The following is a 48,751-nucleotide window of genomic DNA, read 5'->3' as shown; positions in this document are numbered from 1 at the left end:
GAGCCATCCCTCTGGTTTTTTAAAATACCTTGTCTTTAAACTATACCAAAAGTGGGTTGTCGTAAAGTGGGAAACCCACCTTTTTTATTCCCACCTTTGAAAATTAACGGCATACATCCCCACCTTTCACAAAGCACCCACTTTAAATACAGTACTTTTTATATATATATCATATAGTTATTGTTAAATATAAGATACATCCACGGCATAACGGCACACATCCCCACCTTTAGAAAATATTCACCAATTACATGAACTTAGTTGACATCCCATGTCTCCAGAATTTTACGTCAAAGCTCTGGATCTCAATCGTGAACTTAAAAGTAGTTTGCTTTAAGTACATTTCTTATTGCCCGATAACGTGACGTGTATCCCAAACGCGCAAGTTGCTCAATATTTAATCTTCGCGGCATATATCCCCACCAGTGACGGCATATATCCCCACCAGTGACGGCATATATCCCCACCTTCACGGCATACATCCCCACCTTTAACGGCATACGCCCCCACCAGTGACGGCATATATCCCCACCAGTGACGGCATATATCCCCACCAGTGACGGCATACATCCCCACCGATAAACTCGGATCATTTTTTTTTATAGTGCTATATTAGAAAGTTAGGGTGTTAATAAAATGTTACCTAAGTTTATTAAGTTTACTAAGATCTAACTAAGTCACTATTAAGTTATTTAAAAAGATAAATAAGCTTTTGAAGGCAAAAACATGTGGATAACTCACGCTGTCAAATAAAGCACACTTCTTCTTCTGCCGAACCAGAGCGGTAGGAGCTATATGCCGCATCTGGTTAAATTACGCTTCCTCGGCAAGACAGACTCGCAAGCTCGCTAATCTTGCCTTGCGGCGAGCGTTACATACTCACGTTTCCCTTAGCTGAGTCTGTTACCGATCCTTTTCGGATCATCGGATCTATAACGAAACGGCTTCGCCGAACACGCTGTACGCGATTTTTCACCGCATAGACGTACAATTTAATACGTCGAGTGCATGAACGGCTTAGAGAGGCTTACAGAGCGAATCTGATGATGGCCTGATCTGTCAGCCTCAATGTGATGCTAGTTCTTGCGATCAGAAATAGATAAATCCTTTCGCAGCATACACTGTATGTACATAGTAATAGTTAATATGCAAATACATGGTAATGCTATGATTGTAAATACACTGTATACACTGTATACACTGTATACACTGTATACACTGTGTAGTAATCGGCTTGTAAGCTGGCAAAGCCAGCACCCGCAGTACAGCGCCCTCCGGGAGGCTGTGCGGGGTTCTGAGTGTCCTATAGGTTCGTCTGGCAGGACGGGGGGAGGTTTAACGCCGTATGACAGTCAGCGGTTCGCGTTGCTCACGCCTGGTGCCACAGGTATGGGGGAAAATGTGATCCCGGATTAGCATCTTTTATCGGCTGCGCCTCAGAAAAAAAAATTAATAAAAACAGAAAATAAAAGATTGAATGCTCCCTAAATAATGATTTACGATGATTACATCGAAACGGGGAACGGCCTGTTTCATCACCGAACAGCCCTTAAGGGCAGGAGATATAAAGTGAAAACGTCAGCATCTAAAGAAAATATTCAGCAGGAAGCCCTAAATCGCGCCGTATCTAACAACTCAATCGCTAACTATCAGGCGATTATTGAAGGATTCATGGATAAAGGGATCAACGAGATGAAGCCTAGTCCTGATTTGGCAAGGCTGCTTACTTACCGGAAGAAACTCCCATGAAAGAAATTTTTAGCAAAATGATTTCTAAAGGAAATAAACAGTGCAAGTTGACTGTTTATGTTGATGCAGATTCATGCAGTCTCAACTTTACTGCGTTGGGGCGTACGAATCCCCCAGGTGGAGCGAAGCGTGAACGCTTCACTATCTTCGATGAAATCTATGAATTTGATTCTATTAATGATATTGACGATGAAATTCTGCAGATGCTCCCTAAAAACGACAAATTTAAACCATTAGCCGAGTGTTTTACTGCCCTACACCATGAATTTATTGAGCTTCAAAAAAATGCTTAAAGAGCAATCACCTGAATATCTTGCAGAATTGCAGGCTAAAACCGGACTCACCAAACCTGAGTTAGCAGAACGGCTGATGATGTCCCTCAAATCATGGGATAACCTTATATCGAAGAATTGCAGTCAAAAACTACCCGGTGTGAAGTTTGAGCTTTTACTCTTGCTGGCTGGCAAGCACCCAGAATACATTTTAACTAAACGTTGATTACGCTGTGCGCATGATGTATTTACACTGTTTTTGCGGCATCCCGCCTTGTAAGCTGGCAAAACCAGCACCCGCAGTACAGCGCCCCACGGCGCCTGTGGCGCGATGGTGTACCTTTCGCAGGCTCACGCGCTAACTGCGCCCTTCGGGAGGCTATGTCGGGTTATGAGTGGCTTCCGGTTCGTAATGGCCTGGCAGCGCGGGGGAGGTTTAACGGCGTATGACAGTCAGCGGTTCGCGTTGCTCACGCCCGGTGCGGCAGGTATCGGGGAAAATGTGATCCCAGAGTAGCACCTTTTATCGGTTGCGCCTCAAAAAAACAAGCAAAAACAGAAAGAAAAGCTGTTGAACTCCCTAGATAATGAGTTATAATGATTGCATCGAAACGGGGAACGGCCTGTTTCACCACCCAACAGCCCTTAAGGGCAGGAGATTTAAGATGAACACTCAAAAAAATGAAACTGAGATCACCCCTGTAGATGTTCTGGTTCACTGGTCAGAATCCGGTGATTTTCCTTTCGAGAATAAAACCTACTCTTTCGAAGAGTTTGAACGTGCAGCGGCGCTGGCGGCTTCAAAAACAACAGAGTTCTACGATAAAACAAAAATTACTGTAATTTTCTCGAACGGTATTGAATACGGCTGTGGCCTTGATCTTGCTGCACACGATAAAAAGGGTTTCCGTGATCACTGTAACAAGATGATTAGATACTCTGATACTCCTGAAGGGCTGGACTATTATACAAGAATGGGATTAATTGACTGTGTTAATTTCTTAAAATCAATCACTTGGCCTACTGCTTAAATAAATAACAATGTAGGGCTTTATTGAGAAGCCCTAAAATAGGTGTAGCGGCTTACCAACATAATGGCCTCTGCTCGCAAACATCGGGAATTTCTGCTCGAATTATCTGACAATGGAGCGGCGTTTGTGCTCACGATCTTTACCAATGTGCTTGCAAACATCCGTCGTCTGCTCACTTTAATTGCCAATGGGGAGAGTGACCCGGATGGCGTCGATAACTGCCAACTTTTCCTCTCCCCTCGGTGACGCATAAACCTTCGTTTTTGAGTCATTCACAGCAAGGGCGTACTTACTCGCAAATTGCGCTCTAAAACCTTCTCAAAACTGTTATTGATACCACTGTCGCGAAATGCTACGCCTCCCACGACTTTTGAGAATGTTTAAGAGGTGACTAAGCGGATCGGATACGCCAGGGTCAGCACGGTAGACCAGAATCCAGAACTTCAACTGGAGGCTCTGAGACGCGCCGGTTGCGAGAAGGTATTTACCGAGCGCGGATCCGGTGCCCGGGACGAACGACCGGAGCTGAACCACATCCTTTCCGATGTATTACGGGCAGGCGATATATTGGTTGTCTGGAAACTCGATCGTCTGGCGCGCTCATTGAAGAAACTCATCGCGACGGCGGAAGAGCTGGAGCATAAGCTTAAAGGGCAAAAACATCAGGTTGATGGCTACAGAGCAAGCTATTGATACGACTTCCGCTTCCGACAAAGCCTTTTTGGATATACTGGGTTTTCGCCGAATTAGTGGCACTCATGCCCCATTAATTTGGTATCCCCGCCATTGGCAATTAATGTGAGCAGACGACGGATGTTTGCGAGCACATTGGCAAAGAGCGTGAGCACAAACGTCGCTCCATTGTCAGATAATTCGAGCAGAAATTCCCGATGTTTGCGAGCAGAGGCCATTATGTTGGCAAGCCGCTACAAATAGGTCATTAATCCGAAATGTTTTATGTATAAGAAAACAGAAATCACAATTGAATTGCACCGCATAAAACATTGCTTGAAAGCTGGTGCGGTTGTTCTTGATAAATTCTCAACCAGAGAAGAAGCCGAAAACGCGTTAGAGAAAAAGAGGTCTTTCTATCAGTTTTGGGCAGACTCGGCAACGGTATCTGTTTTGAATACAAAACCTAAAATCAAAAAAATTTAACCCGGACGGATTGAAAGGTTTCGAAAAGAGGAAAAAAACCACCGTAAGGTGGTTTTTTTATCGGTCAGTTGACATGATTTTTTTGTATCTGGATTCGGCTTCCAGTTTCTTTTCTTTTGGAAGTTGTTGAATTATATTCTCTGTCAGTTCAGATAGCTCAACAATACCTGATCCGAATTTTTCCAATTCTGATTTATTCTTCACTGACAAGGCATAGTAAACGGCCCCAGAAAAAACGGAGGTGAGCAACAGAACAGAAGCAAGGCAAAGACCAACAATTTTTGTTGTTGATAATGGTTTTGTTTTTTTCGCTTCGCTCTTATAAGTATCTGTAACCGATTTGAGTTCACTCTTCAGGTCAGCAAGAATGAGCGAAAAATGTTTTGTGATCTCATGTTTGGCTGTTTCTTTTAAATCGAAAATCTCTTTGTTTGCTTCAGTGATGTTTTTTTCTAATTCTTCACCAACCTGAAGCAGTTCTATCAATTTATCGCTAACTGCGTTCTCCAGCGCTTCAGGGACTTCGGAAATTGCCCCAAGAAGTGCCTCTTTAAAATTCTCAGTCTCTTTCTCAAGAGTCAAAAGATCTTCAATCATCATGTTGATTTTTGCGTCTTTGAAATCTTCAGAGATACTCTTGCTCATACTTTTTCCTTAATAAAATAGCGGGATGTTATCCCGCTATATCAATCAAAATTCTAAATTACCGAAAGCTACATCCAGATCTGAATTAAAGCCATTCATCAGCATTTTTGCAGCACGAAGATTCGACAGTTCTTCTCGTTCTTCTTTCGTGCCTGCGGCACGAATAAGAGCACGGTAGTCACGATCATCGTTATACACATCTTCGTATTTCATTCCCATTGTGGTGAGAATGTTAAAGATGTTGTTGTGATAAACGGTAGGTATGATTTTACCAGCAATCTTTTTGCATTGCTTATCAGCGAGGAAGATTGAGAACTGTTTTTCAATAGCAGTGTCTTTTTCGGCCAAGTTAAAAATCACTTTAATACGACTATCTTCAATGCCCATATCTAAAAGGCTATTGATGGTTGCAATAGAATCTCGCTGTTGTTTTTCTTGAGGGGTGACAGGGACAATGAAGTGATCAATCAGATCATGACTGCCCTGATATTCAGTCATTTGAACCATAAACTGCTCGATGTTAGAAGCGCCAACGTCGATGATTGTGCAATCAACATCGTCAATACGCTTAATGATCTCATGGAACTCTTTTGCTGAAATTTTTTCATCAGTAGTACCATCGGTATTGATGGTCTCAACTTTGATAATCGCAGAATATTCAAAACGTGGTTTAAGCAGAGCCTGACAAATAGTAGATTTACCGACATTACCGCTGTTATTTAAAACTGCCATTTTCAGATACATTGTTAATCCTTATTTTTTTGAAATGTAATTTGTTAAGGTGTTACCTAATCTTACTGGGTTAGGTGATTTCCATGTTCCGATAGTATCAATACTTACACCACCTTCGATGGCTCTTAAAGCAATTCTTTCGTTATTGAAACAAACTTTTAGGTACTGGTTAAGCAACTCATTTGACGCTTTTGGCTCCTCTACCTCTGTACCTAAGTGAGACTCTACGTTGCTGCCTGATCTCGATAATGCTATAGGTTCTGTCACAACCGTTCTAGATTGGCCTAGCTGTTTTTTAACTTTTGCTTTTGCCCGATGAAAAAGGGTATTAATACTCTTTGCTGTTAAGTGATCGCCAGTCAGTTCATTTAAGTAATTCGAAATTGATTCCCAAGAAGCAATTTCCTTAGCCTTAACTAAATCATTGTAGTGGCGGTTAAAAGCTGCTTGTTTGCTTTTCAAACCACTCTGATTCAGTAAATCAGCTAAGGGTTCCAGTAAATCTTGCAACTCTTTCACTTTATCGCCCTCAACAAATACATGCGGGTATTGTGTAGGCAATTAGTAGGTGAGTCAACCTTTCTATAGCTATTCTGTATGTATTGCGTAGGTTGGTCAAGCATTTATGTAGGTATAGTGTATGTATTTTGTGGGCACTCCTTCATGCTAAAGATATCAGATGCAACCTACAGGCACGACGGCGATGTATACACAGACATTTCATGTCCGGTATAATCGCTGTGCCAAAGGGGATACCCCTTTGAAACCCCGAACTACGTTCTGGTGCGGTTCTACGAACCTTGAAGGATAAGAAAATGGCAGTAGATCGAAAACACGTAATCTCAGTGCGCATGACAGAGGAAGAGTATGAACCATTCAAAAAAATCCTCGAATCAACGGAAATCTCTAAGTCAGAGTTCTTTCGATTGGTTATGCTTAATCGTCTTGCCGATTTGCCATCAAAACCTAAAGTTACTTCTGACTACAAAAAGTGTCTTTTCTACTTCAACAAGACGAGTAATAACATCAATCAACTTGCGAAACGTATCAACATCGACGCAAAAAATGGTGGTATGACCGATGCAACCTATCGTCGTTTTATGAATACGCTGATCTCTATCAGTAACTTACTCTCTGGATCACTGAAATGATTATTCGTATCAGTGGTGGTAATGATGGTGTTGCTGAGTATCTTGAAAATGGACGAAAGGCCGAGCGTGATTTTACTCGTGATGAACTCGATTATCGTTTGATACTCGATGGCAATCTTGACACTACCGAAAAAATCATTCAGTCAATAGATAACTCTGGTCAAGAACGCTATCTCCACATTACCCTTTCATTTCAGGAAAGTGATGTTTCCCATGAAACTCTAAAAGCCGTAACTGAAGAATACAAAAATCTGCTCATGAATGCCTATGACGAAGATGAGTATAGTTTCTATGCTGAAGCCCATTTACCAAAAATAAAAAACATTACAAATAATGCTACTGGTGTACTTGTGGAAAGAAAGCCTCATATTCACATTGTCATACCTGAAACGAATCTTGTTACAGGAAAAAAGCTTCTTCCGACAGGAAAAGTTACTATTACTGAGCGTTATCTAGATGCAATCCAAGAACATGTTAATTATAAGTTCGGTTTAATCAGTCCGAAAGATGTAACCCGAGTAAGTGATAATAACTACGCAAACGTTTTATCTCGCACTAAAGGCGATTTGTATCGAGAACGTAATTCTGATTTCAAAAAACAAATTCTGGAAAGTATCACGAAGAATAATATTACCAGCTTTTCTCAGTTTGGTCATTATCTTAAAGATTATGGCGAAGTTAAACTAAGAAATGCGGGTAAGAGCACGCAATACTATGCAGTTAAACTTGAAGGTGACTCGAAGTACACAAACCTTAAAAGTCCTCTTTTTTCTCAACAGTATGTTGAGAAACGTGAGCTTCAGATAGTTAAACCTACTGAAAAGCAGGTTTTCCAGTTAATTAATGACTGGCAACAGCGTGTATCCCATGAAGTAAAGTATATTTACCCTAAGTCCGAAATTGTACGCACAGCATATAAATCGCTTAGTGATGAAGACAAAAATACATTCCTAAAAGAGAGGATTAACAGCTATGAAAAAGAAAGAAGATTTCCTTCAGAGAAAGGACGGAAAGAGCATCAGCAGCGAAGTTTTAAACAATCTGCCAAGCCATCTTTATCCAGAAGAGCAAACCGCTTGTCATATATGCCCCAACGCGCTTTGGTTTACGGAATTAGGGGTAGTTCAAGACAGCCAGGTAGGGAGCGGGAGGGAGCCGGGAGAGAAGCATCTGAGCGTCTTTTGTCGGCTTATGAACACAGTTATTTGGGAGAGTCAGGGGCAGAAAGCGTTCATGCTGATCAAACAATGCGACGGTACGATGCCGGAGAACGATCCGCACAATCAAGAGGGATAAAGTCAATTCAGGAATCTTCAGTTCTGCATGAAGAGTTTTTCCAGCACCTTAACGAAAAAGCGCAGGACAACGAGATAGAGACTATGCGCGAGGTCAGGGATAATATAGACCCTGAACGGTTCCTGTCTACATTATCCCGAGAGTATCAGTTAATAGCCGCTAATTACAAAATTACGAAAGCTAAGGATGGATCACCGCGCTTCCAAGTTGGTAAGCGTAATATGAATGCTTCTGATTTTTTGACAAAACATATGAATCTTTCCTGGAATGATTCAAAAGCTATGCTGTTAAAAACGTATGCTGAACAGCAAGCAAAATTGCCGTTTGAAAAAGCGTTAATCCGAGTGTCTTTAACTAAAGAACAAGCAAGATATAGATTTGATTCTCTAAAGGAAGCACAAAAAGAACTAAAAAATATCCTTACACTTAACCGTAGTTATTTGTATAATGAAATTAGAGTTTTGCGTAACCAAATTTATCAGGTTCGCGGTCATGAAAGAGAAGTGACCCGTGGTTTGATTGTTTATCACAAACTTACTGGTCTGGAAACTATTTCTGAAATGGATAAAAAAGGACGTGATTTTATCACGGATTATCATGCTATCTGGAATGAGGATAAAGACCCTATGAAAGCGCTTCAAAAACTTAAAGAAATAATTAACTTTACTGATGAAGAAAACGGAGTAGAGGCCGCTGAAACCACTCTATCAATCAAATCGCGTGTTGAGGCACAAAAACGTGTACAGGAATTGCAACGTACCCGTCTCAAAGATTTGGTTCTTCAAAAATCACAGGATAAACTTGTTTTCCTTAATCCTGAAAGCGAAAAACCTGTTTTCACTGATAAAGGTGTGCGTCTTATTGCCAACAAAGATGCCAGTAACGAAGAGATCGCTCTTATGCTGGAGTACGCCAAAGAGAAATTCGGCGGTGTCCTTAAACTTAATGGTGATGATGAGTTTAAGACAACATGCGCACTTATTGCTGCCGAGAAAGACATGAACATCATTATCAAGCCTGATGAGTTCAATAATTTAATGAAACAGCATAAAGCCGATCTCGTTGCTAACCACATCCAGCAGGCAGAGCAAGAACATAATAAGCCAATGCCTGATCAAACCGTTGAGGCTGGAGCTGAAGATCTGGCAGAAAATTTACACAATACTCAGCAGGTTGTGCCTGCGCCTGTGGATGAAGTAAAGGCCATTCAGGTTGAACTAGATTATAGTGTGCTCGACAGATTAGACGGCTTTGTTAAATCGCTGCTGCTCGATGCTCAGGATGCACACTATGGCTACCTAGATAACGTGACGGAAGAAGGTACAACCTACGAAGTCTTAGGTCACACTGAAGGTGACACTGAAGACATCTTCAGGCTTGCTACTTTTGACAATGAACGGGATGCACAAGCGTTTTCAGACATCGCAAATACATTGGGTAAAACCAAGCTTGCGGCTCTTATCGATGAGCACCAGGCCATCCCTTCTCTTATTGCTGAATACGCAAAAAAAGCGGAATCTGAAGAGCTGGAGTTCTTCGTTCGTGATGTAGAACTGGAGATAACCAGTAAAGATATGACGCTGGATGAAGCTAAAGAGTATCTCGAGAAAGAGATCGTTCTAATGAGAACGGTTAAAGAAGACATGCACCAGGATAATGAGAACGAAAACGTTCAAGACTGAAGTCATAACAAAGAAAAAGCCGGGAAATCCCGGCTTTTTCTTTTCAAGTTACTCACAGTTTTTTAGATTCGAGAATCCAGTAGTTTTTCTGGTTTTCATCCATCTGCTGAAATGCAGCAAGTGAGGCTTTCACAATGTCAGTATGCCCCAGTCCGGTACTGGTTGCTCCCTCATCCATGATGTCAATAAACACCTGCTGTAACCTGAAGTTCTTAGGTAAAGCTTTACCAGAAGCAGGGCGGCGATCTCCGTCCGAAATGAATCGGGCCACGTTAGTGTTATTGTTTTTTTCGCTTTCATTTTTGTTAGTTGCGGCTGCAATCAATACGGGAATAGTTGGTACTTTCAGTTTTAAGCCAGCCATGATCTCATTCCGTAATGTGTATGTATGCTGTATGTACATTATAGCCGTTATTTTTATTATTACAATGTACGTACAGTGTGTTTAGTTAAACTAAATCAATCTCTTTTACCATTAATTCTAGAAGAGCCTTAGCCTTGTTCAGGCTGGCGGCGCGAGAAATCTCATGAACACCCGCGCCCAAGTTGCACGCACCTTCATACACATCGAGATCGGATAATCTGGTTTTAAGTGGTTGTATCCAGATTTCATTACTCTTCAGTTCTTTCTCAAGTTCGATTGCGTCCGTCACTTTGTTTGGCTTCACGCGCGTCATAAGCACCCAGGGCTTAAGCGAAGGATTGCCATTAGCCTGCAACTGTGCAGTACGTACCGCTTCAGTTACTTCGCTTAAAGTCCCTGTTTCGAATCTTGAAGATGGCTTAACCAGAGTGACCAGAATGTCTGCAACTGTAAGCGCACTTCGGAACTCGGCACTGTCATGACCAGGACAGTCTGCTATCACCACGTCTGCCATTTTTTGCAGGCGTTTGATCTCTTTGTTCACATCCCTACCATATGCTTCATGGATAGGAATTGGTGTCAGACCTGCCGCAATTCTCTTTTCTTTCCAGTCCATAAGCTCCGGGTTTTTGTCTGTTTTTAGAATTATAACCCTAATTTTGTAGAGAACTGACAGCATCACCGCCAGATTTACAACGGTCGTTGTTTTACCTACGCCCCCCTTGTTTGAACCGACAACTAAAGATTTGCCCATCTCACCCTCCAGTGTATGTACATCGTACGCAGCCCTTAATCATAGTGGTGTCATTATGATGTGTATACAGTGTAATATAATCCAGTATGTACACAGTATTTATAGCACCGCTTATATACGATGTAAATACACTATATACACATATATGTAATTTCATTGTGTTTACGGTTGTGTGTGTACGGAGTATTTACGGAGGGGCGCGTTAAAGGCCGGGGAGTGGTCGCCCCCCGGCCTTAGTTACGTTTCCGTCACGCTCAGAAGAACATGCGGATCAGTTCAAGAAAGACGATTACCGCTTTCAGAACCATGATGATTTTATCAATCATGCGTTTCTCCAGATCACCGGAGTGAGAACACCACGGCTTACTCTTACACTGCCTGTCACCGTGGCTCTCTTCATTGTTAGATGCAGAGCGATCGCTGTTAATACTGATTGAATTGTGACCTACCCTGCCAGAGCACCAACTCCGCGCCGGAACGGTAAAAAAGCCGACCTCACCAGTCGGTTTTTTTACGTCTGCTTTATCCCGCTTCGTTAAAATCCACGCTATATGAAGATCCGTTTCTGCGGTAAACCCCGGCGTCACCCTTTCAGCATTTGCCGCGCCGTCTGCGCGTCACAGCTGAATGACAGCCCGTTCCCGGTTAGCACATCGAGCGAGAACACCCGCGTATAGACTTCTGTACTCCGGGCATAGCGATGCCCCAGCAGCCCCTGGATGGTTTTTTCCGGTACGCCACTCATGAGCAGGTGCATGGCGAACGAGTGCCGGAACGTGTGCGGCGTGACCGTAATCGTAAACGTTACCCCGTCACTTTTTGCGCGGCTCACCGCGCCGTTCAGCCAGTTCAGCGGCGTTTGCCGTGACCGTACTTCCCACACCGGAACATGCTTAACCCGCTTTCGCCAGGTGGCGAGGTATTCCCTCATCCTTTGTACGTAAGCGGCATCGAGCAGCGGCACGATTCTTATGCCGGGTTCCGGCGGTTTGCGGTAGCGCGGATCGGGGTGCAGGGTGTCGGCGTCAGCCGCCGGACGACCACGGCCCCGGACGGCTTCGCGGTTGCGCTGTTTCAGGGTTTTCAGCATCACTACCGCCTGCGGGTGGCGGCGTGACGGCTCCAGCGTAAAACAGGCGGGTGTCAGCGCCAGCGCTTCGTTGAGTCGCGCCCCGGTATTCCACAGCGTTTCAAAATACATCCGGGCGGTGAGATCGTCGATATACGACAGCAGTAACCCGACTTCCGGCGCAAGCAGGTATTTCGGCAGACCCGCGCCGAGGTGCGCGGCGTAATCGCGCATCGTCCGGGCGGCATCGAGCGACCACGATCCGGCAACACGGCCCGGAACGGTGACGCTACGTGAAATCTGAACATTTCCGGCAGGTAAGTGACTCAACAATTCAATCTCCGCATCCTGATAAAAACCGCTGCCGCCTCCGGGCTGAAGCCCTCCGTTGTCCGGGCGTTCAGCCATGCACAAACAAGTTGCGCCCGGCTTCGCTTCCCCTGGTAAGAGCCGGAACTCAGTAGCAGGGCAGGGCGTTAATCAGCCAGGCGGGGCGGCTTCATTATTATCGCGTACCGGGCGGCGCAGTCCGAGGACAATAAATCCGATCACTAAAATAAATATTGGACATTTCTTCCGATAGTGCCGTTTTGCCTGGGCGGTGTGTGCCGGGAACCCGGCGGTAACGGGCGGCAGCTGCGCCCCGTTGTACTGATTAGCCTAGGATAGGGGCGCGGAGGCTGGAGGTCAGCACCAGATATGGCGATGAGTATAATGAATGTTGTAACTATTAAATGGCGGGAAGGGGGCTGGACAGAATGACCTGAATGTCTAATTGCCTGGGGAATGAATGACGGGAGTCCTGGGCCTGGAACAAGCCGGAGCGTCAGCGAACTGGCGCAGGGGGATCGTACCGCAGCCCGTGCCGGAATCTTGTTCAGAATATCTGGAGCAGTCGCAACTGTTCGAGAAGCCGGCCATCGACGTTGAGGCGCAGCCGGAGCCGGAGCCAATTCGTTTTGTTGTTTTACAATAAGTTAGTTAGTTTACGGTGCGAAAAATATCGGTGAATATTTTTGATGCATTCAGTCACGGCGGTGCGCTACGTGAAATTTGCGAGTGTTACCATGATTGCCGCCTTTATTATATCGGTAAGATCCAATACGCCCTGTTGTACGGGGCTATTTAATGTTTAAATACCAAGTTGCTTCTTTGTATATTCAATATCTACAAAAGGCGTCCAGTTACTTTTAAAAAATTCAGTAGCGGCTTGTTTCAGAGTAATCAAGCCAGATTCAAAGTCTCTTTTTACTGACTCATGAAAACAAGGAATATCATATGCTTTATTCTTGACGATCATGTCATTATCCCGCTGTATGTTCAACTTGAGATAATTATAACATTTCAGTTATATAACACAGGTGTTATCTATGATCGCTTGAATATTTTTGTTTTGCTTGTGAGCATAATCCAATCTCCATTATCCAATCTCGCCACCTCATAACCTTTTGAAACCAGATTATTAAGCTGTTGAACTGAATTAATCCCGGCTGCTTTAGCTGCCTTTTCCCGATTACCCTCATAGTAATCATTAATCATCTGGACAATAGAAATACGCATAATAACCTCATTGTAAGAACAATCATATTATATAACGATTGAGTTATATAGCAAGCGTATACAGGAGTGTAAAAAAGGCCGCTGTCATGATATGTGAGTATACGCGGCGTCCCTATATCATTCTGTATCTTTTTTTTATCTAAACAAAACCCGGCTTTGCAGGGTGGGGAATTTTACGGCTGAAGCCGTAATACTTTATGAGTCCTCGCTGGCGCTGCGGGGCTTCCGGCGTAAAACGCCTCCTATGCGCTTTGCGCATCAGCGGAACTGAACGGCATAGAACGTTGAGATGGACGCAAATTAATTTTGCATTTTGCATTATGTAAGACGTTGATCAACGAGCAGTATAATAATAACCAATTGAATTTAATTGATAAAGGTATAAAAAATGCTTGCCATTACCGCACTGGTGCGGTAATATTATCACATCGAAAGGGGATTGCCCCAATCACCATAGCCCGACACGGGCAGGAGCTAAAAATGAACATCCAGCAAGCACTTAATATCTTCGGGCTTTCCGGTGAACTGACCGAACAGGACGTTAAAAAAGCCTACAAACAGGCCGCTTTTAAATTTCACCCTGATAAAAACCGCGAAAACCCCGCCGCTGGGGAAATGATGAAAGCCATCAACGCCGCAAATGATTTTTTGATGCAAAACATCGACCGCATCAATGAAGCTCAGAGCAGCGACGATAACGCCCGATACAACTTTGGGGACGAACTGGAAAACGTGCTCAATGCTTTACAGGGTATGTCTGGCGTGATTTTCGAGGTTGCAGGTAACTGGATTTGGATCAGCGGCGACACGAAAGCGCACAAAGATGCTATCAAGGCGCTGGGCTGCAATTGGGCGAGCAAAAAGCAAATGTGGTTTTACCGCCCTGAAGAATACAAGGCGAGCCGGAACCGTAAGGAACACAGCATCGACGAAATCCGCGAAATATACGGCACCACAGGCCAGCGGAGCGCAACCGGATTTAAACGGGTAGGAACCAGAGCATAACGGGAGCGGGGGCGAAAGCCCCCATTGAAATTGCCAGGCCTGCTTTTCGGGTATAGAACCCGAAAACAGGGTAATAACCGCCACGCTGCATTGGCTGGCTTCGCCAGCGCAGCAAAGGAAGTGAAACAAAATGCAAAATTTTTTTGACAAATGGCAGCCTGTTTTTGAAATCGTCGCCCGTCTGCTGGGGAAAGGCTGGCGCGTGAATCTGCTGGATGCTTGCCCGTACAGGATTAAACTGACCACGCCGGAACTGAAACGCTATTCATTGATGGTGCGGGAAGAAAAATGCCGCCTGGTTATTAATGGCTTTGTTGAATCCCGGCACGGGCACGGCGCACGGTGTACCGTGTCGCAATCACGGGGTGTAACGGGCATTGCCGACGATATACGCCGTAAGATCCTCACCACGGCGCAGGAGGACGTTAAAAAGGCACAGGATGCGGAACAGGCGCAACGGGACGCGCAGGAGCAGGAAAAAATCATCAAAGGGATGTTATCTCAGCTTGTGACGCTGGATAACTGGCATGACGCGCTGACCGGATTTAAAGCAGAAAACGGCCTCAGCGGGAAAATAACTAACCATTTCAACGGCTACGGACTGTTTGTGCAGGGTTTAAGTGTGGAACAATTGATAAAATTAACGGGGGCGATAAAACAGTTATGAAAACAAATTCTTTTAGAAAAGGAAATTTCACGTATTATTTGAATTATGATGAAAACAAAAAACGTTACTCTTATGTTGTATATGTTAAAATTCGATCCAATAAACGTAAAACAGAATTAAAATCAAGCCGTGTAAAGGATATTGATATTTCTTTTCATAATTTAGATGATCCTGCTTTAAAAGGTTTATCGGATGAAAATATTAAAATGATTCAAACTCTAATAATGGAGATTGAAAAATGAATAATGAACCATCGGAAGTGAAACGATTAAGAGTAAAGACGGGTTTAACGCAAAGCAAAGCGGCTGAATTATTTGGTATGTCATTAAGTAATTGGCAGCGTAAAGAATCAATTTCTGGAAGGGTTGTACCAATTACTGCAAGTGAATTTATTCTTTTACAGTTAATGGCAGGTGAGCATCCCGATTATATGTTGTGCAAGCGCGACACGTTGCGCCCGTAACTCGCGTTGCTCGCACGCGCAGTACAGCAGTATCACTGTCTGACAGCCCTTTCAGGCTTTGCAGGGGCAGGGAATTGTCACGGCTAAAGCCGTAACGCGTTTTGAGTCCTCGCTGCCCTGAGGGGCATCAAAAAGCGTGAAAATCATCACGTATTTTGCTGTTTTTCATGAAAAATGCTTGATATTACCGCATGAGTGCGGTAATATTATCACATCGAAAGGGGATTGTCCCCAATCGCCATAGCCCGACACGGGCAGGAGCTAAAAAATGAAATCCATCTTAAACCTGACTTATCCAGCCACCTTTAAATTCTCTTTCACAAAAGCGGAAATAAAAGACGGTAAAGCATTTATGAATGCCTACGGTATCAAACAAACGTTTGAAGTGAAAAACCACGCTGAACTTGAACGCTTTATTCAGACTATCGCAGAAAAATGCGTTGTTAATCCCTCAAATGTTGATTATGAAATTATAGACTAACCACAACGGCGGGGAAAACCCGCCTTTTAGGAGCATGGGATGAAGAGTGAAACTCAATTGTTACTGGAAATAGCACGAGAAGTTGATAAAACAATCAGCAAGTTAAAAGAAGATTCTTATGATGATGTCATTATCTCGCTTCTTAAGTGTGCCGATACCGAACTAAAGAGATCTATAATTGCTGGCCTCATAGCTGGGGTGAAAATCAAACAGGATGTATATAAATGATTACGGAGATAAAGAAAATTGCAGTAGAAATGCTGTTTTGGCCTGCTTGTCCGGTCGATGATGATTATTGCTTTGATGCGATAAAATCTGAAAGAGGTGATCAGGTTGTTCGAGCAACCTGATCACCTATCAACAAAAAAAACAGAATGAGGTTTTAAAATGTCAACGTATCAGATCCTACAGCTTGCTGATTCCCTTGTCAAAGGCTGGGAAACTCGCATACCAGCCATGCAAGGCGAGGAATGGAACCAGTTCCGTTGGTGGTTAAATTATCTGCAAGGTTACGCAATGTTTTAATTAAAAAAAGGGGCTAAAAAGCCCCTTTAATGTGTCAGATATATTTGACAATTAAGGGGCGCGGTTATATAATAAAATTATCGAAAAGTTAGGGGCAAGGGAATGATAACAGTATTAAGTACAGAAATATTTGATAACTGGATTGATGTCCTGAAAGATGTCAGGGCAAAAACAAAGATTCAGGCACGAATCCGCAGGCTAAAAAATGGAAATTCCGGCGATATTGAACCTGTGGGCGAAGGGTTTTCAGAAATGCGGATTCATGAAGGTAAAGGCTACAGGGTTTATCTGAAGAAACACGGTAAGGTCATTGTTGTTTTGTTGTGTGGTGGCGATAAAAGTACACAACAAAAAGATATACTCAGAGCTAAAGCCATTTACAAAGAAATCGAGGGGGAGCTATGAAACTTAGAGAATATGACATTGCGGAACATTTGAATAGTGAAGAAGAAATGCAAATGTACCTCAATGAAATTATGGAAGATGGTGAACCGTCATTAGTTCTTTCCGCATTGGGTGATATTGCCAGAGCCAGAAACATGAGCCAGCTTTCAAGAGAAGTAGGAATGTCCAGAGAAGGGCTATATCATGCGCTATCAGGAAAAGGCAATCCAACATTCAGCGCTATGATGAAAATAACAAAAGCGCTAGGTTTAAAACTTCACTTCACAGGGGCATAACGCCCGTTTTTCAGAGTATAATCTAATGGTGCGGGGCACAACAAGGCAGGTAGTGATCCTTCACGATGTGGCTTTTCACATTGCGAACCCTGAAACATGAGAATAACCGCCCCTGTACTGATACCAAGCAGCATCGCCAGTACCATCCAAGCCCTCAATATAAACTCCCTAATCACTTCAGCCATGAGGATAATGGTAAAAAAGCTAACCCGGACTGATGATTTCTCAGACCGGGTAGATAGGCTTTACTCAGCGGCTTTATCGATCAGGAGATCGTCTTTATTTCTTCCAGCATCAAGCGCTGCTTTAAAAGCAGCTGGCGGTTTACCGCGACCAGACCATTCATGAGTATTACCATCAGTGTCCTTAATACGATATTTTGGAGGAACTACAGGTCGATAGTTTTTACCAGACCGCTTAGGGGAAACGCTTGAAGGAGTCAGCAAGGCTGGGTCTAACCCCAGTTCTACCATGTATTTTTTTACTTTTTCCAGATTTTCTACTTCATCCTGTTTTCTACGCTGTTCTTCTTTGTATTCATCTTCGCGTTCAGCAAGAACAGAATGAATCTTTTCTACAGCATCACGTAAAAACTCAAAATCTACTTCGCGTGCATATGCCCTCAAAGAACGGATATTGGAAAGTACCGCCGTTACAGCATCATGACGTGAATCACTACTCATTAGGAATCCTCTTATTTTGTGAGTTCAGATTTTTGTTTCGCTAATCAACTACTTTGATACAAACTAGAATATACTCGCCTCAAAACCTGCAAAATCATTTTAATATAGCAGTACTCACCATCGAAACAGGATATTAATCTCATTATGAAGCGTGTTCTAATACATGAAGCACATGCTTAAAATCCATCCCATAGAAAGTTCATCCTGCATACAGCACCCACGTACTGTACTTCACAGGTCTGTATGTGGGTTGATTGTGTCGATACAACTTACTAAGCGCAAGTACCACATCAGCTTTTTTTCTTAGCTTCCGCTTTCTTTTTGATTTCTGGTTTACCTTTCACTTCAGGGAAGAATGAAACGCAGCTCTTATCAAAAACACCTGCGCAAGCCCAATAAAACTCACCTTCAGCTTTTTTGCTTTTCATACGCTTCAACTGCTTCTGACAATTAGGGCAGGTTGTCGCTTTGGTATCCTTTGCCTTTTTTGACTCCGCAGCGGCTTTCCCTTTCCCTTCAAAATCAGGTTCGCCTTTGAAGTCAGGTAATGTTTTCTTACACTGTGGATCAGCCCTGAACCCGGAACAAGCCCAAAACTCACCGTTGGCCCCTTTGATTTTACGCATCGGTTTTTGGCAGTCAGGGCAGGCATGAGTATTTGCCGAGATATTCAGTCCGTTTTTATCCAGATCGTCGATAATGACTTTTATATATTCATCATTAAAACTTGCAAATTCAGCGACTGACATTTCACCTGCCTTAATCAATGCCTGCTTTTCTGCCCAAATAGCAGATATATCAGGTTGAGTAATTTCATCAGGGAATTTCGAACAAAGTTCTTGGCCTTGCTTAGTTGTTTTCCAAATTTTTTCTGAATACCCCTTAATTTTTTCAATGGTAATTAAACCAGTATTCGCAGCGAGTTTTGCGAGTATCCCGGCCCTCGTTGCTTCTGTTCCTAACGTTCCCCCGCCCTCTTTATCATCAAGAGCTTTGCGCAGAACGGGATCTTTAACGAATCGGCCTGCATTTTTCATCGCAGCAATGAGTGTTGACTCGGTGAAATATTTAGGTGGCTCGGTCTTCTTTTTGTCCACTTCTGAATTTTCACACATGCCTGTATCACTGAATTTCAGAGTAGACAAATCCAGTCCTGTGATCACCGTAGTATCAGGCTTATCTTCATCATCGTTATCCTGGGTTTTACCCAGGACTTCCCACCCTTTACTGACCAAGACGCTCTGAGTTGCAGTGAATGTGTCTTTATCAATATCAAAATGGACTTTAGTCTTATTCCTAACAGAATCAGAATAGAACAACGATATAAACCTAATAGCAATAATATTATATACGTACCTTTCCTTTGGACTAAGGCTAATATTAGCCCCGTTTTTTTGTGTCGGCAGAAGTGCGTGGTGCGCTTCACCTTCAATTTTTTTAGTGTTGAACGCTTTGTGCCTCTGGTCTTTATTCATACCATTAACAGCACCCAGCAGTTCAGGCATAGTTTGACCTATCGCTTTGGCTGTATCCAGCGCCTGATAAAAATGCTCGTCAGAAAGATAGCTGCAATTCGTGCGCGGATAACTGACCAGCTTGTGCGTTTCATAAAGTTTCTGAAGTATGTCGAGCGTCTCGTCGGCACTGTATCCGTATTTTTTTGCGCAAATAATCTGGAGTGAACCTAAATCAAGTGGCATTGGCGGCGCGGTATGCTCCGGTTTTGTCGTAACAACCGTTACCACTGCTTTCTTATCTTTAATCCGCTCGGCTATGTGCTTCGCCTGCGCTTCTGAAATCAGGCGTTTCTTATCATCAACCTGATCACTTTCAACAACCTGATATTTCGCTTTGACCGTATGGTCGTTAATGTCAATACCGCCATATACATCATAGTAATAGCTGACTGTGTGGTTTTGGTTAGCGAGTGTTCTATCGTTGATCAACCCTAACGTGGCGCTCTGTACACGCCCTACATTCAGAACGCCCTCATAGCCCTTCTCACGGCCTTTAAGAGTGAAACCGCGCGTCAGGTTGTATCCGAAACCTTGATCGGCTATTGCCCTAGCCAATGCGCTATTTGTCATGCCCCGGAAATTGACATTATGCTGCATGTTAGCCAGGGCCTTCTGGACGGGCGCAAGGTTAAGGTCAACAATCAGTAATCGCTCAACTGGTTTCTTATTCCCGCAGTAATCAAGAAGTTCATCAACGAGCAAGCATCCTTCTTCATCTGGATCACCTGCGTGTACAATCGTTGTCGCATCTTTAATCAACGACAGTAAAATATTTGTCTGACTGGCAGTCTGAGGTTTGATTTTTAGCTTTGGCGGGAAAACAGTTTTGATTGGTAAGTCTGAGAAATTCCATTTTCCGTACTTCGCATCATAATCCTGTGGATCAAACAACTCCAGCATATGCCCAACACACCAGGTAACGGCATCAGTTCCGTGTTGAAAATAGCCATTTTTCTTTTCAGTGCTTGGATTTCCCCCAAGTCCTTCAAAAATGGCTTTAGCTAAAGACGGTTTTTCAGCAATGAAAAGTCTCATATATTTTCTTCCTAAATTTAATAAATAGATTTAATACGGAATGCTGCACGCTTAGGCTTTGACGCCATGTATGAACTTATCGCAGATTCATTGAGTTTTTGACTGTAACATTGCCGTTCATAATCAAGGCAAAGATCTAAAGCATCTTCGAATTTTTTTATGGCTTTTATATCTTCGCTATCATATACATCAATATCTGCGTTGAGTATTTCAGTAAAAACACTTAACGACTTCTGGTATTCATCATCACTAATATATTTCATAGCTATGTACCAACATCTGAAAGCGGGAAACTAATTTTTACATCGCTCAAATTTTGCGTGGCTTGATAATCAGAATCAGGAACCGTTAACTCTACCTCTGCCGCACTTACTGTCATGCTTGGTGTAACATACACATCTGCACTTATAAGCAATTTATCAACACATATACGGTTATTAAAACGCTCTTTATCAGATTCAGTCATCATTGCTTTATCCATTTTTATTGGCTTTTAATTTCACTATCGTAAGATTTCATAAGCATTTACTTCAACATGTTAACTTCATGGTGAACCAACTCCCCATTTAATAACACAAATAAGAAAGAAAATATTTTACCTTTCTCTGACAACCAGTTTTTGTAACTTGAAAGTACAACTCCCCAGTCTGCTGTATTGTGATGGGATTCTATAACCCCAGACTGACAACGGCTGTTTTCATATATTTCACCGGAGAATACAACCCCTCGGCATGGTATGGAAAGATAATGATTACTCCTGTATTCAGGGAATGGTGTTATATCAATTTCCATTGTATTCCTGTCTATAACACTTGTTCCAATCACAACCGTAGTCACTTGAATCATGCTAATATCTCGAAATTGTTCAATTCTTTATAAACTGTCCGGCAGCTCATCATAGTTTTCTGTAATAATGATGCCCGTGTGCAGCTGAAAGCGTTTCATTAGAAAACGCTCACTGTGGTGCAATCGTAATGCAGTATCATTCCGGCACCGGTGAGGAACAGAACACCGCGGGTAATGGCCGCGAAGTGAGTAGAAAATTTATCCTGGCTTATCGCGGCGACAGCTTCCGTCAGCATGACATATACCATGAGCGCAAGTACGCTGAACCGGCCGGGCGGAAGACAAACAAGCAGCCCAAGTAAAATGGGCGACATAATCATCAGCAAACAACCCGCGATACCTGCCCAATTCCTGTACCTCCAGGCCCTCTGGCTCGATAATTGTGAAACGTCTACGGGCCACGCCTGTATTGCCCCCGTTTTCAGTCGCTTCAGCATATCAAGCAGCCGCTGCATCTCTGGCACCGCTGGATCGCCGCGCCCCAGCTCCCGGACGATGCGAAACTTCTCGTCACGAACCCGCCATGCCAGCGTTGCTATTTTCTCAGCCGCCGGGTAGCCCGACAGGTGAGTACTGAGGCGCATTTCAGCAATCATACCGAGCATATCTTGTCGGATTTCACTCTCCGTGAACGCATGGTGGCAGGCCCACTTTTCGACATGAGACAGGCACATAATGAAGCTCTGCTCGTTCTGTTCACAGGAAGAGTAAGATGTGTTCTTCACGTTTATTCCCCCTGATGCTCTGTAAGGGCGCATAGTCATGTTAATTCTCCGGGAAACAAAAAACCATCAATAGTGACACGCTTATATATATAATAGGCAAGCATGAATCTAGCTAAGACGATGGCAATGAAAAGAAAACCTAATTTTGAACTCAATAGGCACTTCGAATAATCTATACAATCATTTCATCTTCCATTTTTAAAAGTGCTAACAGGGTTTCGTTGAGTTCATAGTCACTAAAAACACAATCAGGATAGAAATGCGCGGCTTCACCTTTACTCCGGCATCATCATCAAAACAAAATGTAATAAAGCACTGTTACCAACACCAGAACAAGTCCAACTCTTTTGCCTGATTATTTTCACCTTCTAAGGAAAATTATTTCAGCACATGGTGCATCAGCATCCGCTCATCGAGCGCCTTTTTGCAGGCGTCGTCAGGACGTCCTTCACCTTCGGCCTTCATCCTGCAGCTCAGGTCACTGTATCCGGTGACGGACAGCGACAGACGGCGCATGAGTGCATCAGAGCGGTCGGAAAGACAGCCGAACCACGCCGCGCTATAAGTTTCAAAATCCTTGTCGCCATCGCGGGTTAACGTCTGGTTCTCACTGGTACATTGATGCTTAAAGATTGCCTGCGTCAGGGGCAGCACGGATGCCTCGTCCTTTTGCCAGGGTGAGAAGTCAAATTCATATTGCCAGCTCAGGTAACCTACGGCGCTCAACCAACCAAAAAGAAATAAGCAGGCTGCAATACCCGTTCGCTGATACCTTATTTTTTCCATCATTCAGTTTCCTGTCAGTTCGAATTTCATTTAAAAACCATTGATCATGGAAGGTTATTTATTACATAAAGTACAACCCCGGCAAAGGAGACAGCAAGAATTATGATTGAAAATATAATACTAATTTTTTCATCATGCGGAATTTACATACTCCCGTAAAATCAATCAGAACCAATCAAGACTAAATAACGCGCATAAACCTTTTTTGCATACCTCATACGAAAAGGCGCGTTTGCCCCTTTGAAACCCGCGTTATATGCTCCGACGGATTCCCAGTTAACACCGTTATTCATAATATTACTTGCTAAGATCCACGCACCCACGTGTATATTCTGACATGGGTTATTAAGTAATTCTTTTCTGCTAATCCCCATTTTATCAAGTACGGGATACCAGGACGAATTTATCTGCATCATACCGACGTCTTCACTGACAACGACCCCTGCTTTTCTGTTAAGCCCTATTGCTCCGGGATTGAGTGAACTTTCCACTTCTGCGATAGCCTTAAGCAATCGCCAGTCCACGCTGAACCTTTCACCTGCGTTTCTGAAACATTGTGTAATATCAGTTAATGCGTTCGCACCCGCCCGCAAGGGGCATGAGAAAATCCCCACAACAATCAATATCAATATCACTGTGCGTTGCATATTACTGCCACTACAAAAACTGGATATATAACGGTTACGAACGGAATATTTTGATAACGCAGCCCACCTAATCCGGCGAGTAAAAAGCTCGTCACAAGACATGCTGCCCCCCATTCAGGTCTTAGCCATACGCCAATAGCAGGCAAAAGGTAAATATCTCCGCTGGCCAGCGCTGGTCGCTGGCAACGCATAATTGCAATAACATTAACTACCAGGCACGGAATGACCATAACAGCAGCGCTAACTAATACAGGTGCGGCATCAAACTCGCCAGGCATCACCGTGCTTAACGCAATCCAGGATAACGCAAAAATGAGAATATCTGGCACCCAGCGCGTTACATAGTCTATATATGCTGCACTGCCAAAAAGCGCGATAAAAAAAGTTAAACCGTAGCTGTGGCTAACAAGCCAGCACGGAACCACTCCGGCGCAAATGATAAAGGTTGCAAAAAAGGGTTTTATGCTGACACTGTTATCCTGCTTACTAAAATAGATATTATTTTCTACTACGCTAACCTTGGCACCTTGATATAGCGTAGGTATATTAAATGCCAAGACTAGCGAATATAGTATTGATACAAAAAGCATTATCATATTACCTCACGTAAACCACATAGCCCGCCGGAATAAAGTCGGGGCGGGCAAGCCGCCCTGACGGAGTATTGATACCGGCCGCATCGCTCATGCCAAAGTGCGAACTGTATTCCGTGTCCTCCATCAGCTGCGCATAGAAGCCGGGGGAAGAGGGTGTGTAAACGTAACCGGCCCCCCCGCTGATGCGCAGACGAATACTGCTGCTCTGGGGTAGCCAGTCCGGCAGCGTGATACGCGAAGCGGCATCTCCGTCGGGAGGCGTATCGGCTACCCAGAGATCGTTAAAGGCAGATACGTAGTGAAGAAACTGGCCCGACTGCTGCGCCTGCTGCGCGTTGGCCAAGGTGTCCCTGTTTGCATCATTGACGCAGGACAACAGAATGCTCACCGCCGCGAGCAGTGCGGCAGCGAAAAAAAGGGAAGATCGCATGGTTAAGCCTGATAATCTCGCCGCCGGGCCCGTCACTGAGATCGGAACGATACCCAGCCCTTTATTTAAAATTTCAGTAGCCAATGGCAGACCAGTGAAAGCGTTGCGTAGCACCCTGTATGCGGGATGATGTTCCCACTGAAAAACTACCAGGATAAATTGTACCCAGCCACGCCATTTCACTCGCGCCTTCACCGCCGATATCATCGGGAGTGATCTGCACATTGAGAACACGTGAAAAGGATATCTGCTTTCCGTTGATGTAAAACTGCGGTGTCACACCTACCCACCCTTCATAAAGGCCATAGCCAGAAGCCAGCGAGTTGGTCTGAGAAAGGGTGACGGCTGCACCCGTTCCCCAAGCAATTTTCAATCCGTTCGGGAAGGCTATCCCGCCATTTTCATCTCGTGAAAAAGGCACCCAGTCCCATATACCAGCCTGACAGGACAATACGGCGCCCGAACTGTCCCGGCTGACGCCGCCCCAGGTATCACAGTATGTTCCGGCTGTATTGACCTGCTGCAGCTTCATTATTCCACCAATCACCGCGTCTTGACCGGCACGAAGTGTGCCATTGGCCGTGACGTCATTACCGGCGGTGACGCTTCCTGAAGCGGACATGCTTCCGCTGGCCGTGACATTTCCCGAAGCAGAAATACTGCTCCGGGAGGTGATATTACCGTTAGCGTTGATGGTGTCGTTCGACTGGATACTCTGCGTGGCGGTAAGTCGTGCGGTATTTACATCGGCCGACGCGTTCAGCGTCTGGGTCCCGATGGTTTTCGCGCTGCTAATGTCGTTGCTGCCCATGTTAAGCGTAGTACCCATCGTGTTGAGTTCTGGATGCCCTGCAACGCTGTGACGGTAAAGATAATCGTTCACTAGCGCACCGTTGGAGTAGAAGCCGGCAATCACCACGCTCCCTTCACCCGGATTGTAGCCTCCGAAGGCCGACAGGTTTTCCTGCCAGCTACCAATCGCGCCCTTAGCCACGCCGTTCTCTATATAGCCACCGGCTGCTCCAATATGATTTGCGAACTTGCGCGCCAGGCTGAGCGTCAGCTGTGCACCATCTATTAGAAACGTCATAGTGTGAAATTTGTTGACCGCTGGCTGAAAGATAAGCGTGTGATAAGTGGCAGTGTAAGCGTTAGTCGATGAAAAGCCGTATGGCAAGTAACCGGCATTAACGAGCATAGGTACTGTAAGCGTAAAACCTCTGGTCGGACTGCTCCCCGCTGCAATTGTTGCCTGCTGATCGGCAATGTAACGGTTAACGGCTTTCTGCACCGTATTCGCCTGACCTGCTGCCACGTTGAGTTGATACTCCTCCGCAGCCCATACAATCAGTGGGATAAATAGTGTCACAACAATTACGATGGCTATTCCATACGCCACTGTTGCATCTGTAATCTGTGCAATACCTCGTTTCATCTTGTTCACGATTTAGTCCCTAAATTCATATGTCATGTTGCTGAACTGGTCTGTAAGGTTGAAATTTCCGGCGGTTATTTTTGCCCTTATTGTCGCGGCGGCTGGCGTGTTGCGTATGTTGAAACCGGCTATATCGACATGACGTTGGTTGTTATCTGTATTGATGCGCATCGTCTGATGCGCCAGCACATACAGTGTGCTGGCTATGTTAGCGCGTGCAGCAGGACTCACTTCTTCACAGAACATAACGTAACGCTCTAGGGCTTCAGTAATCGATGATGCGTGAATTGTTGAAACGACAAACATGCTGAGCGAGGCTTTCAGCACTTCATGTGCAGTTGCACCATCTCGGATTTCTCCCAGCAAGAATGCTGACGCACCCATTCGGTACGCTTTACGCGTTGCGCTGGCATAGCCCTCATCTTCATGTACTTCAAGCTGGATACAGCGCCCGTTTCCGTGTCTGCCCTGTAGCAGGGTTTCTGCAGGGTCTTCAATCGCCACGCCAAGCTCACCGGTTTTCTCAATCCTGTGCTGTAAGATTGACGATGCCGTGGTGGTTTTACCAGAGGCCATTTTTCCGGCGATCAGAAACAGTCCTGTGGCGGCTGGCTGTTCTACAGATCGACGAAGTGGGGTGCTGAAAGGAATATCTTTGAATGCACGTATATGTGCCGGTGTCTGCCTCAGCACCAGGTCTGTGCGGCCGAGCAAGTCTTTTGAGATTGTTGCGCGGTATAAACGTGTATCGTAAAAAACCGAAAATTCACTCCGGCCCGTTTCGCGATGCTGTTTGATACATACGGCCTGAATTTTTTTTACATCATCGCTTAGACATTCAGGAACAGGTGACAAAAAATTGGCAGAACCCAGCATCCCTTTGATTTCAGCATAGCTTTCACCAATATAGAGGTCGATAAAGTCAGATTCTCTGAGTGTATTTACTGTCATGATAAGTCCGGGTATTGCCGCCGCTATGCGGCGGCGGTAAGGGTTATGATTTTGTATTGAATGTCAGCGTATTATTGCCATCGGTGCATTCAGTCGCCGCATTTGCGGCGGTGACTTCCCCCGTAAACGTGGTGTTATTGATTTTTGTTGACTTCAAATCCGTTGTACCCAGACTTTTCGCTATTTTCAGGCAATCGCTTTGTGGCAACTGACTTGTGGTTACGATGAACCCGACACCATTTCCAGTGACCGTTACCTGCCCTCCCGACTTGTTATATATTTTGTTATCAGCGATTGTGTAGCTTTTAGAAATGCTGCCACCCTTTATTAGCGCAGGTACAAAATCATCGTTTCCGTATCCGTTGCTGTTTTTAAGATTTTTCGTTTCGTTTATCACCATTGTCAGTAGTGACGTATCACTCGTACTTTTCACATAGAAGTAGCCGACTGTCGCCGCTGCAAGAACCAGGCCGATAATCACCATACTGATACCCAGTGATACGGTCTGGTCAGTAATCTGCGCGATACCTTTTTTTAACTTTTTCATGCTTAAAACCCTTTTGTTGGACGTATTTAGTGAGCACGCGAGAAGCGTGTTTCGTTTGGATTGAAGTTTGTAAAATGGTGGTTTAGTTCTTTAATCTCTTAATGAAAAAATGTCGGAGCTGCAAAGAGAATAAAAATAATAATTACCGCAGAGAGGCCATATGTCACGGTCATATCATTTAAATATAAGCCCACTTTATTTCCTTTCATCTAACCTCTTATTATTGACGTAGTTATTGAATTCATTACCTCGACTCAATTAATGAAAATGAGATAAAGCCTGATACGTTTTTAATTAAAGAAAAATGCTTTCTGGATAAGACTGAACATGATGAGCATTAATGAGCAAATCATAACACCGCTGAGCAACAGGCAGACTATACGCATTCGATCGCCGGTTTTCTCTACGCTGCTTACCGTGCGGTCAAGCCAGGTTGCAGCGAATCGTTTCAGAGAACCCTCACTGTTTTTTGTCTCAAACAGGCTTTGTAGTTTGATGATTGCGCGTTCATCGGGAAATTCGTAGCCCGTTGCATCAAGCGCCTGGCCCAGGTTTTTTTCTCCCGTGCTTACAGCACGTTCCAGCGCCTCAAGACGTTCATAAAGCCATGACGAGCGCGTTGACTTTTTCATGCTGGTTACGGCCTGCTCGATGGGAATCCCTGCCGCATCCATCGCATTCATGTTCATGATAAAAGCAGCTCCCTGAATGCGCCGGTAAATCGACCAGGGAGGAAATCGATCCAGAAAGAAACGTAATCGCCCCGTCAGTCGGTTCAACGAGAAAATCACGGCGGCAACAATGCCCCCCATACACAGCAGCAGCAGCCACCACCACTGAGTTAGCAGCAGATAAAAGTAATACACGCCGGTCTGTAATGTGTTCCACTGTTGCAGCGGTACAGATTGCAAAATAGCAGGAACAAGCATGATACAGAATAATGCCACAACACCGATTGAAAGCAGTATCAAGTAGCATGAAACTGTTGCGGTTGATTTAACGATGCTGCGGATCCGTCCCGTTCCGTCTGCAATAGTGATTGCGTTCATGAACCCATCTTCAGGTCGCCCCGCCAGATCGCATGACTCTATAATGCTCAGCTCCTGATCGGGTATCCATTCGCGCATTGATTCGCCCAGTCCGAATCCGTTTCCTAAATTTTCAGCACACTCTGACAATATCTGAGCTACAGCATCGCCGGGCTTCTTACCTCTCCTGCTGTAATTATCTATCAGACGCTGGTAAGCATCTTTTACGTGTCTCCCGTCGAGAAGATACTGCCTGAAATCATCATAAATCTCTATGCGGTCTAGTTCGCTGAAAGTGGCATGATAAAGAAAACGTTCAAATCTGTTCACATTTCGGCCCCCGCTTTTAAGCGTGTATCGCGGTCGAGGTTGCATATCCGCCGATGCGCCCAAACCGGATCGGTTAAGCCCTCGTTAATTAAATTTGTCAGGTTCTGACATAGCGTTACGCCGCCTTTGTCTATCCAGTCCAGGTACGCCGCGAGCTTTCCTTTGACGTTGTAAATACGCATAAACACGTTATCCGTTTCGATGACTTCAAACACCGCCGTTCGTCCTTTTATTCCCGTGCCGCCGCAACAGCTGCACCCGCCCGGCCTTCGCAAGTAGACCTTTGAAATATCAGCATGACTTTCAACCATCTCCTGCATCACAGGACTGACACTTGACCGCCCCTCGTGCCACGGTATCTTGCATTCGTTGCACAGCAACGGTACAAGCCGCAGTCCGACCAAGCCCGATACTATCGTCGGGTCAAATAGCAGGTCATTATCGACGCCGAATCCGCGCAGCCGGTGCAGAATATCCGCTGCTGAATTAGTGTGAATTGTTGATAGCAATGGTGTACCGGTGTTCACGGCCTCAATGACGGCGTTTGCGGCGGCAGGACTACGAATTTCACCGACATAGAGTCGATCTGGATCCATTCGTAGCAGGTTTTCAACGCCCTCTGCGTAAGTTTGTTTTCCTTTTGGTGTCTGAAATACGCCATCGATTGGTGATTCAATCGGGTCTTCGACAGAAAGGATATTTTCTCCGGGGTCTTCAGCTGCCAGCCACTCTGCTGAACACTGACAAACCGTAGACTTCCCGTGACCGGTAGGGCCACTAAACAGCGTTGCGCCAGAACTCGTTAACGTCCGGCGTAGCGTGTTTTCTTCAGCCGGTCTTAGTCCCAGCTGGTTAAAATTTAGCGTTTGCTTTCGGCGGCTAACGAGTCGAAGCGCCACGGCCAGCCTTCCCTGACCGCCTGGGCGACTTGCAAATCGTATCGTACTGAGTCCGTAGCCGTTGACGAACTGTTCTTTGACACGCGCGTCACACGGTTCTGTGTAGCTCAGAGAGGTATGGCTCTGCTCTTCACTCATTGAGTTATAGAGCGTGTTAACAAGCCGCGTTCCCCACTCCACAGACTCAGTACGCACCTGCCTCATATTGCCGTCGATTCGATAAAGTACGCGCGTGAAACGACTTTCTATCCTGAAATGTATATCAGATCCACGTTGTGCCGTGGCGTCTGCTATCAGTGTGAGATTAAGGTTCTGGTAATCGCTGCTGCCCTCTGTTTCATCTCCTGAATCGCTGAACTGATGTGATAACTTTTCAATTTCTGCGCGGTCACACCATACAACCTGGATATCAATTTCGTTCTTACGCAGCTGCTGTCGAAGTTCAAAATATTCTGTGCTTTGACCCAACTCGTGAAGGACGTAGAGACTATAATCCTGATTTTGTTCGTCACGGATCAGCCTCATACTTTCGCGCAGCGTCATAGAAAAATGACTGCCGTTTTCCCGAACGGGAAGAGAAACTAACGAGTGAGTTTTTTCACTAATCTGCGTCATGCTTTGCCAAACCTCAGTTGAGAGTGAACACATGGCCGTCGAAATTACGCTTAAGAACTACGCCGCGCATCGAGACAGACACAACAGTAAAACCGCCCTGAACACTGTCACCCGCCCGTACCTGTGAGCTGCTGCTGCTGTCTGTAAAGCTCAGCGTTGCCACAGCACCGGCGATTTTTTCAAGAGATGGCAACTTACTGGTTTGCGGCGCTTGCTCCCCGGTATTACCCGGTAATCCAGAAACAGTAATAGACTCTGGCTGATCTGCTGCCATCTTCGCTTTATTAAAAGCGGCCTGCGCGTCATAGAACACGCGACCACTTTGTAAGTGGTCAAGGTCACCGAACGTTTTCACGTCTTCAGCGTGAGCAATCCCACAAAAAAGCAACAGTAGCGCTGCGTATTTAGCGTTTTCCATAGAGTGATCCCGTAATTTTATATCTGACTGAGCCGTCAGAAGTGTTAACTGCGGTGGTGATTTCAGAAAGGCGAATGCCGGTATAATCTGAGTCTTTAAAAATCATTAAAGGCGGCACGTCTGTTTCAGCTGAAAACTGGTATTCCTGCCAGTCCTGCAACGGCAGGTTCTCACCTGCGTTGTTCTGAGCAACATCTTTTATTTGTACTGCGTTTACTGACAAATCGATATTCAGAGACTGAAAGAGAGAGATAAAACCTATCAGTCTTTCACTCACTGGTAGCATCGGATCATCACCTTCAGGCGGCAATGTCTGCGTCAGAGAAAACGAGGTTTGACTACTGTCCTGAAAGTTGAATACCGGCATTACGTCAAACAACTTCTGTACCGCTGCAACATATTGTGCAGTCGTTGCCGCTGAATTTGTTCTGCGCACCGACTGCACAGCAACGCCGGTATTCGTACATACGACGACAACGGACATCCAGCCAGATATCGAAACTGGTACTTTGTCTTTCATATCCTGACAGTGCCTGATAAAGGTGGTGACTGACGGATTTTCTGTCCACGGATGGCGAAAGCTCTGTAGCGCTGCCTGATACCGTGCCTCTTTGTTCAGCGCTTCCTGCCTGGCGATTTCACGCTGTAAAGCTGCACGCGCCTCTGCTTCTCGTTCAGCTTCAAAATGCCAATAAACCATCAGGCCGCTCAATACGAGTATCGTTGCAGCTCCTGCAGCGATCAGCTGTCCACGAGTCATTCCCCAGGTCAGCGGTCGCAGACGGAAGTCTTTACGAAGATTATTGCGCGTCAGCACATCTTTTATGTCAAACGCTGTCGTTACCCCCGGTATCGACGTGTCGCCATACACTTTCACGTCGAGATCGCTTTTACTGCCGCGCAGTTCATCGCGCAGATCGATTATTGTCTGTAGCAGCTTTTCGCCCGTATAAATCTGATCTGACCACGGATGGATACCCCCCCGTTCTGTTTTACCGACCAATGTATACTGCGCAACACCTGTAGGATTTTCACCAAGGGGTACAACTGCGATGCAGCAGCCGTCGAGAAGTGAAGCAAGCGCAACTGAAAGCGAATAAGACCCGCGCAACCGTAACCGCGTTTTTGGCGCAAACCCTGCCTGGATACTGTCGCTGTGACGCACAGCAACCAGGTCTAACCCCTGGGCCTTACCCACGCGCTTAATTTCTTTCATCGGGTTACGCTGATCGCGTATCGTTTGCCATGTTAAACCGACAACAAAACGCTTCTGCTGAATGGTCAGCACGCGTATGTGACCGGACTCTGCTACCAGTGCCGATTTCGTTTTATTTTTCATCATAAGAGGCTCACTGAATAAACGGGGTCACTGTTATGACAAACGACTGACGTATGCTTCCACCCGAACGTTTGCCGCCCGTCACAATGTTGTCGGGTGAGAACATCCCTTCCTTGTTTACGTTAGTGACGTTTTGCTCAAGTCCACTGATGACGACAGTCTGCCCTGGTTTAAGCCAGACACGCTGAGGAACCGAGCGTGAATCAACTTCCGGGGCCTCCAGTTTTTCGGTATCCGAGCTGATTTGACGTAGCTGAATCAGGCTCGATATGTTGAGAAACATATTCAGCATCATACGATCCCCACCATCGAGGACTTTCGGGAAAATAGTGATATTGGTGCCAGTCGTAACTGAACCCGGCGTTAACGTCTGTGATGGAAGAGTGCTGTTACCAGTGGAATAAACTGTCGTAGCGACACTTTTTAAGTAAGCGATCTGACGGCCTACAACTACTGAGGCCGATGCCATATTGCTTGTCATCAAAGGAATCGTGCGTACATCCGCAACTTTTGCCTGTTTTGATAGCGCATCAAACAGGAACGATGAGCCGGCGAACTGCCTGGCGCTGCCCGTTGCGGTATCAAGAACCGAAAAGCTGAGCGAACCGGCGTCAACGATTGAACCGCCAGGGCCAGCAAGGTTGATGCCGTATTTGCCCGCCAGCGTCTTGTAAATAACGCTCCAGTCGAGGCCCACGGCATCGCTAACATCGCTGTTAACTGTGTAAATCACAACTTTCAGATTCACCTGGCGGCTGAGCGCCTTATTTTCTGATTTCAGATATTCACCCACGCGCCGAACGACTTCCGGCACGTCAGTTATGACAACCGTTCCTGTCGTCTTATTCATATCCAGACGTCCGACATGAGGGGTTAGCATACTTTCAGCAGTAGATTTGAGATCGTCATAGAGATTGTTGCCCATGACCACATCGGATTTCAGATTTGTACCGCTTTCGCCTGACACGCCACCATTGCCACCGCTCCCCCCCCCCTGGCCACCGCCGTCTGCGCTATTGCTGTTTGATACGCCACTCACCACGGAACCGGTCAGGTTGTATTTAGCATCGGACGGCTCAATATCAAATCGCGCCGTCTGTAGGTAGAAAAACGTCACCATGCCGTCTTCAAACTTCCACGAAATACCCAGTCTGGCCGTCACGATATCGAGTAATTCAGCGAGTCGATGACCGTCATAAATGATGTTAGAAAAAGTTTTAGAGGCATTACCTGGCGTGCTCTGCGAGCTACCAGTATTTGTGGCCCCAAACGCGTTGAGTGGTCGCATTTCGCCAGAAGAAGGCAAAACAGGTGACGGTACACTTGTAAGACGTTGGGTCGGCGATCCGTTTTCAGCGCCACCTCCTGATAAAAAAGCCATCGCGTCGGGCGTTACTCGTGTGCGTATATGGCAGACTGTGGCAATGTCCTGGCTAAACTGAAAGATATCCTGTGGTGATTTTGCCCGGTACGGCATGTTGCAGTTAACCACTTCTCCGGGCGCGTCATATTTCGCAACAGGCAGGGGTGTAGAGTTCACGTATTGGCTGTTCTGAAATTGCACAACAGGGCGGTTATCAACCGCCTGCTTTATCAGTGAACTGGCTTCATCTGCGGTATGATCCGATGAGCGGTTAACATCGTTGATACGCTCAAATGCGCATCCAGAAAGCAGCAGTGCTCCAATGAGCAATGTGAGTGTTCTTTTATTTAGCATTCTTATTTCCTGTTGCTAATAATTATCAAGCACTGTGGGCGGAATCCATCAACGTCGAGTGGCATCTGAGCGTGCTGATAAAGTTTGAAAAGTTCGCTAGTCGCCGTTTCAAAATCAGCAGCTGTAATCGTGAGTGGATAATCAATCGGGTAATCCGTATCAGTCAAACGCTGAATTTTCCACTTCCCATCCCCGGACGGGCATTTTTCTTTAACCACCCACTCTGTGAAACCAGTAATTAACGTTGTTCCTTTTTTGATTTCCCAAACTTTCATAGCAGGAGCAATTTTTACCGGAATGACTGGAAAAGCAGGTTTACTTGCAACGTCAGTTAGTAGCTTAACCGAACCGATTTCGCTAAATGGATTACTGCCACTTGCCGTGACAGGCGATAAAGTTTTACCGGGTGAAGCCTTTGGCGAAACCATCACGACAGGTGTATCAAACCCTTTCAGTGGAACTGGAGTTGCTTTTAGTACTAGTTTATCTGGCACTGCTTTTTCTTTCGGTTTAGCAGTTAGTAGCAGCCCTGAATTAACCACTTCTTTTTTATCGATTTCTTTTTTACCACTTACGCGAACGTCCTTGTTACCCGTTTTAGCGCCAATAGTGATTAACGATGGACTTGTAACATTCGTTATTTTTTCTCCGATATAAACTGGTTCTGTATGCGGTAAAAGGGAAGTGATTTCTGTATTCATATCGACAAACTCCCCTTTGGGAGTTGCAAGCGGCGGTGCGGAACTACAGCCAGAAAGGATACCCGCAGACATGGCGGCAAGTATTATTTTATTCATATACATCCCGAATCATGTTATTGAAAAACATTGGCACGATTTCCGCTTATCGTAAATCAAAGTTTAATCTTGCCAAATTTTCTAATTATCTTGTCGATTGTGTCCTTCCCTGCTGTATCGCATTTACTAATAAATGCTTTACGAGCATCAGATGTAGGGTTTGGTAAAAATGAGCCTTTCTTCTTTTTAATGATATTGAAGAATGTTTTTTCTGGTGAACTACATTCCCCGCCACCGCTGTTTCCGGTGACTTTCCCAAACATACAGAGAACAACCACGCAAGGATCGCCAGAATCTACAGATTGTTCATGTTCTTCACCAGATTTGTAGTCATTCATAACATAATCACTCGAGATTGCTGATAAAGGAGATAACAAAGTCAATGCAATAATTAGCAGATTTAATTTATTCATGATGTGACCTTTGTATTTTATGAATTGAAAAGTAGAGGTATTTCTATGTGATTTTCCTTAGCTATTTTCACACGCCCCATAAAAACGGGATCTTCGAAATAGACAATCTTATCAGCGATAAATGGATAGCAAGCCTCGCTTAATATGATCTCCCTAATTTTCATTGTCTCGCTTTTGTTTTTTACCTTACCAAGCGCAACAATATCATCTGGAAGTAATACAGGGCTGGATATAACATCATCAGCTACAGACTTAGAACCGCCTGCGCTCCCCCGGTTATCAGATTTGGATTTTCGCTTGATTTTTTTATCAAATACACCAATGCGTTCTGATATTTCTTTTACCGCATCATCAACGTCACGCGGAGGATAAACAATTTCTACTGCGCAGTTTTTAATAAAAGTTTCAGTACCCTCTTTCCCATAAAGCTTCTCATCTTCCATCTGCCCTTTATTCTGCAAAATGAAAACATAACGCAGATTAAAACCAGCAGTGTAAGCAATGGACTTTTGAATGATCTCCACTCGCCCCATGCTCGTAAACTCATCCTCTAATAGCACAACCTGATATTTTAACTCCGGGTTTTGCTCAGGCAGTTCTTTTGTGTTTTCGTTAACAATCATGGAGAAGAAAAGATTGACCAGCTTTTTGTGGGTTACAAGGCTGTCCGGCGTAAGACCAAGATAAACAGACATTTTATCTTTTCTTAAACGACGAATATTAAAATCACTGGCGCTTGTCGCCGCAGCCGTTACAGGGTTAGCGAAAATATCAAGACCATTGGTAAAATTACTCATAATACTGCCACGCGTTTTATCAGGTGCAGCCATAAAGATTTCAAAATAATCCCGGGCCTCTGTGCTAACAGCAGCATCCTTTGCGAGAGTCTTGCGCATCCAGGCAGCAAGATCGCCGCCAGGCGTTGCAGACTTCAAAACCTTAGCAATGGAAACTGTCAGGTTCTCCTGCGCTTCATGCTCTTTATCGATAAGATATAGTGCAAGACCTATAAACAAGTTTATAGCTGACGTGTTCCACACATCGTTATCACCGCCGCTCAGAGGATACAGAACGGATGCAATCTTACGTAAGTCCGTCTGACGCTGTAGCGCGTCGCGGCTAACGTAATCCATCGGATTCCAACGATGAGAACGGTACTCCCCTGCCTTAGCCCTTTCCTCATTCTCCACATACCCAGCGGGACAAAACAGATAGCACTCCTGGCCCATTACTTTCTTACGGTAGCCTGACGACAGGAACCAGTTTTCCAGTTTAATATCGAGGACAACCAGGCTTTCAGGATAGTTGAGGCAATTAGGGATAACAATACCGACCCCTTTACCGGATCGTGTTGGGGCATAAAGCATTAAAAACTGCTGACCATAGTAATAAATGTACTGCCCTTTAAATCTGCCTTTATTCATTTTCCCTATAAGAATAGGCGGGTATTTATGTTTCTTAGATTGCTTCAGGGTTGGGAAAAAACCCGACTTTGCTAAATCCATATCGGTAGCGAGGCGGGAATTACCATAGATAACCTTATCTGGATTAAGGTTAAACAATATCAGAACACAGAAAGCCACAAACACGACGACTGGAACACCAAACCCAAACCATGTGATACCAACCAGCGATTTATAGGACGGATTACCACCGTAATTACTTATTACTTCATAAAATGTATTCGCGCTAAGTGAATCAATATTTAAGCCTGAATATTTTAACGCTGCATAACCACCTAAATAATTACCACCAACAACCGAAGCAAGAAACATTAATAAAAGTATTGATGATACGCCAATTATCTTACTCATAATTTACTTACCTGATAAATACAAATTACATCTTATTCAATAATTTATTTTTCTCTTGAGGCTCAAAATAGATTTCCGTCATATGCGTATGATTAAAAAACAAAATCACGTCAACCGATGTTTTGATAGTTCGCATAATCAGTTCCATATCAACAGTCATACCCACGCATGACTGCTTAACTATACTTGCCAGGCGTGAGAATGAAGCATAGGTACTGTTCGCATGAATGGTTGAGATAGACCCTTCATGACCTGTGTTTAATGCTTCTAAGTAACTCCAGGCTTCATCACCGCGAAGTTCAGCCAGGAAAATATGATCTGGCTTCAGGCGCATACATGCTTCAATTATTGTTTTAGCGGTAATAACTCCCTTTTTATAAAACAGATGAATGTGATTGGGGTGATTAGGCAATTGCATTTCAGGAACATCCTCGATGGTTGCATATCGCCTTTCTGGAGGAAATATATCAGCAACGGCTTTTGCTATTGTTGTCTTACCTGATCCTGTACCACCGACAATCAGGAAATTAAGTCTTTCTCTAACCGCCTCATAAATGAATTTTTCAAGACTTTTTGGGTCACCTTTTTGATAGAGTTCATACAATTTTTTCTGCTTGTCCGAAAGTTCTACCGTTTGCTTTTGTGCGATTCGTACATTGTCAAATCGACCAGAGTTAACATAGTCTGCAATAGAAAAACGCTGAAGAGATGGTTTACGTATTGAAATCGCAATACAGCCGGGTTCCGTGGCTGGCGGCATAATAATTTGGCCCCTTTCACCATCGGGAAGGATCACAGAAGCAATGGGATTAGACTGGTTTAACTGAGGAAGGTTAGAGTAAGTGGACAGACTTTCTGCAAGGTGCTTCAGGTTTTCAAAATTCGCTGCCGGTTCCTCAACAAACTGCCATCCTTCACGGCCCTCATACCAAATCCTGCCAGGTTGATTGATAGCAACCTCTGTTAGCCCCTCTCGGTTCAACAGCGCTTGAATACCTGTCTTTTCCAGATAAAGGCGCGCTATATCAGAATTATCTTCAATCAATCAATTCACCTCATAAACGGATGAGAAATCAATGTTGCGCGGAACTATGATTGAAATCACCGTCCCTTGGTTGATGTAACCCGTTGACGCAATGTTGATGCTGTTCTGCAATGCGATTGCAGCTTGTTGTTGTGAGGCATCGCTCGTGTTGTCATATGTGATTGCCCCCTGATTACCACTATTACGCTGAGTCATATTTTTAACTGAGTCCATCGTGTCACCGACAAGAGAAAGCAAAAGAGAGTTTCCGAACCGCTCAAAAAAATGAGAATCTATCCAGGCAGGCAGGCCAGCAGCCCCGAGACTATCAGTACCCAGGCCATCTACACGTACTGTCACGTTTCCGTCCTTAATATCTGTCCAGTTAACAAAGACACGAGCAACTCCCTGTGTGATCGCTTTCTTCTGTTCACCAGTTAGCAATGCACCTTTCCGAACAAGCAGGGTTTTACCATCATCGGAATACACATCACGGGCCATCTGACAGAGGGTAATCGCAGGATATGAAGTGATAATTTTTGTTTTAAGCAGGCAACTTAAGCTGGTTCCAGCTGAAAGCAGATAACGACGTTTAGTAACGATACGGGCAACGCCATCAGCATATTCACCACTTTGCAGATAATCTTTCTCTGTGCTTCCTCCTTCATCAGTTTTGTCAATTTTTACCAGTGTTTCACCAGTCAAAATCCGCTGTGCTTTTGGCAATGGTGCGTTTTTATCACTTGAATCCTGACGATTGTCTGCCCGGAATGTTTGAGCCTGACGTGAATCAGCCGGAGCATTTTGCCCTGCATTGCTTTGGGATTCCTGTTCCTGCTTCACTTTAGCAAGCCGAAGTTTTTCATATTCCGCATCTTTCTTTTCTTTTGCCCGCTTGGCCGCATTCTCCTTATCTATAATTGATTGCTTCATAGCGGCGAGGGAACTATTAGTTGACGTTTTAGCCTGCAACGACTCGCTATTAGCTGTGTTTTTCGTTAGACCAGTTTGAACCGTTTCCTTTTTTCTTGTAAGAACAAAGGCAGCGCCTATTGCAGCAACAACGAGAGAAAAAATGATAACTCCGACGATGATGATTTTTTTATCAACGACTACCGCCGTTATATCTAACTTGTTTCTTCTTCCGACCTCCACCCTTCCATTACTCATCAGTAATTTTCTCCGTTCTTGTCTGCCCGGTTGTCGTTCCTTTTTTATCGTATAAACGCTTAACGATAGAAGAGGTTTTTACACGCATAACCTGATTACCACTTCGCAGTAAAAATTCGGGAGAAACATCGTGAACAACCATAACATCTTTCTCGATGCTGCTATTAAGCAAGTTTTCATTACCATCTGAATCAACACGATAAACGACTGGCATCGTTTTACTATTTTCCCAGGTAAAACAGGTAAACCTACCATCATCCCAAATTTTATTTGGCTTAACAGATTCGTCACCTTGTACCTGATAACGTCCATTTACAATACCGCCATCTGTGCAAGGAATTTTGTTGTTATCAAACAAGATAGGTTTAGGTTTCGGATATTCAAATCTTAAAAAAAAAGTTGGATTTGTTTTTACAGAAGTTAGAAATAAGGTGTAAGCGCGTTTATCAGTGACTACGACGACATTTGTGTCGGGATTATCTTCGGAAGCAGGTCGGAAAAATAATGTGTTATTTCTTACTGATACGTTCCACGCACCAGGATCACCCAGCCCCACATCTTCAATTTTTTCATCACTACTGACCTGAACGACAGAAACCGTACCCGGCTTTACGCGCACTTTCACAACATCATCCGAGTTGTACATAACTGTTTGCATCCTGGCATCGTATGATGAGCCGCTGGCAAACGTAGCAGCGTTAGAAGTGGTTGATACAGCGCTGAAGATGAGTAAGGCCAAAAAAAGTTTACGCATTATTTTATAGCCTCCGGATCGACTCTGTAGCTCAAAGCCTGAAAACCGAGGGGATTTAGCAAGCGCTCCCCTTCGCTCTTTATTTTACGTTTGTAATCGAATGCAAGGGTTGCTACCCAGGATGTTTGGCTGTAATCAGCTGACAAAGTACCATCAGTGTTAAGAACGGCTTTATCAAAGCGAATCTGTGCAATGTCATCCTTTAAAAAAGTAACAGACTTAACACGAACCTTAATTTTGTTGTTTTGTTTCAACACATTCAAAGGAGAGTTATCTGCTGTAATTTGTGTCTTGTACTGAGAAAACGTTTTACTGTCTGACATCAGATCTACTGTGTCATTCATAGATTGAATGGTTTGCCAATCATAACTTTCATAATTGACGACGTATTGAGAGAGGAAATATTTATTCACCACCTCATCATAAGATTCTTTTGCATCGCTCAGTGGCGAAACTGCATCTGTATATCCAGTATTGTTATCAACACGAATCATAACAGGAACAGCAGTTTTCAAAGGTGACATTAAAGCTAATGCAACCGCTTGTATCACAATAACAATCATACAAAGAAAAGCGCCGATCTGAAAAAACTTCACCTTTCCATTAATCAAAGAAATACGGTCACGTTCAAAATCCCTTATTGCAGCGAAGTAGTTATCCATCTCCTTTTTTGATTCAACTTTTGTTTTCTCTGCCTCTTTTTTAGTTCTTTGGAAATAACTTAACATCATTACCCTCCTTTAACGTTATTTCTAAATTTATTAGCCAAAGCAGACCCACCACGTTTCATTGCACCACCAATAGCACCAGGTGCTTTATCACGCATTGAGGCGGCAGCCTTAGACAACCCCGCAGCCTTAGCAAGCGAACCAACGCCCGGAACAAGACCGTTGATGCCGACACCACCCGTCAGGGACGAACAAAGAACTGCCACCTGTTCAACCATTGCAATGCAGATAACAACAACAAGTAAGAAAGTCACGGCATCCATGAAACTCACAGAAGATGGATCTAAAGCTGTATATTTACCAATTAGCCCCAACACGAATGTAAGTGAAATTGAATAAAAGACATTAAGTAAAATATAGTTTAAGCAATGACCACACCATGAAGAAAACATCCCTCGCGTAGCTGGAAATCCAGCAAAACAAATGAATACGCTGCCGATTGAAAGCAAAATTCCTGTCATGAATGTTGCAACACAAAGGAACAAGGTAGTATAAGCAATCAGAATAGCACCACCTGCATAGCCAATAGCATAAATTAAGTACGTGGAAATAAGAGGGCCGAAATCCCATCCCAAAGTATCAATAGATCTGGTTTTAAAATCTTCCATAGATGTTGCAAGTTTCGTCCATATTTCATCAACATTTAATGCTGCATTACCATTCCCCATTAATTTTGCTGATATTTCAGAACCGGAGTCCATAACAAATGGAACAACCCACTGTTGATAATATGGAGCAGACCAAATGAAAGCGCCTATTAATGTAAAAACCATAACATTTTTTATAACTTCATTTACAATAACCTCTCTATTACTGTATATAATCATCCAAGCTATTATACAGCAGTAGAGTAAAAAACCGGCGGCGAATACAGGTCGTATAGAAACAGCAATAGCTGAAAAATTATTAGCGACTGCATCCATTACAAGAAGTTTTATCTGGTTAACAAAATCAGATGCTATCGCCATTAGTTTGATCCTTTATAAGAGTGCTGCTCCATAAATTGCTTTCTAAGTTGCTCTTGTCTTAGTTTATCCTGCTGTTCCATTTGTTTTTCTGCAAGTTCATTTTGCTTCATGAAATATTGCATATTAATTTGTTCAGTTTGTAGTTGATTTGTAAGGTCAGCCTTTTGTTGTGGTGTTATTGCCTCATTATATTTTCCCTGCAATTTTTCTAACTTAATAGCTCGATCTTTTAACTCAAAATTATAAGAATCAAAAAATTTTACTTTTGCGGCTGCACCTTCAAGACGAGCCTTAATTAAATTATTGCTATTTAACCCAAACTTATCTAACTCGGAATCAACATCATACTGCTTTGGATCGGTTAAATCGTTCAACTGCTGCTTCATATAGCTTGAAGCGGTATCAAAACCAAAATTAAAATTCGTAAAACCCTCAAGTCGTTTCTTTTGGTCTTCTGCATACTTTACACTCTGGTCATAATCACGTTTAAGCTGCTCATATTGCTGGGCCGCTTCTTGAGCACGAGTAAGCCCTTCTTCAACAGTTTTTGCAATTGAAGCCAGGTCAACAACAGGTATCCCTGAAGAATGGCTAACAGAAACAAAAGAAATTGAGATTAACACAGCAATGAGTGATTTTTTAATCATGTCATTTCCCTTTTATTCGTCGGATAAATTCTGGAACCCAAACCTCAGGATCATCAGTCATAAGTTCTAACCTAATTTTTTCGGCAAGCGCAATTCCTTCAGTTGAACCAGAAATTATTGGGAGAAAATCATCAAATCCATACAAGTCCATTTTCACAAAAACACTGGCACCAGATTGTTTTATAAGCATCGTTCGTGATTCTTTTCCGAGTCGTTTTAACCTGGAAAATTCTTTTTCGGTTAATCCAACCTGCCTATAACCTTCATAATCGGCATCAGGATTTGGCAAGAAAATTTTTGTTGGTGTTTGCTGGACAATCGCCGAAAAGATCTGGCAAGAGATCGCATCTTCCGGTGACTGGCTGGTAAGCCACATCATTTCACCTTTAAGTCGCCCAGCTTTCAGAGCAGATTTAATCTGTGCTTGAGTCGTTGGGAAGTTACAAGGCATCCAGAATTCTTCAATAAGTGAGAGCATTAGTTTGCCATCACGCTGCATCAACGTTTTGTAGAAGAACAGAACAGACAAAATCGGTTCACATGCGGGATGTACACCACCACTGGCGGTTTTTTCCAGTAATACTGTCGTATCAAAACCTACTTTCTGAAAATCAAGAGGGTTAAAAATATTGTCGGGGGAATCAGTCCACAGTGCATATTCTCCCTTGTTACACCATTTTTGGAGACGAACAGCCAGATTCGAACCTGGGGGGATTTTTTGCAAAAGCTTGCTCACTCTCCGCGATTCTCGCGGCAACTGCATTACAGCATCAACAGCTCCAGATAGAATTTCAGCCTCTTCATCACTACAAAGGTTTCCTTGCGTGTCGCGTGCAAAAATTTTCACGTATTGTTTCAGGAATGCGATGAGTCTACCTCCCAGAACTGGATCATCAACATCTGCAATCTGGAACGGGTTCAGCCCACTATAGCGGCCCTCATCGAGAGTGAAGTATGCCGCACCATATGTGCGAGCAAACAACTCAGTAGATCGGTTGAAATCGACGATGAACAATGACGGATCAAATCGCTGCAAAAATCCAGCAGCGACCCCTTCAAATGTCGTCTTACCCGCGCCCGTCGCACCGAGAATGAGAGCGTGTCCCGCTATCTTTTGGCCTGTTACATTACGATGCGGCTCAGAATAATGTGTATTGAAGTAATACAGGCCATCCGAAACAGTTTTGAGAGGCATAATAGCCGAGCCATCACCGATGGGATTGCCTGATTTTTTACCTACTGAATAATTGTGCATTGAAAACGTACAAGCCAGATTCGTGATCGTGCGCCGTGAATCAAGTGGCCTTTTCTTGTTAAGTGGTAAATGGCTGAAATAGACATACGGTGCGGCAGCCGCTGTGCGTGCAAATCGGAACCCTTTGCCGCTTGTGATGAATTCAGCGGAAACCTTCTTACCGTTAGTCCTCGCCATCTCATGCGTAGAGCCATAGACAGTTAATGCACAATGATAGGAACCAAAGACAGTTTGACCACTTACCACCGATTCCTGTCCTATGACCAGCTCATCTTGCTGACCTACACCCACATCATTTGCTGATGCAAGCTTGTTAAGCTGGCTGTCAATTCTCCGCAACGTTTTAGCAGGTGTTTCAAAAATAAAACTTTGAGTAATGAGAAACTCATAGGGAAGCGTTAAAAGAAAATTCCAATGACCCGGTTCTGTAAACATTGGAAAATCTTTGATGATAAAGTTAGTAGCGAAAACCTTATCGTCGGAATCGTTATTCCTTAGCTCAAGAACATCATTTCCAAAATACCACTCAGAATCGATAATTGACTGAGAGATTGGTGTTGAAGATGCTGGAATTAATACATGATTTTTATTGAAAAGGCTAGAAAGGTAAGCGGCAGTTTCGCTTACATAATTTTCACCGACAGCCAAAACTGAAGGATTAAAGACTTTAAAAGCAACTAGCGCTTGGTCAACCAAATCTTGCAAACGCTCAATACCAGCATCTATCTGATTAAAAGGCATACCAAATGTGATATACCAAGTTGATTTGAAAAAGTCCCCGTTTCTAAATGTTGAAATATATTTCTCTGAAAATCTGGTTAAAAAATTATTATCGAAATTATAAGTATCATCTAAGGATACTCTTTCTCTGACAAGATGAGTCCATAAATATAATTCACCCTCTTTACCTGCACCAACGAGAAAATCTTTTGCGTTTAAAAATGCGTTTTCTATTGCTGCATCAGATACACTTTCAAAAGGTAAACCTTCAAGAATAACTGTAGATAACATTTTGTTGTCTTCAGTGTAAACAACACTATTTGAAACATGAAACTGATAATTCGGATACAGAGGCGTAACAGGCATGTTTCTCTTTTTTTTTAGTTTATTTGCATTCACTGATCGTACCCTCCAGAATCAAAACCAGTAATGCGGTCGCCATGCTTTAGCTTCAACATCATTCCGCTCAAGGAAAGCTTCACAACACGAAGAGCATTAGGATCATTTTCGCAAATCACTTTTACAGTAAAAATGAACGCACCAATAATTAACGGAAATATAATTCCAAAAACGCCGAGAAAAAACACACCGATGAACCCTGAAAAAGTTGCGAGAAAACCACACGATAGTAAAATCATTAGAGGAACACCTCTAACCATTGCGGGGCGATTTAATCCGTTGTAAGTAAAATAGACGTCTTTACCATTCATTTATAAACCCTAGCCCGCCTGATGACGGGCTGCTATTGTAATCTTATGCCATGAGGCTTAAGCCCCAGTTCCCAGCCACCAACGCCCCGCCAGCGCAAATAACTTGCAATAGTGCCACGCCCACATCGCTCCAGCTTTTCTTTTCCATGAATGCCCATATAATACAATAAGCAAGATAAATTAATGCTGCGATCCCAAGGATAGCAAATATCCATGTTTTAATGTTTGTTAATGCGTCAGTACCACTGTCCAGCCCCCCAGCGAGAACCCCCATAGAGATAAAAAGCAGTGATAAACATATAGCATTTAAAAAACCACTACGTGTGTTCATTTAAAATCCCCAAAAACATCCCATGAAGATGTCCTTTGAATAAAGTTAGTTTCAGTTTTAACGGTTGCAATATCTTTAGAGATACTTAAATCTAAAGAATTATTATCCGGTGGAAGTAGAGCAGGTACTTTATAAGCTTTCTGTTCTACACGCTCAACATAGCTTTTGCCATCATGATTAAACTCTTTGATATATCCCCTTTTATCATTACCTGAATAAAAACGAGATAAGGCATTTCTAACTTTTTTCTGTTCACTTCCCCCTTGTTGACGTTCAAAATTCTCTGTAAGAATCTTTGCACCTACCTGAATGTTCTTACAAACATCAAATACTTTGTTGTTATCCAATCCGTATGACTTGAAATTATTACTGTTAATTTGCATCAAACCTGCACTATAGTTTTTCCCCTGCCTATCCAGATTATTCACATACCTAATCGCTTCTTCGAGTGATTTGAATTGTCGGCTTTCATTATCACTCACGTTAGCTACTGCATATGGATTTCTTCCCGACTCAGTTTCTATAAGTGCATTGATAGTTACTGGATGAACATCGGGAGCACAACGGGCTATCAGCGCATCATTAATTGATACGCTAGTTTTTTTATTTGTTATTAAGCCTGTGGATTCTGGCGGAGGGGTAACTACTTTTGTTTTTTTAGATTAGCGCTTAACTTTGTCCATTTCAGAGTATCTTTATCAATAAACGTGAATAAAGGTCGTTTTGATCCGTTCACAATCTGAAATAACTGGCCTTTTTCCTCAACAGCCTCAAATTCATGTTCACCTGTATTTTTATCTTTGATAACTAGCTTGTAGTTATCACCATCAGGTGAGATCGTAAACTTTGCATTTGCTGTTGGCTTCTCCTTCCAGACTCCAGAAAACTTTCCAGTCATTTCGGCAGAAACAGAAACTGAAAAAAGAGATAAAGTAAGTGCAGCGATTACTAATGCTGATTTTTTCATATAGCCCCTTCGGTTAGATTCGAATAAACGATGGTTTAAGCCCTAACCATACCATGCCAGGGCTTGTACCTAAACACCTCTGCCACACTCTCGCAGTGGCCGCGCCCATGCCCTTGAGTCGGTGTCGCTAAATCGCCGCTAATAACCGATGTGCGGCTGGCTGTCGCGCTACTGCATAATGCCTTTCGGCACCTCCTGTTCGCCATAAGGCCGACATAACCAAGTAGAAGGGAGCAGGTCACAACCCTACAATTGCTATCACCTGGCTGCTGCGGTTATACCGCTCAATGCTTCATGATAGTCTTCCCCATTACCAAGAGTTTAGATTTTAGTATTCCCTAGCATTGGTACATCATTATGAGAGACTAAAAAAGCAGATCTCTAACTTCGCGCGGAGGCATCGATTTCCCTTTTCTTTTTTCTCGTCCATGCGCACTAATCCCAAATTCAGAATAGTGATTACTGCTTTTCTTTCTCTGAACAGAGGAAGTTTTCTTTCCTCTTTTTTGTTCAAAAACTAGCGATTCAGTTTTAGATAAAATCAACAAAACCCTATCAGTTTTTGAAGATCGCTCTTTGTTTAAGTGAGCTTCCAACTCCATACGTCTTTTCCGGTGCTCTCTTTGTCTTACATGCCGCATCGCCATAAAACACTCCTTTTTTTCTACTGTGATAAATAACAAAAAAAACAATGCTCTAGGCAATCATGAGATTTCACCCCAGCTACCTCTTTAGCATATTAGGCGCGAAAACCGTTCAGGTTCTCATCTTTTCGCTTATCAATTTTTAAAGAGCAGAAAACTTAAGCTAAATCTTCTTCGTTTTCATGGTTCATATTTTCTTTCAATGCGTTTCGGATAAAGTTCAGAACCATATCCTTTTTCGGGGTTTGCGCCTTAGAACCTGTACGGCATTTTGTTTCAAGTAAGTAGTTCAGTTCGGCATCGAGTTGAATAACCATTGAAGCAGGTGTCCATTCTCGATCTTCGCCTTCTGGACGAAATCTATTAATCATAAAAATCCTTGCTCAGTTACTTGTGCTACTGATTGGTATTTTAAACATCTGTTCTTACATTCATATGGGAAAACTTACTATTCTTCCTGTTTTTTTCATTTCTTTTGTGCACAAAAAAGCGGCCTGAGCCGCATTTAGTAAGTGAGTTTGCCTTAAGAGAAAGTATCCATTATGTGTTCCATGACTTTCATGCAAACCAGCGACTTTAAGATACTGGGATCATCAGCACATAACTTAACTGATGCTTCGATGATAAGATGAGAAACTTCTTCGTCCTGCATTTTCTTCTCATATGATATCTCTCGCTCGCTAACACCGGATGTAAGCAGTAGTAAAACATCCTCCTGTTGAACAGTTAAATCAGAAAAAACCCTCACCTCCTCACCTGAATAGGATTTAACCAACCTGAGCATAATCCTGATGTAGAACAGCGTTCTCAGGTCATACGTTGATTCAGTTGACAGTTTGAGCTTGATGTTAGCCAGGTGATTGTTCACCGTTTTCACGCTCTTATTCTGATTTTTAGCGATCGCAGCAGCAGTAACACCAAGCGAGTACAGCACCATGATGATACTTTCTGTAGACGATAACTCTGGAAACACTTTGAGAAGTTTTTCAGACGGGATATGATGACGGTCAGCCATGACAATCTCCTGGTCAGGTTGTTGTGGTTAGTCAGTAGCGCCGTGTACCAGACGGCGCTACTGACGTCTCGATTTATTTGAAAATGATTAGTTAGTCACTCAACATTCACTCTTTTTACCCTTCCCTTTCATAATCTCAGGCTTTCCGTCTGTATCTCCCTCACTTTCAATATCTCTCTCGACACTATAAGAAAATCTTAAACGGGTGGCCTTACGTGCAACTCTTTCGACTATATCAAAAGATAAATCCTTGATTTCTGTAACACGATTGATGGTATCTACATTTTTTTTCAAAAAGTCTCGGTTGAAATCTTTGAACTGTGCATGAATGTAGATCTTCTCCCCCTCATCTATCCTGTAGAGGTTTAGTTCATCTTTTAACTCATCAACACCAATATCGAAATAACTGACCTTCCCGGAACTGATATTTTTCCTTATTAATTGATAAAGCGAACTTGCGTTCGTTTCTGTTAGCCTCGCAGCAGAAAGCAAAACCTGAGTAGTAAAACCATCAGCAAGGCGGCAAATGTAAGGTTCAATAACCCTGGTGAATGAAATGTCAATGTAGCCTTCACTTTCAACATAGTCGCAGTATTCAGTAAGGTTCATGGAACGTATGCTATCAGGCGTATTTTTTTTGACTTTCACCGGAAAATGAAATTGCCCCGGCCTGTATAGTGGTTCTAAAAGCTGGCTCTTTGGGATACTAATGACACTATGTTGTAGCTCGTTCGCCCCGTCTTTCATCTGCTTATAAGCAACAGAAATGTCAATGTCTGCGATCATCGCGTATTCATTCGCAGTGATCCTGAAAACTTGCCCTTGCTCGATTAATCTTTTTGAGTCTATTTGAGCTATTGCCATAAACAAAATCCGCCTTGCGGGTAAAGGCAAAACTGAGAAGGTGTGATTAATCTCATTTCTATGCCTTATCTTTGTTTTTGGCGTTACATTTGCCAGTTTCAC

The 48,751-nt window shown here is 43.7% G+C and carries 62 protein-coding genes and 1 pseudogene; 18 read left to right on the top strand and 45 right to left on the bottom strand.

Annotated elements, in window-relative coordinates:
• Positions 1 to 1,569: 1,569 nt before the first annotated feature.
• The 6 genes and pseudogenes from ETA_RS00535 (at position 1,570) to ETA_RS00505 (ending at position 4,210) form a co-directional block, all read left to right on the top strand.
• A complete protein-coding gene (locus ETA_RS00535; protein ID WP_157861758.1) occupies positions 1,570 to 1,749 on the top strand; it encodes a hypothetical protein in 180 nt (59 codons plus the stop codon).
• Positions 1,746 to 2,042 carry a hypothetical protein gene (locus ETA_RS00530; RefSeq protein ID WP_012443258.1) on the top strand — a complete coding sequence of 99 codons (297 nt, stop codon included), beginning with the start codon at positions 1,746 to 1,748 and terminating at the stop codon, positions 2,040 to 2,042. Before ETA_RS00535 ends, ETA_RS00530 begins: the two co-directional genes overlap by 4 nt.
• Complete coding sequence (locus tag ETA_RS00525) at positions 2,035 to 2,247, top strand: hypothetical protein (protein WP_042958408.1); 213 nt, start codon at positions 2,035 to 2,037, stop codon at positions 2,245 to 2,247. The genes ETA_RS00530 and ETA_RS00525 overlap by 8 nt, the downstream gene beginning before the upstream one ends.
• 439 nt (positions 2,248 to 2,686) lie before the next feature.
• Entirely contained in the window at positions 2,687 to 3,052 is a 366-nt protein-coding gene (locus tag ETA_RS00515) for an LPD25 domain-containing protein (RefSeq protein ID WP_049778721.1), read from the top strand.
• Positions 3,053 to 3,439: 387 nt separating this feature from the next.
• Positions 3,440 to 3,691 (top strand): annotated as a pseudogene (locus tag ETA_RS00510) (recombinase family protein); the annotation flags it as partial.
• 318 nt (positions 3,692 to 4,009) lie between these two features.
• Complete coding sequence (locus ETA_RS00505) at positions 4,010 to 4,210, top strand: hypothetical protein (protein WP_012443255.1); 201 nt, start codon at positions 4,010 to 4,012, stop codon at positions 4,208 to 4,210.
• A 57-nt stretch (positions 4,211 to 4,267) separates the two neighbouring features.
• On the opposite strand, the gene ETA_RS00500 is transcribed toward ETA_RS00505, so the two are convergent.
• From ETA_RS00500 to ETA_RS18615, 3 genes are read right to left on the bottom strand one after another with little or no spacing between them, the layout of a single operon-like run.
• Positions 4,268 to 4,855, bottom strand: a complete 588-nt coding sequence (locus tag ETA_RS00500) for a hypothetical protein (RefSeq protein ID WP_012443254.1) — start codon at positions 4,853 to 4,855, stop codon at positions 4,268 to 4,270.
• A 45-nt stretch (positions 4,856 to 4,900) separates the two neighbouring features.
• Positions 4,901 to 5,599, bottom strand: a complete 699-nt coding sequence (gene stbB / locus ETA_RS00495; RefSeq protein WP_012443253.1) for a StbB family protein — start codon at positions 5,597 to 5,599, stop codon at positions 4,901 to 4,903.
• A 9-nt stretch (positions 5,600 to 5,608) separates the two neighbouring features.
• Positions 5,609 to 6,106 carry a hypothetical protein gene (locus ETA_RS18615; protein WP_049778720.1) on the bottom strand — a complete coding sequence of 166 codons (498 nt, stop codon included), beginning with the start codon at positions 6,104 to 6,106 and terminating at the stop codon, positions 5,609 to 5,611.
• A gap of 296 nt (positions 6,107 to 6,402) precedes the next feature.
• Between ETA_RS18615 and ETA_RS00480 the strand changes: the two genes are divergently transcribed.
• Both ETA_RS00480 and ETA_RS19560 read left to right on the top strand, forming a co-directional pair.
• A complete protein-coding gene (locus ETA_RS00480) occupies positions 6,403 to 6,738 on the top strand; it encodes a DUF6290 family protein (protein WP_012443251.1) in 336 nt (111 codons plus the stop codon).
• Complete coding sequence (locus ETA_RS19560; RefSeq protein ID WP_012443249.1) at positions 6,735 to 9,716, top strand: LPD7 domain-containing protein; 2,982 nt, start codon at positions 6,735 to 6,737, stop codon at positions 9,714 to 9,716. The genes ETA_RS00480 and ETA_RS19560 overlap by 4 nt, the downstream gene beginning before the upstream one ends.
• Before the next feature lie 52 nt (positions 9,717 to 9,768).
• Here the strand turns inward: ETA_RS19560 and ETA_RS19770 are convergent, their stop codons facing one another.
• From ETA_RS19770 to ETA_RS00455, 4 genes are all read right to left on the bottom strand, one after another.
• Positions 9,769 to 10,080, bottom strand: coding sequence for a stability/ partitioning determinant (locus tag ETA_RS19770; protein ID WP_071819144.1), 312 nt, complete (start codon positions 10,078 to 10,080; stop codon positions 9,769 to 9,771).
• Between the two features lie 85 nt (positions 10,081 to 10,165).
• Positions 10,166 to 10,834, bottom strand: coding sequence for a ParA family protein (locus tag ETA_RS00465; RefSeq protein WP_012443247.1), 669 nt, complete (start codon positions 10,832 to 10,834; stop codon positions 10,166 to 10,168).
• 254 nt (positions 10,835 to 11,088) lie between these two features.
• Positions 11,089 to 11,160: a damage-inducible type I toxin DinQ gene (dinQ, locus tag ETA_RS20630; RefSeq protein WP_407919826.1), complete on the bottom strand. Its 72-nt coding sequence runs from the start codon at positions 11,158 to 11,160 to the stop codon at positions 11,089 to 11,091.
• Between the two features lie 257 nt (positions 11,161 to 11,417).
• Positions 11,418 to 12,233 carry a tyrosine-type recombinase/integrase gene (locus ETA_RS00455; protein ID WP_231853267.1) on the bottom strand — a complete coding sequence of 272 codons (816 nt, stop codon included), beginning with the start codon at positions 12,231 to 12,233 and terminating at the stop codon, positions 11,418 to 11,420.
• 460 nt (positions 12,234 to 12,693) lie between these two features.
• Here ETA_RS00455 and ETA_RS19765 point away from each other — a divergent pair, with 460 nt between their 5' ends.
• Positions 12,694 to 12,879: a hypothetical protein gene (locus tag ETA_RS19765; RefSeq protein ID WP_042958400.1), complete on the top strand. Its 186-nt coding sequence runs from the start codon at positions 12,694 to 12,696 to the stop codon at positions 12,877 to 12,879.
• A gap of 156 nt (positions 12,880 to 13,035) precedes the next feature.
• Here the strand turns inward: ETA_RS19765 and ETA_RS20120 are convergent, their stop codons facing one another.
• Both ETA_RS20120 and ETA_RS00445 read right to left on the bottom strand, forming a co-directional pair.
• Positions 13,036 to 13,203, bottom strand: coding sequence for a hypothetical protein (locus tag ETA_RS20120; RefSeq protein WP_167310299.1), 168 nt, complete (start codon positions 13,201 to 13,203; stop codon positions 13,036 to 13,038).
• Between the two features lie 68 nt (positions 13,204 to 13,271).
• Positions 13,272 to 13,463: a hypothetical protein gene (locus ETA_RS00445; RefSeq protein ID WP_012443242.1), complete on the bottom strand. Its 192-nt coding sequence runs from the start codon at positions 13,461 to 13,463 to the stop codon at positions 13,272 to 13,274.
• 480 nt (positions 13,464 to 13,943) lie between these two features.
• Between ETA_RS00445 and ETA_RS00440 the strand changes: the two genes are divergently transcribed.
• The 9 genes from ETA_RS00440 to ETA_RS00410 all read left to right on the top strand — a co-directional run bounded on the left by ETA_RS00440 (position 13,944) and on the right by ETA_RS00410 (position 17,284).
• Entirely contained in the window at positions 13,944 to 14,468 is a 525-nt protein-coding gene (locus ETA_RS00440) for a J domain-containing protein (RefSeq protein ID WP_042958398.1), read from the top strand.
• Between the two features lie 130 nt (positions 14,469 to 14,598).
• Positions 14,599 to 15,135, top strand: coding sequence for a hypothetical protein (locus tag ETA_RS00435; RefSeq protein WP_012443240.1), 537 nt, complete (start codon positions 14,599 to 14,601; stop codon positions 15,133 to 15,135).
• Entirely contained in the window at positions 15,132 to 15,377 is a 246-nt protein-coding gene (locus tag ETA_RS00430; protein ID WP_012443239.1) for a hypothetical protein, read from the top strand. The genes ETA_RS00435 and ETA_RS00430 overlap by 4 nt, the downstream gene beginning before the upstream one ends.
• A complete protein-coding gene (locus ETA_RS18925) occupies positions 15,374 to 15,598 on the top strand; it encodes a helix-turn-helix domain-containing protein (protein ID WP_012443238.1) in 225 nt (74 codons plus the stop codon). The genes ETA_RS00430 and ETA_RS18925 overlap by 4 nt, the downstream gene beginning before the upstream one ends.
• 268 nt (positions 15,599 to 15,866) lie before the next feature.
• Positions 15,867 to 16,079 carry a hypothetical protein gene (locus ETA_RS00425; protein ID WP_012443237.1) on the top strand — a complete coding sequence of 71 codons (213 nt, stop codon included), beginning with the start codon at positions 15,867 to 15,869 and terminating at the stop codon, positions 16,077 to 16,079.
• 39 nt (positions 16,080 to 16,118) lie between these two features.
• The gene (locus ETA_RS00420) at positions 16,119 to 16,307 is read left to right on the top strand and encodes a hypothetical protein (RefSeq protein ID WP_012443236.1); all 189 of its coding nucleotides are present in this window, start codon (positions 16,119 to 16,121) and stop codon (positions 16,305 to 16,307) included.
• Positions 16,304 to 16,429 (top strand): hypothetical protein, encoded by a 126-nt coding sequence (locus ETA_RS20520; RefSeq protein WP_269446398.1) that lies wholly within the window; start codon positions 16,304 to 16,306, stop codon positions 16,427 to 16,429. Before ETA_RS00420 ends, ETA_RS20520 begins: the two co-directional genes overlap by 4 nt.
• A 277-nt stretch (positions 16,430 to 16,706) precedes the next feature.
• The gene (locus tag ETA_RS00415; protein WP_012443235.1) at positions 16,707 to 17,009 is read left to right on the top strand and encodes a type II toxin-antitoxin system RelE/ParE family toxin; all 303 of its coding nucleotides are present in this window, start codon (positions 16,707 to 16,709) and stop codon (positions 17,007 to 17,009) included.
• A complete protein-coding gene (locus ETA_RS00410; RefSeq protein WP_012443234.1) occupies positions 17,006 to 17,284 on the top strand; it encodes an addiction module antidote protein in 279 nt (92 codons plus the stop codon). Before ETA_RS00415 ends, ETA_RS00410 begins: the two co-directional genes overlap by 4 nt.
• A gap of 245 nt (positions 17,285 to 17,529) precedes the next feature.
• Here the strand turns inward: ETA_RS00410 and ETA_RS00405 are convergent, their stop codons facing one another.
• The 36 genes from ETA_RS00405 to ETA_RS00240 all read right to left on the bottom strand — a co-directional run bounded on the left by ETA_RS00405 (position 17,530) and on the right by ETA_RS00240 (position 48,751).
• A complete protein-coding gene (locus ETA_RS00405) occupies positions 17,530 to 17,967 on the bottom strand; it encodes an H-NS family histone-like protein (protein WP_012443233.1) in 438 nt (145 codons plus the stop codon).
• A gap of 290 nt (positions 17,968 to 18,257) precedes the next feature.
• On the bottom strand, positions 18,258 to 20,519 hold the full coding sequence (locus ETA_RS00400) for a DNA topoisomerase 3 (RefSeq protein ID WP_012443232.1): 2,262 nt from the start codon (positions 20,517 to 20,519) through the stop codon (positions 18,258 to 18,260).
• 17 nt (positions 20,520 to 20,536) lie between these two features.
• Complete coding sequence (locus ETA_RS00395; RefSeq protein ID WP_012443231.1) at positions 20,537 to 20,782, bottom strand: hypothetical protein; 246 nt, start codon at positions 20,780 to 20,782, stop codon at positions 20,537 to 20,539.
• 2 nt (positions 20,783 to 20,784) lie between these two features.
• Positions 20,785 to 20,988: a hypothetical protein gene (locus ETA_RS00390; RefSeq protein WP_042958396.1), complete on the bottom strand. Its 204-nt coding sequence runs from the start codon at positions 20,986 to 20,988 to the stop codon at positions 20,785 to 20,787.
• 56 nt (positions 20,989 to 21,044) lie between these two features.
• Positions 21,045 to 21,311 (bottom strand): hypothetical protein, encoded by a 267-nt coding sequence (locus tag ETA_RS18920; protein ID WP_071819143.1) that lies wholly within the window; start codon positions 21,309 to 21,311, stop codon positions 21,045 to 21,047.
• Between the two features lie 152 nt (positions 21,312 to 21,463).
• Complete coding sequence (locus tag ETA_RS00385; protein WP_157861757.1) at positions 21,464 to 22,090, bottom strand: hypothetical protein; 627 nt, start codon at positions 22,088 to 22,090, stop codon at positions 21,464 to 21,466.
• Positions 22,091 to 22,468: 378 nt separating this feature from the next.
• Entirely contained in the window at positions 22,469 to 22,879 is a 411-nt protein-coding gene (locus tag ETA_RS00380; protein WP_012443227.1) for a hypothetical protein, read from the bottom strand.
• Positions 22,880 to 23,037: 158 nt separating this feature from the next.
• Entirely contained in the window at positions 23,038 to 23,523 is a 486-nt protein-coding gene (locus ETA_RS00375; protein ID WP_042958395.1) for a lytic transglycosylase domain-containing protein, read from the bottom strand.
• Positions 23,508 to 24,113, bottom strand: coding sequence for a prepilin peptidase (locus ETA_RS00370; protein WP_157861756.1), 606 nt, complete (start codon positions 24,111 to 24,113; stop codon positions 23,508 to 23,510). The genes ETA_RS00375 and ETA_RS00370 overlap by 16 nt, the downstream gene beginning before the upstream one ends.
• Before the next feature lie 7 nt (positions 24,114 to 24,120).
• Positions 24,121 to 24,549, bottom strand: coding sequence for a type IV pilus biogenesis protein PilM (gene pilM, locus ETA_RS00365; protein WP_042958393.1), 429 nt, complete (start codon positions 24,547 to 24,549; stop codon positions 24,121 to 24,123).
• A 73-nt stretch (positions 24,550 to 24,622) separates the two neighbouring features.
• Entirely contained in the window at positions 24,623 to 25,984 is a 1,362-nt protein-coding gene (gene pilV, locus ETA_RS00360) for a shufflon system plasmid conjugative transfer pilus tip adhesin PilV (RefSeq protein ID WP_231853266.1), read from the bottom strand.
• Between the two features lie 12 nt (positions 25,985 to 25,996).
• Positions 25,997 to 26,935: an ATPase, T2SS/T4P/T4SS family gene (locus tag ETA_RS00355; protein ID WP_012443224.1), complete on the bottom strand. Its 939-nt coding sequence runs from the start codon at positions 26,933 to 26,935 to the stop codon at positions 25,997 to 25,999.
• A 43-nt stretch (positions 26,936 to 26,978) separates the two neighbouring features.
• Positions 26,979 to 27,482: a type 4 pilus major pilin gene (locus ETA_RS00350; RefSeq protein ID WP_012443223.1), complete on the bottom strand. Its 504-nt coding sequence runs from the start codon at positions 27,480 to 27,482 to the stop codon at positions 26,979 to 26,981.
• 290 nt (positions 27,483 to 27,772) lie between these two features.
• Positions 27,773 to 28,840 carry a type II secretion system F family protein gene (locus ETA_RS00345; RefSeq protein ID WP_012443222.1) on the bottom strand — a complete coding sequence of 356 codons (1,068 nt, stop codon included), beginning with the start codon at positions 28,838 to 28,840 and terminating at the stop codon, positions 27,773 to 27,775.
• Positions 28,837 to 30,354, bottom strand: a complete 1,518-nt coding sequence (locus tag ETA_RS00340; RefSeq protein ID WP_012443221.1) for a GspE/PulE family protein — start codon at positions 30,352 to 30,354, stop codon at positions 28,837 to 28,839. The genes ETA_RS00345 and ETA_RS00340 overlap by 4 nt, the downstream gene beginning before the upstream one ends.
• Before the next feature lie 13 nt (positions 30,355 to 30,367).
• Positions 30,368 to 30,772 (bottom strand): type IV pilus biogenesis protein PilP, encoded by a 405-nt coding sequence (gene pilP / locus ETA_RS00335; RefSeq protein ID WP_012443220.1) that lies wholly within the window; start codon positions 30,770 to 30,772, stop codon positions 30,368 to 30,370.
• Positions 30,759 to 32,114 (bottom strand): type 4b pilus protein PilO2, encoded by a 1,356-nt coding sequence (gene pilO2, locus ETA_RS00330; RefSeq protein WP_012443219.1) that lies wholly within the window; start codon positions 32,112 to 32,114, stop codon positions 30,759 to 30,761. The genes pilP and pilO2 overlap by 14 nt, the downstream gene beginning before the upstream one ends.
• Before the next feature lie 7 nt (positions 32,115 to 32,121).
• Positions 32,122 to 33,828, bottom strand: a complete 1,707-nt coding sequence (pilN, locus tag ETA_RS00325; RefSeq protein ID WP_012443218.1) for a PilN family type IVB pilus formation outer membrane protein — start codon at positions 33,826 to 33,828, stop codon at positions 32,122 to 32,124.
• Between the two features lie 2 nt (positions 33,829 to 33,830).
• Entirely contained in the window at positions 33,831 to 34,625 is a 795-nt protein-coding gene (locus tag ETA_RS18610) for a TcpQ domain-containing protein (RefSeq protein WP_157861755.1), read from the bottom strand.
• Between the two features lie 56 nt (positions 34,626 to 34,681).
• Entirely contained in the window at positions 34,682 to 35,038 is a 357-nt protein-coding gene (locus ETA_RS00315) for a TrbM/KikA/MpfK family conjugal transfer protein (RefSeq protein WP_012443216.1), read from the bottom strand.
• Between the two features lie 17 nt (positions 35,039 to 35,055).
• Positions 35,056 to 36,852: a type IV secretory system conjugative DNA transfer family protein gene (locus ETA_RS00310; RefSeq protein WP_012443215.1), complete on the bottom strand. Its 1,797-nt coding sequence runs from the start codon at positions 36,850 to 36,852 to the stop codon at positions 35,056 to 35,058.
• A gap of 25 nt (positions 36,853 to 36,877) precedes the next feature.
• Positions 36,878 to 37,897 (bottom strand): P-type DNA transfer ATPase VirB11, encoded by a 1,020-nt coding sequence (virB11, locus tag ETA_RS00305; RefSeq protein WP_012443214.1) that lies wholly within the window; start codon positions 37,895 to 37,897, stop codon positions 36,878 to 36,880.
• Positions 37,898 to 39,046, bottom strand: a complete 1,149-nt coding sequence (locus ETA_RS00300) for a TrbI/VirB10 family protein (protein ID WP_042958392.1) — start codon at positions 39,044 to 39,046, stop codon at positions 37,898 to 37,900.
• Entirely contained in the window at positions 39,039 to 39,800 is a 762-nt protein-coding gene (locus tag ETA_RS00295; protein WP_012443212.1) for a TrbG/VirB9 family P-type conjugative transfer protein, read from the bottom strand. The genes ETA_RS00300 and ETA_RS00295 overlap by 8 nt, the downstream gene beginning before the upstream one ends.
• Complete coding sequence (locus ETA_RS00290) at positions 39,800 to 40,531, bottom strand: virB8 family protein (RefSeq protein WP_012443211.1); 732 nt, start codon at positions 40,529 to 40,531, stop codon at positions 39,800 to 39,802. Before ETA_RS00290 ends, ETA_RS00295 begins: the two co-directional genes overlap by 1 nt.
• Entirely contained in the window at positions 40,531 to 41,496 is a 966-nt protein-coding gene (locus tag ETA_RS00285) for a type IV secretion system protein (RefSeq protein WP_012443210.1), read from the bottom strand. Before ETA_RS00285 ends, ETA_RS00290 begins: the two co-directional genes overlap by 1 nt.
• On the bottom strand, positions 41,496 to 42,143 hold the full coding sequence (locus tag ETA_RS00280) for a type IV secretion system protein (RefSeq protein WP_012443209.1): 648 nt from the start codon (positions 42,141 to 42,143) through the stop codon (positions 41,496 to 41,498). The genes ETA_RS00285 and ETA_RS00280 overlap by 1 nt, the downstream gene beginning before the upstream one ends.
• Before the next feature lies 1 nt (position 42,144).
• A complete protein-coding gene (locus ETA_RS00275) occupies positions 42,145 to 44,517 on the bottom strand; it encodes a VirB4 family type IV secretion/conjugal transfer ATPase (protein ID WP_012443208.1) in 2,373 nt (790 codons plus the stop codon).
• Positions 44,514 to 44,828: a VirB3 family type IV secretion system protein gene (locus ETA_RS00270; protein WP_012443207.1), complete on the bottom strand. Its 315-nt coding sequence runs from the start codon at positions 44,826 to 44,828 to the stop codon at positions 44,514 to 44,516. Before ETA_RS00270 ends, ETA_RS00275 begins: the two co-directional genes overlap by 4 nt.
• 43 nt (positions 44,829 to 44,871) lie before the next feature.
• Positions 44,872 to 45,159, bottom strand: coding sequence for a hypothetical protein (locus ETA_RS00265; RefSeq protein ID WP_012443206.1), 288 nt, complete (start codon positions 45,157 to 45,159; stop codon positions 44,872 to 44,874).
• Positions 45,156 to 45,731: a lytic transglycosylase domain-containing protein gene (locus ETA_RS00260; RefSeq protein ID WP_083772826.1), complete on the bottom strand. Its 576-nt coding sequence runs from the start codon at positions 45,729 to 45,731 to the stop codon at positions 45,156 to 45,158. The genes ETA_RS00265 and ETA_RS00260 overlap by 4 nt, the downstream gene beginning before the upstream one ends.
• A gap of 71 nt (positions 45,732 to 45,802) precedes the next feature.
• Complete coding sequence (locus tag ETA_RS00255) at positions 45,803 to 46,126, bottom strand: hypothetical protein (RefSeq protein ID WP_012443204.1); 324 nt, start codon at positions 46,124 to 46,126, stop codon at positions 45,803 to 45,805.
• 365 nt (positions 46,127 to 46,491) lie between these two features.
• Complete coding sequence (locus ETA_RS00250; RefSeq protein ID WP_157861754.1) at positions 46,492 to 46,728, bottom strand: hypothetical protein; 237 nt, start codon at positions 46,726 to 46,728, stop codon at positions 46,492 to 46,494.
• 200 nt (positions 46,729 to 46,928) lie between these two features.
• A complete protein-coding gene (locus tag ETA_RS19545) occupies positions 46,929 to 47,141 on the bottom strand; it encodes a hypothetical protein (RefSeq protein ID WP_012443202.1) in 213 nt (70 codons plus the stop codon).
• Positions 47,142 to 47,293: 152 nt separating this feature from the next.
• On the bottom strand, positions 47,294 to 47,785 hold the full coding sequence (locus tag ETA_RS00245; protein ID WP_012443201.1) for a helix-turn-helix transcriptional regulator: 492 nt from the start codon (positions 47,783 to 47,785) through the stop codon (positions 47,294 to 47,296).
• Between the two features lie 99 nt (positions 47,786 to 47,884).
• Complete coding sequence (locus ETA_RS00240) at positions 47,885 to 48,751, bottom strand: replication initiation protein (protein ID WP_012443200.1); 867 nt, start codon at positions 48,749 to 48,751, stop codon at positions 47,885 to 47,887.

It is taken from the genome of Erwinia tasmaniensis Et1/99 (assembly GCF_000026185.1).
GTDB classification, from domain to species: domain Bacteria; phylum Pseudomonadota; class Gammaproteobacteria; order Enterobacterales; family Enterobacteriaceae; genus Erwinia; species Erwinia tasmaniensis.
The sequence above is the reverse complement of the archived record's forward strand: the minus strand, read 5'-3'. Positions and strand labels throughout refer to the sequence as shown.

What these genes read in the sequence shown, in the direction of transcription:
- ETA_RS00530 (WP_012443258.1), top strand. Translation starts at nt 1,746, where the DNA reads ATGAAAGAAATTTTTAGCAAAATGATTTCTAAAGGAAATAAACAGTGC.
- ETA_RS00525 (WP_042958408.1), top strand. Translation starts at nt 2,035, where the DNA reads ATGCTTAAAGAGCAATCACCTGAATATCTTGCAGAATTGCAGGCTAAA.
- ETA_RS00515 (WP_049778721.1), top strand. Translation starts at nt 2,687, where the DNA reads ATGAACACTCAAAAAAATGAAACTGAGATCACCCCTGTAGATGTTCTG.
- ETA_RS00505 (WP_012443255.1), top strand. Translation starts at nt 4,010, where the DNA reads ATGTATAAGAAAACAGAAATCACAATTGAATTGCACCGCATAAAACAT.
- ETA_RS00500 (WP_012443254.1), bottom strand. Translation starts at nt 4,855, where the DNA reads ATGAGCAAGAGTATCTCTGAAGATTTCAAAGACGCAAAAATCAACATG.
- stbB (WP_012443253.1), bottom strand. Translation starts at nt 5,599, where the DNA reads ATGTATCTGAAAATGGCAGTTTTAAATAACAGCGGTAATGTCGGTAAA.
- ETA_RS00480 (WP_012443251.1), top strand. Translation starts at nt 6,403, where the DNA reads ATGGCAGTAGATCGAAAACACGTAATCTCAGTGCGCATGACAGAGGAA.
- ETA_RS19560 (WP_012443249.1), top strand. Translation starts at nt 6,735, where the DNA reads ATGATTATTCGTATCAGTGGTGGTAATGATGGTGTTGCTGAGTATCTT.
- ETA_RS19770 (WP_071819144.1), bottom strand. Translation starts at nt 10,080, where the DNA reads ATGGCTGGCTTAAAACTGAAAGTACCAACTATTCCCGTATTGATTGCA.
- ETA_RS00465 (WP_012443247.1), bottom strand. Translation starts at nt 10,834, where the DNA reads ATGGGCAAATCTTTAGTTGTCGGTTCAAACAAGGGGGGCGTAGGTAAA.
- ETA_RS19765 (WP_042958400.1), top strand. Translation starts at nt 12,694, where the DNA reads ATGACGGGAGTCCTGGGCCTGGAACAAGCCGGAGCGTCAGCGAACTGG.
- ETA_RS20120 (WP_167310299.1), bottom strand. Translation starts at nt 13,203, where the DNA reads ATGATCGTCAAGAATAAAGCATATGATATTCCTTGTTTTCATGAGTCA.
- ETA_RS00445 (WP_012443242.1), bottom strand. Translation starts at nt 13,463, where the DNA reads ATGCGTATTTCTATTGTCCAGATGATTAATGATTACTATGAGGGTAAT.
- ETA_RS00440 (WP_042958398.1), top strand. Translation starts at nt 13,944, where the DNA reads ATGAACATCCAGCAAGCACTTAATATCTTCGGGCTTTCCGGTGAACTG.
- ETA_RS00435 (WP_012443240.1), top strand. Translation starts at nt 14,599, where the DNA reads ATGCAAAATTTTTTTGACAAATGGCAGCCTGTTTTTGAAATCGTCGCC.
- ETA_RS00430 (WP_012443239.1), top strand. Translation starts at nt 15,132, where the DNA reads ATGAAAACAAATTCTTTTAGAAAAGGAAATTTCACGTATTATTTGAAT.
- ETA_RS18925 (WP_012443238.1), top strand. Translation starts at nt 15,374, where the DNA reads ATGAATAATGAACCATCGGAAGTGAAACGATTAAGAGTAAAGACGGGT.
- ETA_RS00425 (WP_012443237.1), top strand. Translation starts at nt 15,867, where the DNA reads ATGAAATCCATCTTAAACCTGACTTATCCAGCCACCTTTAAATTCTCT.
- ETA_RS00420 (WP_012443236.1), top strand. Translation starts at nt 16,119, where the DNA reads ATGAAGAGTGAAACTCAATTGTTACTGGAAATAGCACGAGAAGTTGAT.
- ETA_RS20520 (WP_269446398.1), top strand. Translation starts at nt 16,304, where the DNA reads ATGATTACGGAGATAAAGAAAATTGCAGTAGAAATGCTGTTTTGGCCT.
- ETA_RS00415 (WP_012443235.1), top strand. Translation starts at nt 16,707, where the DNA reads ATGATAACAGTATTAAGTACAGAAATATTTGATAACTGGATTGATGTC.
- ETA_RS00410 (WP_012443234.1), top strand. Translation starts at nt 17,006, where the DNA reads ATGAAACTTAGAGAATATGACATTGCGGAACATTTGAATAGTGAAGAA.
- ETA_RS00405 (WP_012443233.1), bottom strand. Translation starts at nt 17,967, where the DNA reads ATGAGTAGTGATTCACGTCATGATGCTGTAACGGCGGTACTTTCCAAT.
- ETA_RS00400 (WP_012443232.1), bottom strand. Translation starts at nt 20,519, where the DNA reads ATGAGACTTTTCATTGCTGAAAAACCGTCTTTAGCTAAAGCCATTTTT.
- ETA_RS00395 (WP_012443231.1), bottom strand. Translation starts at nt 20,782, where the DNA reads ATGAAATATATTAGTGATGATGAATACCAGAAGTCGTTAAGTGTTTTT.
- ETA_RS00390 (WP_042958396.1), bottom strand. Translation starts at nt 20,988, where the DNA reads ATGATGACTGAATCTGATAAAGAGCGTTTTAATAACCGTATATGTGTT.
- ETA_RS18920 (WP_071819143.1), bottom strand. Translation starts at nt 21,311, where the DNA reads ATGGAAATTGATATAACACCATTCCCTGAATACAGGAGTAATCATTAT.
- ETA_RS00380 (WP_012443227.1), bottom strand. Translation starts at nt 22,879, where the DNA reads ATGATGGAAAAAATAAGGTATCAGCGAACGGGTATTGCAGCCTGCTTA.
- ETA_RS00375 (WP_042958395.1), bottom strand. Translation starts at nt 23,523, where the DNA reads ATGCAACGCACAGTGATATTGATATTGATTGTTGTGGGGATTTTCTCA.
- ETA_RS00370 (WP_157861756.1), bottom strand. Translation starts at nt 24,113, where the DNA reads ATGCTTTTTGTATCAATACTATATTCGCTAGTCTTGGCATTTAATATA.
- pilM (WP_042958393.1), bottom strand. Translation starts at nt 24,549, where the DNA reads ATGCGATCTTCCCTTTTTTTCGCTGCCGCACTGCTCGCGGCGGTGAGC.
- pilV (WP_231853266.1), bottom strand. Translation starts at nt 25,984, where the DNA reads ATGAAACGAGGTATTGCACAGATTACAGATGCAACAGTGGCGTATGGA.
- ETA_RS00355 (WP_012443224.1), bottom strand. Translation starts at nt 26,935, where the DNA reads ATGACAGTAAATACACTCAGAGAATCTGACTTTATCGACCTCTATATT.
- ETA_RS00350 (WP_012443223.1), bottom strand. Translation starts at nt 27,482, where the DNA reads ATGAAAAAGTTAAAAAAAGGTATCGCGCAGATTACTGACCAGACCGTA.
- ETA_RS00340 (WP_012443221.1), bottom strand. Translation starts at nt 30,354, where the DNA reads ATGACGCAGATTAGTGAAAAAACTCACTCGTTAGTTTCTCTTCCCGTT.
- pilP (WP_012443220.1), bottom strand. Translation starts at nt 30,772, where the DNA reads ATGGAAAACGCTAAATACGCAGCGCTACTGTTGCTTTTTTGTGGGATT.
- pilO2 (WP_012443219.1), bottom strand. Translation starts at nt 32,114, where the DNA reads ATGATGAAAAATAAAACGAAATCGGCACTGGTAGCAGAGTCCGGTCAC.
- pilN (WP_012443218.1), bottom strand. Translation starts at nt 33,828, where the DNA reads ATGCTAAATAAAAGAACACTCACATTGCTCATTGGAGCACTGCTGCTT.
- ETA_RS18610 (WP_157861755.1), bottom strand. Translation starts at nt 34,625, where the DNA reads ATGAATAAAATAATACTTGCCGCCATGTCTGCGGGTATCCTTTCTGGC.
- ETA_RS00315 (WP_012443216.1), bottom strand. Translation starts at nt 35,038, where the DNA reads ATGAATAAATTAAATCTGCTAATTATTGCATTGACTTTGTTATCTCCT.
- ETA_RS00310 (WP_012443215.1), bottom strand. Translation starts at nt 36,852, where the DNA reads ATGAGTAAGATAATTGGCGTATCATCAATACTTTTATTAATGTTTCTT.
- ETA_RS00300 (WP_042958392.1), bottom strand. Translation starts at nt 39,046, where the DNA reads ATGAGTAATGGAAGGGTGGAGGTCGGAAGAAGAAACAAGTTAGATATA.
- ETA_RS00295 (WP_012443212.1), bottom strand. Translation starts at nt 39,800, where the DNA reads ATGCGTAAACTTTTTTTGGCCTTACTCATCTTCAGCGCTGTATCAACC.
- ETA_RS00290 (WP_012443211.1), bottom strand. Translation starts at nt 40,531, where the DNA reads ATGATGTTAAGTTATTTCCAAAGAACTAAAAAAGAGGCAGAGAAAACA.
- ETA_RS00285 (WP_012443210.1), bottom strand. Translation starts at nt 41,496, where the DNA reads ATGGCGATAGCATCTGATTTTGTTAACCAGATAAAACTTCTTGTAATG.
- ETA_RS00280 (WP_012443209.1), bottom strand. Translation starts at nt 42,143, where the DNA reads ATGATTAAAAAATCACTCATTGCTGTGTTAATCTCAATTTCTTTTGTT.
- ETA_RS00270 (WP_012443207.1), bottom strand. Translation starts at nt 44,828, where the DNA reads ATGAATGGTAAAGACGTCTATTTTACTTACAACGGATTAAATCGCCCC.
- ETA_RS00265 (WP_012443206.1), bottom strand. Translation starts at nt 45,159, where the DNA reads ATGAACACACGTAGTGGTTTTTTAAATGCTATATGTTTATCACTGCTT.
- ETA_RS00255 (WP_012443204.1), bottom strand. Translation starts at nt 46,126, where the DNA reads ATGAAAAAATCAGCATTAGTAATCGCTGCACTTACTTTATCTCTTTTT.
- ETA_RS00250 (WP_157861754.1), bottom strand. Translation starts at nt 46,728, where the DNA reads ATGGAGTTGGAAGCTCACTTAAACAAAGAGCGATCTTCAAAAACTGAT.
- ETA_RS19545 (WP_012443202.1), bottom strand. Translation starts at nt 47,141, where the DNA reads ATGATTAATAGATTTCGTCCAGAAGGCGAAGATCGAGAATGGACACCT.
- ETA_RS00245 (WP_012443201.1), bottom strand. Translation starts at nt 47,785, where the DNA reads ATGGCTGACCGTCATCATATCCCGTCTGAAAAACTTCTCAAAGTGTTT.